Annotated in this window: 38 protein-coding genes (1 of these 38 running past the window's edge); 16 read left to right on the top strand and 22 right to left on the bottom strand. The window is 47.0% G+C overall.

The features are described 5' to 3' along the window. The 5 genes from D9Y29_RS08310 to D9Y29_RS08290 form a co-directional block, all read left to right on the top strand. Positions 1–304, top strand: partial view of a Gldg family protein gene (locus D9Y29_RS08310; protein WP_127126937.1) — the 3' portion only. The gene continues 2,216 nt to the left of window position 1, outside the view; the window shows 304 of its 2,520 coding nt (coding positions 2,217–2,520); its start codon lies beyond the left edge, outside the window; its stop codon occupies positions 302–304. Between the two features lie 9 nt (positions 305–313). Then, positions 314–1,654 (top strand): MutS-related protein, encoded by a 1,341-nt coding sequence (locus D9Y29_RS08305; protein WP_127126935.1) that lies wholly within the window; start codon positions 314–316, stop codon positions 1,652–1,654. Then, positions 1,651–2,946 carry a MutS-related protein gene (locus tag D9Y29_RS08300; RefSeq protein ID WP_127126933.1) on the top strand — a complete coding sequence of 432 codons (1,296 nt, stop codon included), beginning with the start codon at positions 1,651–1,653 and terminating at the stop codon, positions 2,944–2,946. Before D9Y29_RS08305 ends, D9Y29_RS08300 begins: the two co-directional genes overlap by 4 nt. Before the next feature lie 85 nt (positions 2,947–3,031). Next, the gene (locus D9Y29_RS08295) at positions 3,032–3,829 is read left to right on the top strand and encodes a helix-turn-helix transcriptional regulator (protein WP_127126931.1); all 798 of its coding nucleotides are present in this window, start codon (positions 3,032–3,034) and stop codon (positions 3,827–3,829) included. 60 nt (positions 3,830–3,889) lie between these two features. Continuing rightward, positions 3,890–4,276: a VOC family protein gene (locus D9Y29_RS08290; RefSeq protein ID WP_127126929.1), complete on the top strand. Its 387-nt coding sequence runs from the start codon at positions 3,890–3,892 to the stop codon at positions 4,274–4,276. A gap of 67 nt (positions 4,277–4,343) precedes the next feature. Here the strand turns inward: D9Y29_RS08290 and mobA are convergent, their stop codons facing one another. The 9 genes from mobA to D9Y29_RS08245 form a co-directional block, all read right to left on the bottom strand. Beyond that, entirely contained in the window at positions 4,344–4,898 is a 555-nt protein-coding gene (mobA, locus tag D9Y29_RS08285; RefSeq protein WP_127126927.1) for a molybdenum cofactor guanylyltransferase, read from the bottom strand. A 2-nt stretch (positions 4,899–4,900) separates the two neighbouring features. Then, positions 4,901–5,182, bottom strand: a complete 282-nt coding sequence (locus D9Y29_RS08280; RefSeq protein ID WP_127126925.1) for an Rdx family protein — start codon at positions 5,180–5,182, stop codon at positions 4,901–4,903. A gap of 1 nt (position 5,183) precedes the next feature. Further along, positions 5,184–5,399 (bottom strand): molybdenum cofactor biosynthesis protein MoaE, encoded by a 216-nt coding sequence (locus D9Y29_RS08275; RefSeq protein WP_164735314.1) that lies wholly within the window; start codon positions 5,397–5,399, stop codon positions 5,184–5,186. Positions 5,400–5,716: 317 nt separating this feature from the next. After that, positions 5,717–8,410: an alpha-L-rhamnosidase-related protein gene (locus tag D9Y29_RS08270; protein WP_206513741.1), complete on the bottom strand. Its 2,694-nt coding sequence runs from the start codon at positions 8,408–8,410 to the stop codon at positions 5,717–5,719. 20 nt (positions 8,411–8,430) lie between these two features. After that, on the bottom strand, positions 8,431–10,878 hold the full coding sequence (locus D9Y29_RS08265) for a glycoside hydrolase family 31 protein (RefSeq protein WP_127126921.1): 2,448 nt from the start codon (positions 10,876–10,878) through the stop codon (positions 8,431–8,433). Positions 10,879–10,897: 19 nt separating this feature from the next. Then, a complete protein-coding gene (locus D9Y29_RS08260) occupies positions 10,898–12,673 on the bottom strand; it encodes an endo-dextranase (RefSeq protein ID WP_127126919.1) in 1,776 nt (591 codons plus the stop codon). Continuing rightward, the gene (locus D9Y29_RS08255; RefSeq protein WP_127126917.1) at positions 12,645–14,093 is read right to left on the bottom strand and encodes a SusE domain-containing protein; all 1,449 of its coding nucleotides are present in this window, start codon (positions 14,091–14,093) and stop codon (positions 12,645–12,647) included. Before D9Y29_RS08255 ends, D9Y29_RS08260 begins: the two co-directional genes overlap by 29 nt. 33 nt (positions 14,094–14,126) lie before the next feature. Beyond that, on the bottom strand, positions 14,127–15,626 hold the full coding sequence (locus tag D9Y29_RS08250) for a RagB/SusD family nutrient uptake outer membrane protein (protein WP_127126916.1): 1,500 nt from the start codon (positions 15,624–15,626) through the stop codon (positions 14,127–14,129). A 17-nt stretch (positions 15,627–15,643) separates the two neighbouring features. Next, complete coding sequence (locus tag D9Y29_RS08245) at positions 15,644–18,661, bottom strand: SusC/RagA family TonB-linked outer membrane protein (protein WP_127126914.1); 3,018 nt, start codon at positions 18,659–18,661, stop codon at positions 15,644–15,646. 221 nt (positions 18,662–18,882) lie between these two features. Here D9Y29_RS08245 and D9Y29_RS08240 point away from each other — a divergent pair, with 221 nt between their 5' ends. Continuing rightward, positions 18,883–22,857, top strand: coding sequence for a hybrid sensor histidine kinase/response regulator transcription factor (locus D9Y29_RS08240; protein WP_127126912.1), 3,975 nt, complete (start codon positions 18,883–18,885; stop codon positions 22,855–22,857). Between the two features lie 150 nt (positions 22,858–23,007). Next, positions 23,008–24,966 (top strand): hypothetical protein, encoded by a 1,959-nt coding sequence (locus D9Y29_RS08235; RefSeq protein WP_127126910.1) that lies wholly within the window; start codon positions 23,008–23,010, stop codon positions 24,964–24,966. A gap of 17 nt (positions 24,967–24,983) precedes the next feature. Here the strand turns inward: D9Y29_RS08235 and D9Y29_RS08230 are convergent, their stop codons facing one another. The 10 genes from D9Y29_RS08230 to D9Y29_RS08185 all read right to left on the bottom strand — a co-directional run bounded on the left by D9Y29_RS08230 (position 24,984) and on the right by D9Y29_RS08185 (position 41,203). After that, positions 24,984–26,300, bottom strand: coding sequence for a MutS-related protein (locus D9Y29_RS08230; protein ID WP_127126908.1), 1,317 nt, complete (start codon positions 26,298–26,300; stop codon positions 24,984–24,986). Between the two features lie 145 nt (positions 26,301–26,445). Beyond that, positions 26,446–27,744, bottom strand: a complete 1,299-nt coding sequence (locus D9Y29_RS08225; RefSeq protein ID WP_241237877.1) for a MutS-related protein — start codon at positions 27,742–27,744, stop codon at positions 26,446–26,448. 8 nt (positions 27,745–27,752) lie between these two features. Continuing rightward, positions 27,753–30,074, bottom strand: a complete 2,322-nt coding sequence (locus D9Y29_RS08220; protein ID WP_164735313.1) for an ABC transporter permease subunit — start codon at positions 30,072–30,074, stop codon at positions 27,753–27,755. Between the two features lies 1 nt (position 30,075). Continuing rightward, positions 30,076–31,008: an ABC transporter ATP-binding protein gene (locus D9Y29_RS08215; RefSeq protein WP_206513740.1), complete on the bottom strand. Its 933-nt coding sequence runs from the start codon at positions 31,006–31,008 to the stop codon at positions 30,076–30,078. Positions 31,009–31,031: 23 nt separating this feature from the next. Next, positions 31,032–33,341: an ABC transporter permease subunit gene (locus tag D9Y29_RS08210; RefSeq protein WP_127126902.1), complete on the bottom strand. Its 2,310-nt coding sequence runs from the start codon at positions 33,339–33,341 to the stop codon at positions 31,032–31,034. Between the two features lie 32 nt (positions 33,342–33,373). After that, positions 33,374–34,147, bottom strand: a complete 774-nt coding sequence (locus D9Y29_RS08205; protein ID WP_127126900.1) for a hypothetical protein — start codon at positions 34,145–34,147, stop codon at positions 33,374–33,376. Positions 34,148–34,166: 19 nt separating this feature from the next. Beyond that, positions 34,167–35,627 carry a RagB/SusD family nutrient uptake outer membrane protein gene (locus tag D9Y29_RS08200; protein ID WP_127126898.1) on the bottom strand — a complete coding sequence of 487 codons (1,461 nt, stop codon included), beginning with the start codon at positions 35,625–35,627 and terminating at the stop codon, positions 34,167–34,169. Positions 35,628–35,643: 16 nt separating this feature from the next. Next, on the bottom strand, positions 35,644–39,033 hold the full coding sequence (locus D9Y29_RS08195; RefSeq protein ID WP_164735312.1) for a SusC/RagA family TonB-linked outer membrane protein: 3,390 nt from the start codon (positions 39,031–39,033) through the stop codon (positions 35,644–35,646). 281 nt (positions 39,034–39,314) lie between these two features. Beyond that, on the bottom strand, positions 39,315–40,505 hold the full coding sequence (locus D9Y29_RS08190; RefSeq protein ID WP_127126894.1) for a FecR family protein: 1,191 nt from the start codon (positions 40,503–40,505) through the stop codon (positions 39,315–39,317). 83 nt (positions 40,506–40,588) lie between these two features. Next, positions 40,589–41,203: an RNA polymerase sigma factor gene (locus tag D9Y29_RS08185; RefSeq protein ID WP_127126892.1), complete on the bottom strand. Its 615-nt coding sequence runs from the start codon at positions 41,201–41,203 to the stop codon at positions 40,589–40,591. Between the two features lie 103 nt (positions 41,204–41,306). On the opposite strand from D9Y29_RS08185, the gene D9Y29_RS08180 reads away from it, so the two are divergent. From D9Y29_RS08180 to yiaA, 8 genes are all read left to right on the top strand, one after another. Then, a complete protein-coding gene (locus tag D9Y29_RS08180) occupies positions 41,307–41,897 on the top strand; it encodes an RNA polymerase sigma factor (RefSeq protein ID WP_127126890.1) in 591 nt (196 codons plus the stop codon). 48 nt (positions 41,898–41,945) lie between these two features. Further along, positions 41,946–43,130: a FecR family protein gene (locus tag D9Y29_RS08175; protein ID WP_127126888.1), complete on the top strand. Its 1,185-nt coding sequence runs from the start codon at positions 41,946–41,948 to the stop codon at positions 43,128–43,130. A 308-nt stretch (positions 43,131–43,438) separates the two neighbouring features. Beyond that, entirely contained in the window at positions 43,439–47,092 is a 3,654-nt protein-coding gene (locus tag D9Y29_RS08170; protein ID WP_164735311.1) for a SusC/RagA family TonB-linked outer membrane protein, read from the top strand. A gap of 18 nt (positions 47,093–47,110) precedes the next feature. Then, positions 47,111–48,556: a RagB/SusD family nutrient uptake outer membrane protein gene (locus D9Y29_RS08165; protein WP_127126884.1), complete on the top strand. Its 1,446-nt coding sequence runs from the start codon at positions 47,111–47,113 to the stop codon at positions 48,554–48,556. A 91-nt stretch (positions 48,557–48,647) separates the two neighbouring features. Then, complete coding sequence (locus D9Y29_RS08160) at positions 48,648–49,763, top strand: TlpA disulfide reductase family protein (protein ID WP_127126882.1); 1,116 nt, start codon at positions 48,648–48,650, stop codon at positions 49,761–49,763. Positions 49,764–49,799: 36 nt separating this feature from the next. Next, positions 49,800–52,229, top strand: a complete 2,430-nt coding sequence (locus D9Y29_RS08155) for a thioredoxin domain-containing protein (RefSeq protein ID WP_127126880.1) — start codon at positions 49,800–49,802, stop codon at positions 52,227–52,229. Positions 52,230–52,333: 104 nt separating this feature from the next. Further along, the gene (locus tag D9Y29_RS08150; protein ID WP_206513739.1) at positions 52,334–52,897 is read left to right on the top strand and encodes a Crp/Fnr family transcriptional regulator; all 564 of its coding nucleotides are present in this window, start codon (positions 52,334–52,336) and stop codon (positions 52,895–52,897) included. Positions 52,898–52,979: 82 nt separating this feature from the next. Beyond that, positions 52,980–53,429, top strand: coding sequence for an inner membrane protein YiaA (yiaA, locus tag D9Y29_RS08145; RefSeq protein ID WP_206513738.1), 450 nt, complete (start codon positions 52,980–52,982; stop codon positions 53,427–53,429). Positions 53,430–53,503: 74 nt separating this feature from the next. Here yiaA and D9Y29_RS08140 read toward each other — a convergent pair whose 3' ends face one another. Together D9Y29_RS08140 and D9Y29_RS08135 are read right to left on the bottom strand one after the other, a co-directional pair. Further along, positions 53,504–53,728: a hypothetical protein gene (locus tag D9Y29_RS08140; protein WP_127126878.1), complete on the bottom strand. Its 225-nt coding sequence runs from the start codon at positions 53,726–53,728 to the stop codon at positions 53,504–53,506. Positions 53,729–53,819: 91 nt separating this feature from the next. Next, the gene (locus D9Y29_RS08135; RefSeq protein WP_127126876.1) at positions 53,820–55,646 is read right to left on the bottom strand and encodes an alkaline phosphatase; all 1,827 of its coding nucleotides are present in this window, start codon (positions 55,644–55,646) and stop codon (positions 53,820–53,822) included. A gap of 170 nt (positions 55,647–55,816) precedes the next feature. Here D9Y29_RS08135 and D9Y29_RS08130 point away from each other — a divergent pair, with 170 nt between their 5' ends. Further along, entirely contained in the window at positions 55,817–56,305 is a 489-nt protein-coding gene (locus D9Y29_RS08130; RefSeq protein ID WP_127126874.1) for a DUF4442 domain-containing protein, read from the top strand. 117 nt (positions 56,306–56,422) lie between these two features. Here D9Y29_RS08130 and D9Y29_RS08125 read toward each other — a convergent pair whose 3' ends face one another. Beyond that, entirely contained in the window at positions 56,423–57,520 is a 1,098-nt protein-coding gene (locus D9Y29_RS08125) for an AI-2E family transporter (RefSeq protein WP_127126872.1), read from the bottom strand. Positions 57,521–57,671: the final 151 nt, after the last annotated feature.

Below are 57,671 nucleotides of genomic sequence, written 5' to 3'. Positions count from 1 at the left end.
CACCGCCCTCAGCCTGAGCCGTAAAGTGAATGGAAAAGAACAACGCATTGTAATCACCGGAGATGCCGATTTCCTGAAAAACGGGAACTTCTCAACTTCCAACTTCGTGTTCGGTAATACGCTGTTCAGCTTTCTCGCTTATGGCGAATTCCCGATCGATACCTGGCGCCCGGAAAGAAATGATAAAAGAGTGAACGTGAGCACCGACCAGGTGAGCGCGCTCAAACTCACTTTCCTCTGGGGATTGCCTGCTGCGCTGATCGCCTTTGCCGCTATCCTTCTCATCCGCAGAAAAAGGAAATAAAAGACAACCATGTTATTTACCACAGATAAACAAACGCTCGACGACCTGAATGTTTTCGGGAAACACGGAAGCGATTCTCTGTTCAATATCTTCAACCGTTGCGCCACAAGAGGTGGCGCAGCGGTACTCGAAGAAATGTTCCGCTACCCGCTTTCCGATCATGCAACTATCAACCGGAGGAGCGCCATCATCAGCTATTTTGCCGGAGCAGAAAAAAATTTCCCCTTTCCATCTTCCCATTTCGATGCCATCGAGCCGTATATGGCTAACCGTGATGAACGCACCAAACTCACACAGGAAAACAATACCATCGGCAGAAAGATGAGCAATATGGTTGCGCCGGATAATACCACGCAAATGATCATGAAAGGCGTAGCCGCTGTTGCAGACCTGATGCAGGGTGCCCGCATTTTCCTGCTGGAATTGGCGATACCTGACCATCACCCCTATGCGCAGGAAAGGGATTCCATTTTTTCTATTTTGAATTCGCCTGTATTTGAAACTGTATTCAACCTGAAAGGGAAGCCCGGCTTTGCTCAGACCGCTGAACTGGATATCCTTTTCCGGTTCCGCTACCGTGAAGAGATCCGGCAATTCCTGCAACGCCTGTACCAGCTCGATCTCTATATGAGTATCGCCAGGGTGGCCGGGGAAAGGAATTTCGCTTTCGCGAAAGCCCTGCCTGGCAATACACTCAGCGTTCAACTGGATCGCGTATTCCATCCCGGGGTTCCGAAAGCTGTACCCAACAGCATCCGCATTCATCCCGATGGGAATCTGATCTTTCTAACCGGGGCCAATATGGCCGGCAAATCTACTTTCATGAAATCATTGAGCATCGCCATGTTCCTGGCCCATATGGGATTTCCCGTACCGGCCGCCAGCATGGAATTCTCCGTAATGGATGGCATCTACACCACTATCAACCTGCCGGACAACCTGGGTATGGGCGCCAGTCATTTCTATGCAGAAGTGTTGCGTGTAAAGAAGATGGCGGCGGAACTTTCCCAGGGCAAAAAACTGTTCATTGTTTTCGATGAATTGTTCCGTGGCACCAACGTGAAAGACGCTTACGAAGCCACAATCGCCATCACCAAAGGATTTGCCACCAGGCATAACAGCCTGTTCGTGATCTCCACCCATATCATCGAAGCAGGCGATGTACTCAGGGCAGACACACCGAATGTCCGTTTCATTTACCTGCCCACCCGCATGAACGGTAACACTCCCGTATATACCTATACGCTGGAGGAAGGCATCACGGACGACAGGCATGGCATGATCATCATCAACAATGAAGGCATTCTCGATATCCTCGAAGCAGGCATTCAACAAACACAACCAGCATGAGCTTCATAACCGACAAACAAACTTTGGAAGACCTGGGATTGCTGGGCAAATTCAAACAACATTCTGTTTTCAGCATTTTCAACAAAGTGAAAACAGCAGGCGGAGAAAGACTGCTCACGGAAATGTTCCACCAGCCTCTTACCGACGCCACTGCCATCAACGAAAGGAGCAGCCTTTTCCGTTATTTCCAGGATGCCGGCCTGCATTTCCCTTTCGATACTGCGGGCTTCAACCACGTTGAAAATTATATGAGCAGTGTGATCAACGGGAATGGGATCACCAACCTGGCTGCAGTAGCACGCAAAAAATTTGCCGGCGCTTTCCTGCACGACAAACAATACGAACAACTGCAACAGAACCTGCGTGCCACCATCGCCGTACTGGTTGCGCTGCGGGAGCTCGTGAATAAACTGGATATTCCCATGACTGCACAGGCACGGCAGTTATTGTCCGGTAAAAAAATGCAATGGCTGGATGCAGCCAATGGATCAACTCTCTCCATTTTGAATACTGCACGCTATGATTCGCTTCTTCGTAATTCGTTGCGTCAGGAAATGGAATGGCTGCTGGAAACCATCTATCAACTGGACGTATACATTGCCGTTAGTTCCGTTTCCCGGGAACGGGGCTTTTATTATGCTACTGCGTTGCCAGCATCAGCAAATGTCTTCGGCAGTACGGCGCTGCGGCATCCCGGTTTGCCCAACGCTGTGCCCAATGCCATCCGCCTGGACGGCTCCACCAACCTGCTCTTTCTCACCGGCGCCAATATGGCCGGGAAGTCGACACTCATGAAGAGCTTCGGTATTGCCCTGTACCTGGGACATATGGGTTTTCCTGTAGCGGCCGCCAACATGCGATTTTCTATCCGCGACGGGCTGTATACCAGCATCAATGTTCCCGACAACCTCAATATGGGATACAGTCATTTTTATGCAGAGGTATTGCGCGTAAAGAATGTGGCGCAGGAAGTGAGCAGCCGGAAGAATATGGTGGTGATCTTCGATGAACTGTTCAAGGGCACCAATGTAAAAGATGCTTACGATGCCACCCTGGCCTGCACTGTAGCTTTTTCCCGTTACCGCAACAGTGCATTCATCATCTCCACCCATATCATAGAAGTGGGCGAAGCATTGAAGCCTTACAACAATATACAGTTCGGTTATATGCCCACCGTTATGAAAGGGAATCTGCCCACTTATCCCTATACGCTTACCAATGGTATAACCAGCGACAGACAGGGTATGCTGATCATCGAAAATGAAAAAATCCTGGAGGCGCTTTATAACTGAGAAGAAAAGTGAAAAAATAGATGGTGCCGGAAGCGGGATGAGGTACTGCATTAATCCGTAACTTGTAAAGATAAAATGCAGCCAGATGAACTACCACTGCATCCAGCCGCCACAAAGCCTGCAATCATTTGTAAGGTGTTTCTGGATCTTCGAAAGCAATTTCGAAGCACAACCCTATGCCTATCGTTCCATGGCCGATGGTTGCGCAGAACTCATCTTTCATTATAAAGGAATGTTCCGGGAACCAGACCTTGCAGGCAGTAATTTCTATTCGGGCCTGCAGGCCCCTACCCAACAATACAAACGCTACATTACGCAGGAGCAATTCGGCATCTTTGGCGCTTATCTTTATCCATTTGCCATCCCATTTCTTTTTGATCTGTCTGCTTCCAGCATTGCCAATGAAATGCCTGACCTTCCAACTTTACTGGGGCCGGCAGGGAAAGCGCTGGAAGAAAGAATGATCACTGCACAGAACAATGAGGCAAGACTGAACATCCTCACAAAGTTCCTGGAGAAGAAATTGCCGGACAGGTTTGAAGAGAACCCTGCAACTTTCTGCGCTATCCGCCATGTGATAGATACAGGTCCGCAGGTTTCCATTCCTGCCTTATCGGAAAAGTTCTGCATGACCGAGCGCACACTTCAAAGAAAGTTCAGGGAATATGCAGGGCTCAGTCCCAAACTGCTCTCGCGCATTTCCCGTTTCAAAGTTTCACTGAATGATTACGGCAACCGTAATAAACTTTTGACGGAAATAGCGCATGAATGCGGCTATTACGACCAATCGCATTTCATCACAGATTTCAAGGCATTCTCGGGTTATCACCCCAAAGCATATTTTCATGGTCAACCAGAAGGCGCCGAATGGAGGGATGCCTGATTGTCGGAATTCTACAATTTTGAAAGCGCCTGCTTTTCTAATTTTGATAAAAATAGAATTATGGACAAAGTTTTCATTCCACAGGGTTATCAGCGCGTAATGCCTTATGTCATCGTGAAAGGGGCAGATGATTTCCTCCGGTTCATGAAGGATGTGTTCGGCGCCACCGAAAAGATGATGCACAGGCGGGAATCCGGTGAAGTGATGCATGCTGAAGTATTCATCGGGGACAGTGTGATCATGTTTGCCAATTCCGCCGATCAATGGCAACCCATGACGGCAGGATTGTATATCCATGTTGCAGATGTGGACGCCACTTACAAACTGGCCCTGCAGCACGGAGCCACCAGCGTGAATGAGATTGCTGACCAGGGTTATGGCCGCAGTGGTGGCGTGCTGGATCCTTTCGGCAATACCTGGTGGATCACAACCACTACTCCCCAATAATTATTTCAATGTAACGGAAGTACTCTCAAATGCTATATCAGGACAAGCAGAACAAATACAATATCGCTCAGTCTTTAAAGCGTTCATTATGATTCAGGAACTGTTCATTCTCCGGTGGGGTCAGTGATAGTGTATCACCCATTTTCAACAGGTCCTGCAAACTGAAAGGCTGCCTGGCGAGCGCCTTTTGCAGTCCCTCTGCAGTATACACCGCACAGAAGGGTTGATAGAAACCGTTCTCATGATATGCATAGAATTCATTATCGCAGGAAACATATTCACGGATGGTAGTGTATACGGTATCACATTGCAGGCTGGTCATATCACAGGCCAATAACAGGATATCCTGATCTGGCAAACGATGATGAGCGCTCATCAGTCCTTTCAGCGGACCTTCGAAAGCATTATTATCGGGAATGAACTGAGCGGAATTGATCCAGGGAGTATACAAAGGGATTTGCTCCTCTCGTACTGAATAGTATACATCGAGGTTGAGCAGGATGGCTTTGGAAGCGGCCTGAACCGCCCAAATCGAATTCCCGGTGGGGATAGAACCCTTGTCCCTGCCCATTCTGGAACTGAATCCTCCACACAATACAACAGCAGCAAGACGGTTTTCCACTTTCACTGTTTTTTATCGCTGTGTCCCAGGTCTTTTTCCGGAGCTATCACATCGCGAAGCATTTGCTTGAGTTCTTTGATCTCGGCAAATCCTCCGTTCTCTTTCCGGTCGAACACAATTTCATCGTTCAAAAAAATGGTGAATCGTCCTCCCGTTTCAGATGGCCTGAGGGTCACTGCACCGATCAGGCCGTCGAAAGTGATGAGGAATTCCTGCGCCATCCAGGCAGCACGAAGCAGCCACTGGCATTTTGGGCAATATTCAATCGTAAGTACTGGTAACATCTTAATTATTTATTGGCATCGAATTCATAAATATGCTTAGCCAGATCGCCTGTTTGTTAGGGATATGCGCTCCAAACTCCAGGCATACCACTTCTTTTCCCGCAGCATTGTTCCTGGTTTCGCCAATGAATAATACTACTGCACCAGCGTGCGGATGATGAGCTCCCGCAAACAGGACGGCAATATCCACCGGCTTATCCGTAAGATAACTAAACATATCCATGATTTTAACCTCCGCTGCCCCGGGTTTTGATATTCAACCCAACCCCGGTTACCCGCGCGCTGACAAGCATTGCAGAGAAAGTAAGATAAAAAAATAATCCTGAAAAAATGAAAACAGGGGGGGGTAACAAAATCAAACTGCCGTTGATATAACAAGGTATAGCCAGTTGACACCCTCACATTATTCAATGCAACGGGACATGGCGACAAGCGCCACTTCATGTGGGCGACTTTGGGCGAACAAGCAATAGGCAAGAAAGCCTCCTGAATTGATTTCAGAAGGCTTTCTTTTTTCACTTGATGCCATTTTTGTTACTCTGTCACCGGCACCAGCCTGATATGATCGATCATGGCCTGGTTCACAGTTTCATTCATATTTTCATTTGCTTCCAGATAACGGATGCTCAACTGGTGTTTGCCTGCATCCAGGTATACTTTGATCCCATTTGTGTACCCCCAGTTGGACCACTCTTCTTTACCGCGCTGCGGGAACACCCATACTCCGGTATTGGTATCATCCACCATCACAGTACGGATGGCGCATTTATTTTCAGTGTTTGTAGGACCATTGCCATTCGCATACCGGCTTTCGATAAAATACCATCCGGCTTTCTTCACATCAACCGGAATATTCAATATAGTATTCGCTGTTGTACTCAATTCCACAAATCCAGAACCTGTGAATCCCTTGTAAGAATAAGATGCGGGCGCAACAAGGGTTTCCGCTTCATACACAAGTTGGTCCTGTTTTCTTACCACAAACAATGGTTCACTGGCAAACGAAGGAATTCCTTTTTTATCGATCGCCAATACCTGGTATTCTGCGGGCTTTGAGATATCGATAGTAACCTGCGGCACCGTTGTATTCCTGTACAGTTTTCCATTTTTCACAACCCTGTACTGCGCAGCTCCACTGATGGGCTTCCAGCTCAGCAGGTTTTTCTGAAGAACCGTTTCAGGAGTTGGCAGACTGCTATAACTGTTGGTCTTATTGATCGCCTGTGCCGGTACTGGTATTGAGGCAAGCACAATGCTGATGCTATGTGTTCCCGAAATATCGGCTGGTAATTCCGGTTGGTTTAGCTCTTTTCCATCCAGCATGAAAGACTTAACCTGGTTGCCTTCTCCTTCCAATGTTATATTCAATACAGCATTGCGGTATTTGAAATTGGTCATTGTCCTTTTCCCTTTCCAGGCAGCAGGAACAAAGGGCTTGAATTGCAGTCCATCTTCTTTGAACCGAATTCCAAAGAACACTTTGTGCACAATACTGATATTACCGGAAAGGCTCCACAACATATTGCTGGAATTGATCTGTGTACCGGTATAATCGCCATTCTGAGCAACAAAATTCTCTTTGTTCGTAAGGAAGAGCGCAGCCTGCCTGTAAATAGAACTGATACTTTCCATCACCTGCTTTTCATTGCCGGCTTTAGCTGCGGCCCACATCCAGTATGATTGCACGAAAGGCCAAACGGCATTGTTGTGATACGGCGGAATGCCGGGGATATCAGGCCAGATACAGGGTGCGCCGAAAGCAGTCACAGGCATGCGCGAAACAATTGACTGCTGCTGCTTTTCATCAGCAATACCAAATAACACGCACAATGCTTCGCCCAAAGTTTCAGCACGGCCCGATACTGTTTTATACTTTCTGCCGTAGAGGTATTGTCCATAGTATTGTTGTTCCGGCAGCCAGAGATATTTATTGATGCCAGCTTTGATCTGTGCAGCAATGGCTGTATGCTTTTTAGCAACGGCAGGCTGTTGCAGCAGGACCGCCATTTTAGACAACACCTGGTTGGCTTCATAATGCACAGCATTGGTGCCGAGATTTTCTGATTCAAAAATATCAGCGGGCTGCATCCAGCGCGGATAAGTTTGTTCCCTCCAGTCCAGGAAGGATGATTCTCCGCGCACCATGCCTGTTGACTGATCGTACACATTCCGGAGATCGTCTTCGATGGAATTTTTGACGACCTCGTAAGCCTCGGCCAGCCAGGCTTTGTCGCCGGTAGCCTTGTAGATCTCCCAGGCAGCGATAGCCCAAACCATCCTGTCTGTACTCACCGGCCAGGCGCCGCCCGTACCTGTATCCTGGATTATCTTTTTCTTTTTGTTCACTTTTTTCATCAGGCTGTACTTCGCCACCTGTGGCTGGAGATAAGCCATACTGAGTATAATACTGTAACTGATATCGCGTGTCCATACGCCTGCCCATTCCTTGCCGGTACGGAAAGTGCTGTCGGGCTCCACAGCTTTGATCATTTCTTCCAGGCTCAGGTTGTAAATGGCATCAGCAATGGGGTAGCCCGACTGGTATTGAGGAAATGCGCTGATATCCTTACTCAGTTTCCATTGAGCATCTGTCTGGTTCGATTTTTCCGGTGCGTTCATCGATAGTATTGTTTCATAAATACCATCGCCATCTTCATCTTTCAACTGCAGTTCCGGATGGTGCACCAGGTTATCGAAATCCCAGATCAGCGGCGCAGCGCTTCCCGCCACGTACACGCCTTTAAAATCTTCTTTGTAGATCTTATCACCTTTGAAAGTTTCAAAATAACCTTTACTGTTAAAAGACTCCAGCACTTCACGCATATCAAGCCGCAACTTCAGCCGGGTATTTGGAGCGAGGTATTGTTCTTTCACACCGGCTACAGGCTTCAATTGCTTTCCAAATTGTATCAATGGCGTTTCAGCATGGCCATCCTTTGCAACAATATTGAAAGCATGGTCCCTGCCGGACAGCATTTCATTATCCTTCCCATTGATGCTGAACTTGAATGAGATCAGGGAAGATTTGAAAAGATTGGCGGGGCTTTGATAATCCGAATTCATTTCATGGGCAGATAATGCCTTCGCCGTATATTTTCCCTGCACGATCCTGTCTGGGTACACCTGGTACGCGGGACTGGACCAAACAGGTTTTGTTGCATCCTGTGCATGACTGACCGCAGCAAACCCCAGCATTGCTGTGAATAGCCACTTTCCCTTACTGTTCATGTAACTGGTTTAAAGTAGATTTAATGTTTACTCAGTTCAATCGTATGTTCTTTTCCGTTATCAGGTATAGTGATGCTGCAAATACCTTTCGCTGCATCCCAGGATACGCCTGTTGTAAGCGGTTTCTTATCCACCAGGATTTTTCCGGGTTTCTGAGACAAGTAAAACACGAATACCTGCTTACGTTTAAGCGATGGCTGAAAGCCACTACTGTTACGGGCCGACACATTCAGCGTGTATGATTTTTCATTTGTACGGCATTCGAATACTGTTTTGCAGAATTTGTTATCGAGATAATCCTGGGATTCCCCATCATCTTCATACAATTCAAATGAAACCGGATTGGTATGTTCTGCCGGGTACACATGCAGGTAGAGGGGATAATTTTTCTTTTCACCGATATATTGCATCACCGGCATCATGGGTATGATAGAGCCTTTTCTCACCAATACCGGCACCACGCTGAGCGGCGCTTTGTAGGTGATGGTCTGACCGCCATCGTACACTTTTTTCCCATCATTGAAATCAACCCATTCACCATCAGGTAACCAGATCCTCCTGCTTACTGCGCCTTTCTTAACAACCGGCGCCACCAGTATTTCCTTTCCGAACATGAACTGATCATCTGCTGAGGCCGCAGGTTCTTCCTCAGGAAATTCCAGCATCATGGCGCGCATGATGGGCATGCCTTTATCGTGCGCCTGACGCGCATAAGAATAGATATAGGGGAATAAACGATATTTCATTTCGATGGCATTGCGGCAGTTCTTCTCCGCCTCTGCTCCGAAGAGCCAGGGTTCAACAGCATTATCACCTTCATGATGCGCGCGGCTGAGCGGATTGAATACGCCAAACTGCATCCATCTTGTATAGAGTTCCGCCATTGCAGGATAGTCTTTGATATCACCACAATAACCCGAGATATCGCAGGACCAGAAAGGGATCAACCCCATACCTGCTGAAACGCCCACTGCCACTTGATTTGCGAGCCTGCTCCAACCTTCGGTCACATTCTCTCCATTGCCTGCATCACCTGACCAGCCGAATGTGTAGCGTTGCAGTCCGGCATAGGCAGCACGCGTCATTTGGAAAACGCGCTTGCCGGGATTATGTTTCTCGAATTGTTCTTTTACCACTTTATCCCAGGTCAGACCGTACACATTATGGATCTCGCCGTGCATGCCGGCATGATGTTTCATGAACAACCTGTCGGTAGCATCTTCATTGCTCCAGGCAGGTTCTCCCATGTCTGTCCAGAATCCGCGAACGCCGTCACTGATGGGCTTCTGCTGATATATTCCCCACCAGTCGGCAACTTCAGGTTTGGTGAAGTCCACCACACCGCAATTCCCGCCCCAGGGCCAGGGCATATCGTAAGACTTTCCGGTACGCAGATCTGTAGCGAAATATCCTTTTTCATCGGCTTCCTTCCATTGCTCCGCCGTTTTCTGTGAGATCACCGGGTCCTGAGACACGATCATCTTGAAACCCAGTGAATCCAGGTATTGCAGCATTCCGCGGGGATTGTAATAACGGTCGGGCGCCCATTTGAAATTCTGCAATCCTTCCGTCCAGCCAATATCCTGGTAAATGATATCGCAGGGGATTTTTCTTTTGCGGAATTCAGCCGCCACGCTGCGCGCCAGCTTCTCGTTAGTGTAGAGGCCACGGCATTGGGAAAACCCGAATGCCCAGTAGGGCGGCATGATGGGCTTGCCTGTCAACTGAGTATATTGCTCGATTATCTGCGCATAATCATTGCCGTGAATAAAATAATAGATCAGCTCTCCTCCATTGGAGCCAAAGCTGAAATACTCAGTGGAAGTTGCGCCAAAATCGAATTTAGATTTCCAGGTATTGTCGAAGAAGATCCCGTATTTGTAATTACTGAAAAAGAATGGAATGCTTTTGTAGAGCGGATCTTCCAGTGGACCGTAACAGGGCTTATCGCTGTTCCACATGGTATAGGTACGGCCGCGCCGGTTCACCGGTCCTGATTTTTCCCCCAATCCGAAGAACTGTTCATCATTACGCAATTGTTTGAAAGCGGATACATTCAAGCTGTCCTGCACATGTCCTTTCTCGTTATAATCACTCAGCAGTAATTTCTGCCACTTATCAAACACCTGTAGTCTGAAAGGGGATTTATTCACTCGGATACGCAGGCGACTGGTGAAGATCTCATAGGCCTGCGGCTCATCGTTCACATTTACAGGACCGGACTGTTCCAGTTCTTCATTGATCACGGCAAATGATTCATTGTTCCTTTTGAACTGTCCATCGGCGGCGTACCAGATCTTCAGCACAGAGGGGCTGCAGATCTTTACAGACACTTTCGCATTATGCTCTCCATTGAATACAACCGTATTGCCGTTTACGGTATAGCTATTACAATTGCCTGGCGTCTGCGCCTGCATTGTATTTAGCAACAGCATCAAAACAAAGCAACTGATTATACTTTTCTTCATTTCCATTTTCATTGAGGATTCAAAATTCCAGCACGATCATATTCCAGTATTGCAGGGAAGGAACCGTGAGCGAGACGGCATTACCCGTTTGTGTAAACTCCAGCGCTGTAGCCACACCGTTATTAATATCCGGAGAAGCGAGCCAGACTTTCTTTACGGCCTTTGCAGTATTCACTGTCAAGTCCATGTTCCCGATCAGGGAAGGCTTCGCCTGGGTTCCGTTACTGTCCCGCCATTCCAGCGAATTGGCATTGCTGAAATTCACCAGGTGCAGCACCTGCCGGTTGGCGAATTCCTTGCCAATTACAGAAACTTCTCCTTTTGCGGGAGGCCAGTTATTGATAGAGGCTTTTCCATTTGTACAGTTTACCACCGGCGCATTGAAATTACCTCCATCCCGCAGCAGGTTTTCGTAGGCTACCATGAAATCATAATAGCCAACAATTGCATTGCGAAGCTCATCCGGCATCAGCAGATTATTGTTCGGAAAATATTCCTTACCCAGCATATGCTCTCCCAGTTCCAGGTGGGAACCGCCGAAGGCGAAGATCACGGCATCGGCAAGCAACACACCTGGCGTATTGAAATATCCTGCCTGATCGGCTTTATTATAGTTCATATAAGCCGCCAGCACAGTAGGTTTGGTATTGCTGCTGTATGAATTGTTGTTCAGAATAATATTTGAAAGATGGCTGTACTCATCATTCGGTCCCCATACTTCTGTATACAAGAAATCAACCGGAGCTGTAGCGATCTGGTTTTGCTGACCATACTGGTTCACGGCATTCATCAGCAATTTCTTGTTGGGAGATGCTGCCTTCATCGCCTGGATGAAAGGTTTGAAAGTAGCGGCCTGATTGAGCGCTGTTCCATTGTAAGTGTAGAGAGCACCGCGATCTCCGAGCTGATCTATATGGAACCCATCGAAATCCAGTGCCTGGTATACGTCATTGTGTTTGGCTGCGATGTACTGCTGCCAGTTGGTATTGCCGGCATCAGTGAGGTAAATATCACTCTTGAAAAAATTCAGCGGCAGCGGATGTTTATCCTTCGTGGTATGGTTTTGATCTTTGAATACATACCAATCTTCCTGCACGCCATCGGCTGCCGCATCGCTGAGTGCCCCGAAAGCGAGATTGTAGAACATAGCCTGCATACCGCTTTTATGAGCAGCATCGATATAAGATCGCAAAGTGGAAAGATATACATCACGGTTGGAAAGATCTTTCCAAACCGCCTGCGGCGCCGAAGGAGAACCAGCCAGCGGCATATGATGTTTGTACTGCCAGTCGTAGAACTGCAACCCGTTGATATGATGACGCGTGAGATTGTCCATCACAGCTTTGATCTCTGCATCGGTCAACTGTCCGTATTTCGATAAAAAACCGTATCTGGGGAATTTCGCCCAGGAGGAACTAACGTCGATGCCTGTACTGGCGTGGATCTTTTCTTCTCCATCCACCGTTTCATAGATGTCCACCAAATAACCGGTGAAGTCTGCAGCGGGTGCGGTCCAGGACCAGCTGTTTCCCGTAAAAGGCGCTTCACTGATGGTTTCCATGAGATGACGGTAACGCAGTTTGAGGTTCCCGGTGAGTGGTCGGTTTATGGAAAACTGCACAGTTTCTCCAGGCTTATATACGGCTTTATCCTTGTTGATAGTGAGTACAAAAGAATTCCCATAGGTTACCGGATCATTCTTTGGAGCATCTTTTTTACAACTGCTCCAGAGAATGGTGCCTGAGATGAACGCGCACAAAAAATACTTACTGCTTCTGAATGCTGATGGTCTCATACAACTGGTTAATAGTAATGGTGTAGTTACCGGCTTCTGTGATCTTCCATTTGAAGTCCGGGCTGCCACCGGGTACGAATTTCATTTGAGTACTGCCGGGGCCGGATGCATTGAGTACCGGCATGAAGAAATCTCCGCCCCAGTCGCCTTTTTCAACCGGCAGTTTCATTTCGCCGGCTGTCAGTGGTCCGGTCCAGGTGAACACATATGGATTTCCGGGATCTGCCACCATCGGGGTTGGATTATCGATATTCCATCCTGCCGGCGTGGCATCGCCTACCATCCAAACCTGTGCAAAAGGCGTGAAGGGTTTAATGCTGATAGTATTGGCATTGATATCGAGTTTGATCTTGTAGGCGCCTGGTGTAGTGATCTTCCATTTGAAATCGGGATCGCCTCCTGGCACCAGTTGCGCGCCTGTTTCAGTGATTGCCGGATTATTGGTGAGCGGCATATAATAATCTGTAGCGAAATTGCCTGTAGCAACCGGGATCTTGAATTCACCGGCGGCGAGGATCTCATTGTAAGTGAATACAAAAAGATTGGAAGAGTCTACACGCATCTCTGCGGGGTTTTGAATATCCCATCCGGTTGGCACGGCATCGCCCAGCATCCAGAGCCGTTTGTAGAGTGGTTCTGCTGTTTCCAGCACTTCGATAGTGAGGTCAAGCAGATCTACCGTTACGCTATAAACGCCTGATGCTGCAATAATGATCTTATCATCCGGCTGATTATCGTTTTCCCGAAAAACAAGTTTTGTATTGTCAGCCCCCCTGTTGTAGGAAGGAGTGAATTGTCCCAGCGTGGTGATCAGTTTGAATTCGCCGGGTGATAACAAACCCTGCCAGTGAAAACGGCCCGGTTGTGCAGGATCAGCATCCATGGCAGTGGCATTGCCGGCATCCCATCCATTGGGCGTGGCGTCTCCTAGCAGGTACAATGTGGTGGATACCGGCTTATATGGGGTGATCAATACCGTTAGTACTGCTGAGGAATCGCTCGTTCCTTTACCATCGGAAACTGTAGCAATCACTTTTGCCTGCAAAGTTGCTTCTGTTCCCGGCGTGATATTCCAGTGGGTCAGCAGCAGGTTGTTCAGGTCCTTCACGGAATATTTTTTGGAAAGAACAGCTTTCCCCAGATCTTCCGTGAGTGCGTTATTGAAATTATTTCCAGAGAGATCCAGTTTCAGCACATAAGAGATCCCTGCATTGGTGCCATAGTTGGAACCAGCCGTCCAGCTGATGACTACTCCATCCGCGGATTCATTTTTCTGGTTCAATACAATCTTATTGGAATTGGCAGACACTGCCAGTGGCGTACTGCCCTTGTCTGTTTCTTTATAATCTTTCCTGCAAGCCAGCACAAGCAATACTGCCAGGAAGGGAAAACATTTTTTTATGATGGATGAAGCAATCATATCAGACTTTTTAAAGTTGAGCGGTGAGCTTGTTTAGTAGTCTTTGTTTTGTGAAAGATTGGGATTGGCATCCCTTTCTTTCTGTGGGATGGGCAATAAAAGGTGTTTTTCAGCCGCATTTGTTTTACCGATGCTATGCAGGAAATTCAACCCATACTGTCCATTATTCACGCGCACCAGGTCGAACCAGCGATGGCCTTCAAATGCGAGCTCCATCCTTCTTTCGTGAAGGATCTTTTCGCGAAGCGCCTCTTTGTTGAGACCGCTGACATCAGTCAGTCCTGCCCTGTTACGCACACGGTTCAAAGGCCCGCCGGCGTTGATACCTGAGCTTGCCGCCTGGGCTTCTGCGCCGCGATTCAGCTCATTCAGAGCTTCTGCATACATGAGCAGTACATCGGCAAAACGAAGTACTACCCAGTTGGAGGGATTGGTATCGTAATCGGCAGAAATATCTTTGGACACCAGGAATTTCCGAACGTTGTAACCGGTTGAGGAGAAACTGCTCTTGTACACTTTTCCATCGAAGTTGGGGCAACCGGCATAAAGTATCGTTTTATCTTTTCTCGTATCGTTGGCTTCATATGCATTTACAAATTCCGCAGTTGGATGGTTCCAGCCATAACCTCCGCCTACAAAATCGGAGTTGCGCGGACCAGTGAATGTACTTACCCAGCTTGCCTGGTTTTCATTATCCCAGAAACTGAAATTTGTCTTTCCATAATATTGTACTTCAAAAAGCGATTCTATGGAATTCTTTGTTGCGGGAGTGAAATTGTCGCTGTAATTGGTATTCAGCGCATATCCCATACCGTTAAGCTGTGTATAGAGATCCACCACTTTCTGATAATTACCGAGCGTGAGGTATACTTTCATCAACATACCGATAGCGGCTCCTTTTGACGCCCTGCCGATATCGCTGCCACTGTACTGAGACCTTGCAGGAAGATTGGTAATGGCTTTGTTAAGATCATCGATGATCAGTTCATATACTTTTGCTTTGGCTGTGCGGGCGGGACGCAGATCATCGGATGGAGTTTGTGGCTCGGTGATCAGGGGCACATCGCCGAACAATTGCACCAGGATGAAATAATAATGAGCGCGAAGAAACTGAGCTTCGCCCAGGATCCTGTTCCTGAGACCTTCATCCATCTTCATACCTGGCACATGCTGCAATACCAGGTTGCACCGGAGGATACCGGGAGCAGGTCCACGCCAGATATCGAGTGCAGCGGCATTATCAGTTGCCGTAACAAAGTTGGAGATATCCTGGGTTTCGATGCCATCAGTACCACCACCTGCGCCGGTAACACTGTTTCCGGCCCATATATCGGTGGTCCACATACGAAGATTATATAGTTTGGGCCATTGTAGTGGCTGGTAAGCTCCGTTGATTCCGGCAACTGCATCATCCTCCGTTTGCCAGAAATTGGATGAATTCACGGAATCCAGTGGCGTTTTCTCGAGGAACTTGCTGCAACTGGTCATCAACAGGGCGGCGCTGATAACCGGGATATAGAAAATAGATTTCATAAACAAGTTTTGAGGGATTAGAAACTAAGATTGATACCGGCACTGATGGTCCTGGTTACCGGGTACACATTGAGATCAATGCCATTGGAAGGTACTTCCGGGTCGAAGCCGGTGTACTTTGTGAAAGTGACCAGATTCTGACAGGAAACGTACACTCTCAGGCTGCTCATTTTTGCGCGCTGCACCAGGCTTCGGGGCAGCGTATAACCGAGCGTGATATTCTTGATACGCAGGTAAGAACCATCTTCCACGAAGCGGTCGCTCACGCGGGTATTTTTATTAGGATCGTTGAAAACCGCGCGGGGCATGGAGTTGCTGGTACCTTCCCCTCTCCACCTGTCCAGTACCGCAGTTGTCTGGTTCTGTGCAACGGCCATACCTTCCTGCCAGATGCGGTTGGCGTTATAGATATCGTTGCCGGCAATTCCCTGGAGAAAAATGCTCAGGTCAAATCCCTTGTAAGCAAAATTATTGTTCATGGCAAAGATGAAACTCGGGTTGGGATTGCCGATGAATGTACGGTCATCATCGTCTATTTTTCCATCATTGTTCAGGTCCCTGAATTTGACATCACCGGGAGATGTTCTGTTGTTCGCATCGGAACCGGGTACCTGAACAGCCCAGTCGTCCACTTCTTTCTGATTCTGGAAAATGCCGCTGGTCACGAAACCATAGAATTCATTCACGGGATAACCGCCCGCATGCTGGACGGCCAGGACCTGATTCAGACCGATATTGTTTGTATATAATGGAATACTATCGTTCAGGCTCATGATCCTGTTCTGGTTGTAGCTCACATTGAAGCTGGTGTTCCATTCGAATGCGCCGGTGAGATTTTTGGTGTTCACAGCCAGTTCGATGCCCCTGTTCTGAACATGACCAAGATTGATACTGGGAACAACAATATCCGAGTAACCGGTAGAAATGGGAACAGACATCGGCACCAGCATATCCCTTGTATTCTTGAGATAAGCATCGAGTGTAATATTCACGCGGTTCCTGAGAAAACTCGCATCGATACCGATATTCGCCTGTTCCACTTTTTCCCAACGCACACCCGGATTTGGAATGGCCAGTGGCACGATGGCGCTCACGGGCGTTCCGTTGAAATTATATTGAACAGTCTGCAATTTCGAAGTAAAAGAATAGTTACCGATATTCTGATTGCCGGTAACGCCATAGCCTGCACGAAGTTTCAGGTCGTTCACAAATGTTATGTCCCTGAAGAAATCCTCCTCGGAGATCCGCCAGGCAGCTGAGGCAGAAGGGAAGGTTCCGTATTTATTCTCATCACCGAAACGGGAAGAGCCGTCGCGGCGGATAGTGGCGGTTAAGAGATACTTGCTCTTGTAGGCATAATTGAGGCGTCCGATGAATGAAAGCAAAGCCCACTCATCGGCTGTGCCGCCCACTGTTGGGTCGAGTGTGCCATTATCCAGTTGCTGTGTAGCATTACTTGCAAATTTCTGGATAGACCCATCTATGTTATCATTGCGGTTGGTCTGGGCACTTGTGCCGACCATTGCGGTGAGGCGATGTCCGCCATGAAAGGATCTTTCGTAAGTGAAATAATTATCCCAGAGCCAGGTAAGGCTTTTATTGTATTGCTGGTAGAGAGCTGAATTCGGTTGCGGAATGGGTTGCCAGTTGTATTTGGGGCTCCAGCTCCTGTTGTCCCAGAACATGGCCTGCATGCCGCCGGTGGTTTTGAATTTGAGGTCTTTGAACAATGTGAGTTCAGCAAACACATTACCGAGGATATTGTAACCCGCCGTTTTATTCTCGTTGATGGTTGCCTTTCCTATCGGGTTGGCAATATCGCCTACCCATGAGGGTTGTCCTACCGGTCCTGCATAACTGCCATCGGCATTGTATACTGCCTGTGTTGGCAGGGCCGCCATGGTATTACGGATATCGTAGGAGCCGCTTTTTTTGATATCGTGGCTCATGGTGAGGTTATTACCGAAACGCAGCCAGTCGAACACTCTTGAATCATGATTGAACTGAAGTGTGTAACGTTTATATCTGGTATTGATCACGATCCCCTGCTGGTCCAGCATAGTTCCTGAAACATAGAAAGTGGATTTGGGGCCGCCTCCTGAATAGGACATCGAATAATTCTGCATGGGGGCAGAACGGAAGAGCTGGTCCAGCCAATTGGTGCCGGCTCCCAAAGACGGAGGATTGGCAAATGCAGGATTCTGCGCCTGACCGTTATTACTCATCATTTCATTGTGCAGGGAAGCGAACTGTGAAGCGTTGAGCAGGTCTATCATGGAAGTAGCATTCTGCACGCCATAAAAGGCTTTGAAGTCGAGCGCACCTTTTCCGGACAATCCGCGTTTAGTGGAAATCAGTACAACACCGTTGGCGCCGCGGGAGCCGTAGATGGCCGCGGCGGATGCATCTTTCAGGATCTCGATGCTTGCGATATCATCAGGACTGATGGTATTGAGCGGAACATCAGTAGGTACTCCATCTATCACCAGCAGCGGATCACTGTTATTGATAGTGCCGATGCCGCGGATGCGGATCGTGGCATTACTGCCCGGCGAGCCCGAGGAAACGATCTGCACACCGGCAGCGCGTCCCTGGATGGCATCACCGGCATTGGTAACCGGCAATGATTTGATGTCTTTACTATTCACAGAGCTCAGCGATCCGGTGAGATCGCCTTTCTTCTGCGTACCATAACCTACAACTACCACATCGGCCATCGCATTATCGGCTTCTTCCATCACTATATCGAGCGTAGTGAGGTCTTTCACTGCTGCTTCAAACCGGAGATAACCGATGGATGTAGCAATGATGGTATCGGAACTGGTGACGGTAATGGAATATTCGCCATTGTCCCCCGTAGAAGTACCAGCAGATTTTCCTTTAAGCTGGATTGAAACCGAAGACAGTGGCTGATTGTCTTTCCTGGCTGTTACTTTCCCTGTAAGTGTGCGGCTCTGTGAAAAAGCCAGCACGGGAAATACCAATAAGCAGAGAAGCGGGGCGTAATGTTTTACCCGGTGAGTGCTACCTGGCATAATGCAATCGTTTTGGTATTAGCGTTGATAATTGAAGAAACAGATATTCAACTACGAAAGAAAATATAATTTCTCCGGTACCGGTATCTGTCCGTTCCATTTTCTGATCAAAATGTACCAATTTAGGATAAAAAGAGACAAACAACTAACAAACAATTACTTGCACAAATACAGGCAGCTGTCTTTTTTCAATTGCAATACCTACATTTGATCACAGGACAATGCGCTCCAATTACACCATACGATTGCTTATAACATTGCTGCTCTGCTGCATCCTGCAGTCCGGCACACATGCACAGTCGTACTATTTCAGGAACTACCAGGCAGGCAATGGGATCTCCAGCAATACCATCACTACTATATTGCAGGATAAGAAAGGGTTCATGTGGTTCGGCACAAGAAATGGATTGAACCGTTTCGATGGCAACAGCTTCCGCATCTTCAAACATGATCCGCAGGACAGTACCAGCATCGGCAGCAATTCTGTATTGAGTTTATATGAAGATGAACAGGAACAATTATGGATCGGCACTTACAAAGGCATTTACCGCTACGACCCGAAAGAAGACCGCTTCTATTTTTTCGATCAGTTACCTGCCGGTGAAGTGCGCTATATCAAAGCAGATAAGGAACAGCAGGTATGGATCATCTGCGATTTCCATTTGTACAAATACGATCCTGTCAGCCGATCCCTTCAAAAATTCGACAGCGGCTCTGCACAGGAACTGGTACTCACATTGTCAGAACAGGGAGATTGCTGGACAGCCAACAGTAATGGACAAATAAAAAAATACAATACAGAAAAGAAAGAGTTCATCACATATGAGCTGCCAGTAAAGCAGCCCTATACCAATATCCAGGATATCTATCCTTTCAACGACAGCCTGGTACTCTTTGGCACCATGGATAAAGTATATCTTTTCAATATCCACACCAGAACACAACAGGATGTATTTGCCGCTTCCCGCAGAAAAGGAGTGATACAGTTGCACAAGATCATCCGGCAATCACCCACTACCTGGTGGCTGGGCACAGAAACCGGCATCTATATTTATGATTTGCAAAAGGGCATCATCAATCTTGTTCAGAAGGAATATGGCAACCCCTACTCTATTACGGACAATGTGATCTATTCTTTTTGCCTTGACAATGAAGGCGGCACCTGGGTGGGCACTTTCTTCGGTGGTATCAATTATTATTCTCAACAAACGAACCGTTTCCAGAAATACTTTCCCCATAATGGCCCCGACCGTTTGGGTGGCAATCTTGTTCATGAGATCTGCCAGGATGAAAAACAAAATATCTGGATCGGCACGGAAGATGCCGGCCTGCATAAACTCGATCCACGTACAGGCGCCATCACGCAATTCATGCCCGGTACCGGTAGCGGCAGCATCAGTTATCAAAATATACACGGACTGGTGGCATGCGGGAATGAGCTCTGGATAGGCACTTACGAACATGGTTTGGATGTGATGGATCTCCGGACAGAAAAAGTAGTGCGCCATTACAAGGCCGGTGATGCACCCAATCAACTGCACAGCAATTTCATTGTTACACTTTACAAAACAAGGAAAAACGAAATACTGGTGGGCACCTGGACCGGTCTTCTCAAATACAACAGGGCCACCGATGATTTTACCACTATCCCCGGTTTCAACACACAGGTACAGGGCATCACCGAAGATGAACAGGGTACTATTTGGTTTTGCTCCTATGGGAATGGTGTGTACTTCTATAATCCTGCCACCAATCAAAGCGGCAATCTTCGCTTCGATCCCAATAACAATAACAGCCTTTGCAATAATTATGTGAATAGTCTGTATCGCGATAGCCACGGTCATTTCTGGTTCTGTACCGAGAACGGTCTCTGCAGCTATGATCCGCGCAGCAAACAATTCAAAAGGTATGTAAACCTGCCCGACCAGGTGTTCAGGGTATTGGAAGATGATAAGGGATTGCTCTGGGTATCCACCTCACGTGGCCTTTTCAACATGGACGCTCATGGAGAAAATGGAAAACTGTACACCACCGCACAGGGTTTGCTCAGTGATCAGTTCAATTACAATTCAGGGTACAAAACGCCTGATGGCACTATGTATTTCGGATCCGTGAAGGGAATGATCAGCTTCAACCCTGCACATTTCAAAACACCCTCCTTTGTGCCTCCTGTGTTTATCACCCACCTGCAGGTGAACAATAAGGACCAGCTGGTAAATCGCGATGGTTCTTCCCTGCAACAATCCATTCTTTATACCGGCGATATAACGTTGCCGCATGACCGGAGTACGCTCAGTCTTGACGTTGCAGCGCTCAGCTATTCCATGCCCGGCACCAATGAATATAGCTACAAGATGCAGGGGCTCGACAAAGACTGGATCCCGATGCAAAGCAATCGTCGCATCTACTATACCAAGCTGCCACCCGGCAAGTATTTATTCAAAGTAAAGGGCTCTGCCGCCGGGGATGTGTGGAATCCCAAAGAAACCACCCTGCGCATTCATATCCTTCCCCCCTGGTGGGCCAGTTGGTGGGCTTATGCTTTGTATGCACTCACCGGGGCAGCTATCCTGTTCATTATCCTGCGCTATTATCATATAGCAGTCAAGGAAAAGAACAAGCGCATGATCGACACCCTGGAAATGGAAAAAGAAAGGGAGATCTACCATGCCAAGATCGAATTCTTTACCAATATCGCCCACGAGATCCGGACCCCGCTCACACTCATCAAACTGCCATTGGACAAATTGATGAGAACAAATACCCACAATGCTTCATTAACAGAAAGTTTGGACATGATGAAGAAGAATACCAACCGGCTGATCGACCTCACTGATCAGTTGCTCGACTTCCGCAAGGCAGAAGCCAATAAGTTCAGCCTGAATTTTATTAGGACAGATATCAGCGATGTACTGAAAGAACTGTTCCATGCCTTCAAGCCCATTGCCGAAGAAAAGAAACTCCAGCTTAAACTGGAAATGCCACGTATGCCGCTACAGGCCTATGTAGATGCAGAAGCCTTCCGCAAGATCATGAGCAATCTTCTCAACAATGCAATCAAGTATGCAGCAAGCTCCGTTACCGTTAGATTGAAGCCATTCAACAGCAACGACCAGGTTTTCAATATCGAGATCCGCAATGACGGCCACCTCATTCCTTACGAGTTGAAGGAAAAGATCTTTGAGCCTTTCTACCGGTTGAAAGAAAATGAAAAACAGCCAGGCACCGGCATCGGTCTGCCGCTTTCCCGCTCGCTAGCAGAACTGCATAAAGGCATCCTCGATCTGCAGCGGCCAGACGGGCCGTTCAACGTATTCCTGCTTTCCATTCCCATTCACCAGGAACACGAGATCGATCTGCAGGATTATGAAACAATCGAAACAGAACAAACAACAGCAGAAGAAGAATCTGTGAAAGATGCAGACACCGGCAAACTGCACCTGCTGCTGGTGGAAGACAATAAAGAGATCCTCAGTTTCCTGAAAAATGAATTGCAGGCAGCTTATACCATTTCAAGAGCCGGGAATGGAGAAGAAGCGCTGGAAGTATTGAACAAAGAAAATATCCACCTGGTGATCAGCGATATCATGATGCCTGTAATGGATGGAATAGAATTATGTAAAAAGATAAAAACCGACCTGCAGTTCAGCCATATCCCTATCATCCTGCTGACCGCAAAGAATACAATGACTTCCCGCATCGAGGGACTGGAAGTAGGCGCCGATGCCTATATCGAAAAACCATTTGCCTTCGAACACCTGCAGGCGCAGATCAGCAACCTGCTGAGTAACCGCAATACGCTCAAGGAATATTTCGCTCGTACGCCGCTCACACATATCAAAGGCATCGCCAGTTCCAAAGCCGACAAGGATTTCCTGGAACAGCTGCATACAGTGATCAATGCACATATTACCGATACGGAACTGGATGTAGACAAACTATCCCGGTTGATGAACATGAGCCGCACCAGTTTCTACCGAAAGATCAAAGCCCTGTCTGATCTTACACCAAATGAGCTGATCAATTTATCCCGACTGAAGCTTGCAGCAGAGCTGCTCGCGGAAGGCAATTACAAGATCAATGAAGTGGCCGGCATGGTGGGCTACAGTATCAACAGTAATTTTTCGAGGGACTTCAGTAAGCAGTTCGGGAAAACGCCATCGCAATACCTGGCGGAGTTGGGAAAGAAAGTTTGATTGCAGCAACACAGCGTGTTGCCAGTAGCTCCGGCAACCTGTCAACCTTGCGAAAATTCAGCAACATTTTTTTACAATTCAGATCAGTTATTCTTCAATTGGTATGAGTCCGGGTGCATTGAAGTACCAGATCGTCCCCATCTTTGAAGCATGAAACAATTGATGAAGCAGCAGTTGGCCTTTATATTACTGATCCTGAGCCCGGCCATCGCAGTTACACAGGACTTCACAGAAGAAATGAAAGCATGGAGCGGAAAAGCGTTCTTCCAACGCCGGTCTGTAAGCAACAGTAACAAAAGCAAGAGCGACGTTTTGTATAAGATCGAGATCATTTTTAAGAACGGGATCGGTACGGCAACGGCTACTTATTCGATAGAGAACCATGATAATTCCTACGGCTCCAGTTATTCGGAATCAGGCTCCACTACAGCATCTGCTGCTACAGAATTCAGTGTATCCATCACCGATGATAACAAATATTATTCCGTGTACCTCCCCGTTCCGGAGTGTACTGGAAAACTGAAAGTTACCCGCGACGGCGAAACCACGCTCAGGGATTTTGGAATGGATGAAACCATTTTCCAGTTGGAAAGCAAAGAAATGGGCGACAATCCGGATATCCTCACCGGCAATGAAACCAGCAGGGTGAAGATGGAAGGCGGCTACAGTGAAGAGATCTATCAATGGGCATTCATAAAGAATGCAGTACCTGTGGACCTTATCGTTACCAGTCCGGGTTACGAAAGCTGGCTACCCGAACCCGGCATGGACGAAAACACAAAAGGCAACCATATCGATATCGGCCTGAAACTGGTGAATCCTGAAGGAAAACCGCTGACCGTAAAAGCAAAATATTTCGAGGCAAAGCTGCTGAAAACCTCTGCAGAGCCTGGTATTACCATCAATTATCCACTTAATGCAAGCGCTTCCGGCAAACACGATATGCGCCTGCTCAATGAAGCATATCAACCAGCGTCCGGAGATGGACAAATCCTGAAAGTACCAACCATTGATGGCGAAACCGGTTCCCTGGCCATTGGATCATATGACGGCGGCGGACATACGATGCTGGAAGTTGTCGCCTTCCTGGAAGATGGTTCCCAGGTGACAGGTCATTACCTGAAACCCGACGGCCCCGCTTCGATACCTTATCCTCATCGGGATGCAGGACGATCCATCGCCAAATCCTGGCTGCAAAAACATAATGATCCGCAGGAGAATGACGACAAGGAAGTAACGGCGGGGAATAACCGTAACGGAGACGGACTGACCGCCTATGAAGAATACCGCGGAATGATCTCGGAAGGAAAATTCATCAGGCTCGATCCTACGAAAAAAGAACTGGCCGTTAGAGTAAAGAAGGAAGAAGTGGACAGCTTCAGGGGAGGCTACAAACTCTTTGCCGCCGCCACCAAAGTGATACCAGTTGTTTGTTTGACAACTGAAATGGGTGAAGCCAGGATCTTCAACAGGAACAACACAACCGGCAAAGCAGGCGATCAGTACGGGCTTTTTATTGAAGACAAAAGCATGGGCGACACAATGGGCCTCACCTTGCCCTCTTCCAATTTCAAAACCACCAAAATCACTACCAACGTATACATCAATCTGCAGGGGATCAAATATTTTTATGATGCCACCCTCAGTGTTAACCAGCTCACAAGCCTTCCTTATACATTACAGGATGATATAGACAATACCGTAGCGCATGAACTGGCGCATGGCATTGGCGTTCCCCATCATGGAGGTTCAGGCAAGGGCCTGATCTATAAACAGGAAGATTATCCCAATCACGATATCCGGTTTGTGCTGGAAAATGGAAAACCCAGTCCTGAAATTCCGAAGCTGAAACAAAACCTGCTTGGTGGACCACACAACGATGCCAGTGGCGACCTCACCTGCATCATGGCTTACACCGGCAAATACCAGTGGGCCTATACCAAGGAAGGCAATAGTATCATCTACCGTCAGGTGCCGCTGATGCCGGTTGGAAAAACACTTTGCACTTCACCCGCAGGTACAAGGATCAATGCCAATCAGCAATACTTTGAAGATGCGGAGGGCGGTTATGGAAATTGCACCTCGCGTATGAAAGTGAAATGTTATTGAGCAGGGCAGCAGTACACTTACCCCTGCAAAATTTCCAGGATCCTTTCATTCCGGATGATCATCATCCCCTGCCTGTCCTGCGTGATGCCATTCTCCAGTTTATATGTATAACGCGGAACATTTCCATCCATCACGGTAGGCATGAATTTGAATCGTATATTATTATGCGATTGCAAAGCCTCTCCCACTTCTATGATATGTGTGCTAAGTATGAAAAGACAATTCCCGTACTCAGCAAATCCTTCTGTAACGGCGAGTGTACCATCGTAAGCATCTTTTACATTCGTTCCCTTGAACAGCTCATCGAAGATCAGCAGCAGGTGTTTGCCGGTGGCCGTAGCATCTGCCGCGGCTTTCACGCGCACCACTTCCGCATAAAAATGGCTGTAACCCAATCCGATATTATCCGCTACATTGATGGAAGAGAAAATACCATCCCTCACAGAGAAGCTCATGGAATCCGCCGCAACAGGGAATCCTATATGCGCCATGTACATCCCTATTCCGATGGATTTCATCCAGGTGCTCTTTCCGGCCATATTGGCGCCGGTGAGAAAGATCACATTCTCCTTTTTGTTCATGCTGATCTGGTTACCTACAGCTCCTGGTACAGCTGGGTGCCGCAGGTTCTCAGCTTCCAGCAGGTTCATTTCTTTAGGCAATGCCTTCGCATAGTTAAAATGCTTCGATTTGGCTACATTACTAACGGCAATGTTCACGTCAACTTCGGCGATGAACAGTAAAAGGTCGGATAAAGCAGTATGCAGTTTTGTTCTCAACAGGTAATCGAAACCTGCGATCGAGCTGAAGGAAATATCACGGTAAATATCTGTTTCTATTACCTGCATCAGTTTTTCTTCAGTCAATATCCTCTTTACCTCTTCCACCCGCGGCTGGTACGGACTTCCGGGAGCTTGCAACATTTCAGTCAGCGCAAAACATTTCTTTAAAACAGAAATGGTGGCCTGCAGGCCCTGGATCATTTTTTTATACCGCTCATCGCGGGTGAGCGATGATAAACTTTTCAGAACAATCAGGTTGCTATACACCATTGGAAAGCTTCTCCCGGAAGCACCATCCAGGTATTCCTGCATGAGCGTCACCTGTTCCGCCTCGAAGGGGAATGTGATAGAGACGGATTGGAAGAATTGAAAAACTGCAGACCGTTGATTGATGGCGGCCGCATCGGTGAGTGGCTGCCTGAACAGTTCATCCAGCAATTTTTCACCTCCTCTTGTTTTCACCTGGTTGAACAGATGGTATACAGATCCCTGCCGGAATTTCCCCAGCAGGTTCAATTCATCCAGCGATTGCCTGTCTATGCTAAAACTCATTTCGTATGTTTTATTTTATTTCGCAGTGCCCAGTCGCTCGCCTCCGGCGAGTGACTTTTGTTTAGTCGCCTCCGGCGACGCGGTGTTCGCCGGAGGCGAACAAATAGAAGCCACTCGCCAGAGGCGAGCAACTGGCAGCTCTCCGTTATTCCTTCTTTCCATTTTTAAGCGTGTCCAAAATCCCTTCATTCCGGATAATGATCATACCATGCCTGTCTTCGGAAATACCTTGTTCAAGTTTGTATGTGTATTCCGGCACATGACCATTCATACGCGTGGGTAAGAAATGGAAAGCGATATTCTTTTTTTCCATCAGCGCTTCACCTGCTTCCACAATATGGGAAGAAATGATGAAGAGACTATTGGTCCTTCCCGCAAAGCCTAGTGTAACGGCGATTGTGCCTTCATTGGCATCTTTCACATTGGTGCCGCGGAACAGTTCATCAAAAATAATGAACAGTGATTTTCCTGTACTCAATTCCGTTGCCACTTTTTTCACACGTAGCACTTCCGCGTAAAAGTGACTGGCCCCGATACCAAGATTATCCGGCAGGTTGATGGTAGTGTAGATCCCATCCATCACAGGGAATTCCATTTTTTTTGCAGCCACGGGAAATCCCATATGCGCAATGTACATCGCGGTGCTGATAGCGCGGAGGAAAGTGCTCTTGCCAGCCATATTGGCGCCGGTGAGGAACACTACATTGCTCTGGCTGTTCATTCCGAAGTCATTGGCCACCGCCTCTTTCAATTCAGGATGATAAACGCCTTCCAGTTTCAATTGCGTATTACCTTTTGGATTTGGTTCGGGGAATACGAATTTCCTTTGATTCGCGATACCGGCCACAGAGATGAACACATCCATCTGGTAAATGAACTGAAGTGCCGCCATAATCTTATCGCGTTCCCTGACACGTATCAGCACATCAAAAGCCGTCACTGCAGCATAGGACAGTTTGTTGCCCGGCCTTTCTTTGAATACCGGTGCCAGTTCAGCACTTTCCAGCAACGTTAGTAATGCCAGCCTTTCCTCATCCAGTTGCGGTATTTTGCTCACATCGCCTTTGATGAGAAAATCCCTCATTACGTGCATCAGGTCAAGCACGGCTGAAACGCCGTTACTCACTTCTTTTTCGCTGAGGGATATTTTCTGCGAACCATCATTGCCTACCGTGCCGGCATGCGTCATATATTTCTCCACGCTGTCCAGCGTGCCACCCTTGAACGGGAATTGGGTCTTCATGCCGGCAAAAGCAGCAATAACAGTGGCCCTCCTGGTGATGGCCTCACGGTCAGCTAGGGGAGCTTTGAACAATTGTTGCAAGAGGCTTTCCCCGCCACGCGTGAATGTATTGTTGTAAATATCGTAGATACCGGTTTGATCGCGTTTGGCAAACAACCTAAGATCCTCTATCGTTTGATCATCTGTTTGTAAATACATCATATTATAATTTATTTCCTGTTCCTGCGCACCAGTATGATGATCCCCATGAAGATGAAGACAACAGGCAGCACAATAAGATAGACAATATACAAAATCCTGCCGGTATCTTCCCCGATCAGGAATTTTGTATCGATGGGCAGCGGTCTGTTGGTATATTTTGGATATTCATTATATACGAGCCAACTGTATGCCGCATTTGCGAATGGACCGCCTTTACCGCGGAAATCGCTCATAAAATCCGCATCGCCTGTAACAACGATCCGTTGCTCTTTATTGTTAATCTTACGGGATAGCTTAACCGCAGTTGCATATTGAGGAAGGCGCAGATCTCCTTCTGACGGAGCATACACGGGTGCAGCAGAATCCACTACCAGCACGCCATTCTCGATCCAGGTTGAATCATCGCCATATTGCATGAATACCGGCTCAGCTTTGAAACCGTTTTTTTCCTCCACAGTCACTGCTGTGCTTCCGGCAAACTTATGGCGCAATGTTACACTGGCGCTATTCCGGAACCTGAACAGAAATGGTTCATCTGCCATCCGGTTACCTCCGGCGGTGATCACTGGCTCAAAGATATGCGGCATTTCATCTTTCGTCGGCTTCACGATTGTTCCGTTTTCCAGTTTTACACCAATGGATTCCAGGATCGGGTTCAACAGCTGCTGCTTGCCTGGCTCACCATAAAAAATGGCATTACCACCCTTAGCGAGCCAGTTCAATATTTTCTCTTTTTCTGTTTCTGAAAAAGCTGATTTAGGATCGGCTACTACCAGCACTGCCGTGGAATCCGGGATATCCTGCTGAGAAAGGTTAATGGTATCTGTATCGATACCTTCATTGATCAGCGATTGCTCTTCGGCCTTATAAGTGGTGGAAACCCTGAACTCCTTTTCACCGGCTTTAAACGGACTTCTTTCAAAATGCCCGGAGCTGAAGAGTATTTCAGGCACTGAAGAACTTGTCAAACGCCGGATGGCGGCAGATACATGCATTTCCAGCGGCCATGGCACGGGCCTGGATGGGAATACACGTAGCCAGGCTTTCTTCCCCTTGTATTCAAGTTGCATCACAAGCACTTTCTCCTCTCCGCTCAGATCGATCAGTTGCCTGATCTCCTGCGGCATTTTGAAACGATCAACAGAAAGTCCGCTGGCAGTGGCTTTCTCATCGGCAATTTCATCGATCGATTTATTGGGATAACGGTCATGAAAAACCGCCGTATCCTTGTCCATCAGATCATAATAATAAACATAGTCCAGGTTGATATTGGGATGGAAACGGATATATTTTTCCCAGAAATCCCAGATGTATTTGTTCCTGGTCTGCGGCAGTCCATGATGCATGGCAGGATCAAAAAGATTGGTGTACAAAGTAACATTCAGCGGTTCCTTGCCCAACTCCGCCACCACTTCCTGCGTAACGGGCATGATGGTGTTCTGCTCATTCCTGCTAATATCCGCGTAAAGGATGTAGCCCGGCCTGGAACTGAAATAGCCGATCAACAGAGACAGGGTGATGATGGTAAGATACCGTGAAAGATTTGTCCGCCAGCTCACCATTTCATGAAAGCTGCGCAACCTGATCAGACTAAAACCAATGAACATGGCAATGATCACGAGGAAGTAGATGATATCCCGGCTCGTGATCAGGCCACTGGCCAGGCTCCTCACCCTGCCGTTGATAGATAAGAACCAGGTGAGATCACGTACAAAATCATATTGCTGCCAAACTGTTCCCATGATCTGCAGCAGAAAGAAAACAACAAAAGTGAACACACCCGCCACGATCTGGTAATTGGTAAGGCTTGAAATAAACAAGCCGATAGAAACATAAGTGGCTGCCAGTAGAAAGTAGCCTAAAAGCGCACCGGGTATTACATGAAAATCCAAGTTCCCGATAGAGAAGGCGCCTGCGCTCATCAGCAATACCAGAAGCAGGAATAATATACAGATGAATCCCATCAGTCCGAGATACTTGCCAAATACAATATCTCGGGGCCTTACAGGGGAGGAATAAAGGAGTTTGATGGTACCAGCATTGAACTCCTTATTGATCACTCCCATGGTGAGTAAAGGGATAAACAGGTATAGATAATTGGTAACCGTTTCGTACAATCCATCGAACATCAGATTGGTTAGTGATTGCCCCCAGCCCTCCCAAATGGAAGATACTTCCTGCATACCTTCCTGCCAGACCGAATACATATACATCATGAGCACGAACCGTAAACCGGTAAGAAGGAAAAAAGCGATTCCAACCACCCAGGCAATGGGAGAATAGAACAGGCTGCGTAGTTCAGCCCTTGCTATTTTTGCAATGATTCTCATATCAGTTGGTTGGTATGGATTGAGTGGATAATTGTTTGAACACATCGTCCAGCAATGACTTCTCATAGCTGATCTCCTTTAGCCTCCAGTTCTGCTGAATGCTGGCGGCAACAACCAGCTCAGCGATATCGGCGCCATCCTCAAAATAGACCCTCACCTGTTTATCTGCCAGAAACTGCAGTTTGGTAACGCCGGGAATGGCCATCAATGCGGCTTCCGCAGGCATATTCTCCAGGCGCACCAGCAGTGTCTGCGGTTGTACATAATTATTAAAAGCATCCATCGTATCTGAGAAAACGATACGGCCTCCTTCGATCATTATGATATCACGGCATAGGATATTGATCTCAGACAGTACATGTGAACTGAGCAGTACTGTATGTTCTGTTGCAATTTCCCGGATGAGCTTCCTGGCTTCGATGATCTGGTTGGGATCGAGACCATTGGTAGGCTCATCCAGGATGATGAGCTCTGGCTTGTGTATGATAGCCTGCGCAATGCCTGCACGCTGCCGATAACCACCGGAAAGGTTCTTGATCAGCCTCGAACTGAAATGCCCGATACCGCATTTTTCCATGGCCTCATGCACAGCAGCCTTCACTTTTTGTTTGGGGATAAAGCGAAGATCTGCTGCGTAGGTAAGATATTCTTCAACGGTGAAATCGAGGTATAGCGGCAGTATCTGTGGTAAAAAGCCCAGCTTTGCTTTGGCCCGCTCCGGTTGTTGCCTGATATCTATGCCATCGATCAAAACCCGGCCCTCAGTGGGTTTCAGCACGCCGCAAACAATATTCATGATGGTTGACTTACCTGCTCCGTTGGAACCGAGAAGTCCAACCACTCCGTGCTGGTCAAGGTCGATATTGATATCGCGCACAGCCCAGGAGCTGCTGTATTTGTGCGACAGATTTTCTATTTTCAGGATTGTGCTCATTATGCTTAGTATGAGTTTAAAAATTATTTACGCTTTCTTCTGATCAGCAGGATGGCCCCAGAGGCAATGGCAATACCCGGGAGCAGGTACACAAAGACCCACCTGATCCTTTCCGAAGTTTTCCTTCTAACGGAAAGCAGCTGATCTACCGGTGCGGGATAGTTGAAATAGAAGGGATATTCATTTCGAAGCAGCCAGCTATATGCAGCATTCTTCCAGGCTGACCCGGAGCCTCTGATGAGGCTCATGAAATCAGACTCACCGGTGACTATGATCCTTTGTTCCCGGTTATTGATCTGGCGCGTCATCTTAATACCCGTCACATATTTTTTCTCTTTCACATCACCTTCTATTGGAGAAAAAACGGGTGCAGCGGAATCGGGTACAAACAGTCCGCGCTCCCTCCAGGTTCCGGCTGTATCGGCAATTTCAAAGATGGGCTCGATCCTGAAGCCATTGGCTTCTTCATATCTCATGCTGGCTGATCCCGGAAAACAGAGTAGAATCGGCACTTTTTCGTACCGGAATTTCCAAAGGACTTCTTCATCTGCCATGTATTTAGCGGTATCCGTGATCTCAGGCCAAACTATATGCGCCATTTCATCTTTGTTGGGCTTCACAATGATGCCATCTTCCAGCTCCACTCCTATCGTTCTCAAAACAGGGTTCAGCATGGACTGCTTACCAGGCTCTGCATAGAAAACAGCATCACCTCCGGCATTGAGGTATTGGGTTATTTTTTCCTGTTCAGCCGGTGACAGAGCGGATTTCGGGTCCGCCAGTACAAATATGCCTTTGCCGGGAATATTACGATTGCTGAGATTCAGGGTATCGCTTATTGCACCCAGGTTCAACAGAGCCCCCCTGCTTAATTTCAGCATTGCCTGGCCACTGAATTCCCTTTCTCCGGACTTGAACGGACTACGTTCGTAATGACCGGTAGAAAAATATAATTGTGGAATACTGTCTCTCGTAAGCATCGAGATGGCCCCCGCTACCTGGTCCTGGTCCGGCCAGAATTTGAAATCATCGAAGGTCCTCAGGAATGTTTTCTTTCCTTTATACTCCAGTTGCATCACGGACCTTAGACCTTCATCCTGCAGGTTGATCATTTTCCTGATCTCAGCAGGTTTTTTGAAAATGGATTTCGGAAGTCCGTTCAGACTCATGAACTTTTTTGCTACTTCTTCAAGTGTTTTACCAGGATAAGTTTTCCTGAACATGGTATCATCATCCATCAGATCATAGTAGTATACAAAATCGAAATCGATATTTGGATGGAACCGCTGGTATTTGCCCCACACTCCCCAGAGGTAAGCGTTCCGGGCAGAAGGGAATCCATTTCCACCTGTGGGATGCATGAGGTTTGAGTAGAACGTAACCTTCAGTGGTTCGTCACCCAGTTCCTTCACCACTTTCTCTATGGTTGGATGAATGGTATTCACCTTGCCCCTGGTAACATCCAGGTATCCGATTAAACGTGGCTTTGAGCTGATGTAGCCGAGCGCGAGCACCACTACCAGCAGCGCTGCATATCGTGCAAAGAAAAAATACCATTTTCCTGATTCCTGCCGGTTGTGCAATCGCAGGAAAGTGAAGCCTGTAAACAGGAAAATGATCAGGAAAAAATAAGCGAGGTTATTGGTGGTGATCAATCCGCCCAGGAAACTGTCCACTCTTCCTGCAATATTCAGGAACCAGCTGAGATCGCGGAAGAAATCATGTTGCTGCCAGAACATAGACATATTGGCCAGCACAATAAATAATAGAAAAGTGCACAAAGCTGCTACCACCTGGTAGGTGGTGAGGCTGGAAACATACAAGCCGATCGCAGAATAGGTACATGAGAGCAGGAAGATCCCCAGCAATGCGCTCAGGAAGATCTTGTACTCTGCCTGTACGATTGAAAAATAGCCTGCAATCATCAGGAATGCCACGGGCAGCAGCAGGACCATATTGTAGATCACCAGTCCCAGGTATTTACCCAGCACGATATCACGGGTACGCACAGGTGAAGATCCAAGTAGTCTGATGGTGCCGCCCTGTATCTCCCGGCTGATAACCCCCATGGTGAGCAGTGGGATAAAAAGGAAAAGATTTTCAAGAAGGTAACTGTAGGCGCCATCATACAGTAGCATACTTAGCGGCTTGTCGAAGCCTTTCCAGTCTTTCGAATTGTCCTGGTAGAACTGCTGCTGTGAGGCAACATTCACCAGGAGATCACTGAACTGTATGCCTGCCAGTATCAAAAAGGCAACAAAGATCACCCAGGCAACAGGCGAATAGAAAAGGTTACGCAATTCCGCCTTTGCGATTTTAAAAATGATTCTCATTATGTATGGTAAGATTAGTGGATACTATTGCATTAGTATAGTTTAGAAAACGTAAATCCGGGTTCACTGTATCCTGTGGTACCCCTGGCCCCTTTGAGCATTACCGAGTAAACCCTGTAGAGGTATTGCTGATTTCCTACCAATGGCCATACTTCTTTGGAATAAGTGGCCAATAGTTCATCGGTAGCTGCATCCCGCATTTCGAATGTCATATAATCCAAAGATCGTGTAACCGGTATCGTTATAAACTTTGTCACTCCCTTATAGGGCAGGTTGGCTGCAACCACTTTATCTGTGGCCGTTTTCTGAATGATGTTCACAGGCGCTCCGGAAATGAAATTGATGAACCTGAGGGCATATGCGCTATCCTTTGGTTCGAAGTAAGGAAGGGGATCATCTTTGATGAACATCGTATCCATCGATGCTACCGGCCCGCCGGCAATGAAGGAATAACTGGATCTTTTCTCCAGGTTGAGCATCATGGAAAATGCTGGCTTGTGACCAGGCATGGTATCGGGCACTGCATGCAGTGTAAAAGGCAGCTTGTCTTCGTGAATACTTTGTCGCCTTTCCTCACCCTGGCTATTGATATCCACTGCCCAGTTATAACTGAAAGGTTCGTTATCCGAAAGCCTTACCACTACGGGACTATAAGCATGAAAAGCTCCATAGAGCCGCAATACGGCAAATTCCGCGTATACTTCTTTTTGCTTTTTACAGCCTCCCGCTGCAATGCCAAGCAACGAAAAGTATAATGTAAGGCAGCATCCGGTTGTCCAATATTTTGAAAAGATCGAATGTTTCATAATCTAATTTTTTTACTGATCAGGGTCTGTCATATCCGGGGTTCTGTGACAGGGAAAAATTTACTTTCAGCTCACTGATGGGAAGGGGGTACAACAACTGGTAATCTCCCTTCCATGGATTTTTGAAATCCACCTGTTTAAGTACATCCACTGCCTTTCCGGTTCTTTTCAGATCAAACCAGCGATGCGCCCATTCAGTGAACAACTCTTTTCTTCTTTCGTCCGCAACTGCCTGAATTACCTGTGCAGTGGTGAGTGAATAAGGAAGGGGATCCAATCCTGCTCTTTCCCTTACCCTATTCAGATCATCGATAGCAATTGAGGTATTGCCGGCATTGAGGAGAATGGCAGCTTCTGCTCTAATGAGGAACATCTCTGCCAGGCGCAGTACTACGGAGTTTTCATCATTCATTCCTGTTTGGGACTTATTCTTGTATTTATACGGCATATAGATCATTTGTCCTGAGCTATTCTCATGCTCAGCCACCCAACTGGTCCGCCTGTTATCGTTTGCCTCAAATGCTGACAGTAAGCCCGGGTAGATTGTGTACGAACCAGTACCTAAACCAAAGAGTGGAAGCCATAATTTGGCATCCGGCGTGCAGGTTTCTCCATATTGATTTGTCTGGCACAATTGCCAGATCACTTCCTTGCTATCCACTTTGAATACTTTGTTCAGATCCGGCTCAAGAGAAAAGAGTTCATTTTTATTGATCACATTGGTGGCGCTGTTGATAGCATTCTGATACTGACCGGCAAACAGGTATACTCTTGCAAGCAACGCTTCTGCGGCCCACCGGCTGATACGCGTCCGCATTCCGTTGCTTGCCCTGAAATCCTCATGGAGATCAGCACTTGCTTCGGTAAGATCATTGATGATCTGCTGATAGATTTGGGAAACGGGCGACCTGCCCAGGTTTTTCGTTTGATTATAATCAATAGTAAGCACCAGGGGTAATTCACCAAAAAAATTCGTCAGGTAGAAATAACTGAAGGCCCTGATGGCTTTTGCTTCTGCTGTCAGTTGTTTCCTGGCGCTGTCTGTGAGCAGGTCCGATTCGGAGCCAGCAACGCCTTCAACAATGGCATTGGCATCGTAAATAACCTGGTAGCAAGACCTCCAGAGATCATTAGAGAGGAACGAGTTCAATACATTGATGGAGTTACTGCTCATCATCCATTCAGAAGACCCTCCATGTTGTGTCCAGGGATGAGCTTCATCCGCAGACATGGAGCCGCAGAAGGAAGACAGGCCGGCGGAAAAACAAGACCGCTCAGCCGTCTGATATGGCACCTCTCCATTGATCATTAGGCTGTACACACCGCCCAGCGCCCATTCTGCCTGTTCATTGTTACTGAATACCTGCTCTGTAGTAATGGTATCTATGGGAGAATCGATATCAACTATTTTTTTGCAGGACGCCATTGAAAAAAGCAAGAGCATCCATATGATCTTTCTTGTTGTGAATTGTATTTGCATAAAGCTCGATTGAAGTTTAAAGGCCAACGGAAATTCCTGTTGAGACCAGTCTTTGGACCGGACCTGAATACAACGACATTTGTGTTTCCGGGTCAAGCCCTTTGTAGGGCGTGATATATCCCAGATTGTTCACAGCTATCCTGATCCTGCAATCCTTCATATGGACTTTATTGAGCCAGGCCACAGGCAAACTGTAGGATACAGACAATTGGTTGAACTTGATATAGGATGCATCTGAGTAATAACCATCGGACCTTGCGATCTCATTGACGGGATTGGTAGTGAATCGTGGATACAAGGCAATGTCTCCTGGTTTTCTCCACACTTTGTTCATTTCTTTTTCCGGCAGATAAAAATTCTTCATAACGCCCATTGCTCCGGTCAGGTATGGAATAGCGCCTATCTGGTTCCTGAAAGTCATGCCGGTGCTGAACTCCAGACTCTTCCAGTTTACCACCAGTTGCAGGCCGCCCTGGTATTTAGCGTCATCAGTATTGATCACAACGTATAGGTCAGACCTCGGGTCCAGCAATGGGTACCTGTCGTACTGCGCAACGTATCCGTCTTTGCTCCTGTCTTCAAACACAGGCTGCCCGGAGAAGGGGTCCACACCTGTATAATGCAGCAGGTATTGGTTACTGATAGAACTGCCCACAACATAGGATTGGGCATAGGCTGATTCTTCGAGATCAGGGAACTCCTTCAATTTATTCCTTTGAAGATCCATATTCAGCGCCAGTCCGATAGACAGGTCCTTTGATACAGAAAACCTTCCGTTAAGAGAAAACTCCCAGCCCGTATTTTGTACCAGTGCATCCAGGTTCCCCAGTGCTGAGGTGAAGCCTGTATATTCCGGAGTAGGTATTTCCAGCAATTGATTGCCTGAAAGTTTCCTGTAATGGGTTATATTCAAAACCAGCGCATCCTTCAGGAATGCAATCTCAGCAGCATAGTTCACCTGTGATGTAGACTCCCACTGGAATTGCTGGTTCACAGGCTGGTTGATCCTGATGGAAGGAGTATTACCATAGTCCGGGTGTCGTTCCCCATTTGAACCATTAATACTCCACCTGCTAAGGTACTCGTAGTCTCCGGTTGAACTTGATCCTGTGGTTCCATAAGTAGCGAGCAGTTTCAGGGAACTGATCCATTTCGGCAATAATCTTTCCAGCCATTTTTCATTGGAAAGTATCCAGGATCCGCTGACTGAACCAAAATTCCCGAATTGCCTGCCGGGAGCAAACTTGGAAGAACCGTCCCTCCTAAGGTTAACATTCAGTACGTACTTGTTTTCATAATCATATCTCACCGTTGCCAGCGTGCTGATAGTCCGGGCTTCAGCAAAGCTTTCACCGGTATTGCGTATCATGGCGTTATTGATACTCTTCATCATATTATCATTCGGGTATCCCATACCGTAAGAAACCACAGCTTTGGAAGTTTGCTTTGTATATTCTGCTGCCAATCTCACAGCCAGTGTTCCCTTTCCAAAATATTTACTGTACTGCAGCCCAGAATTGAAATTCATCGTTTTGTTAGTGGTCTTTCCGAAGTAGGCCACGGAAAACCTAAAAAATGCAGGGTCCTGAGCCGCCAGTGGCCTGAAATTCGAATTGTTGTTATCGGAGAAAACATTGCCACCGGTCATACTCACAGAAAGGCCCGGAAGCAGTTCATAACTGAAGCTGAGGTTGGTTGTGAATGTGGCAGTCTGGCTCGGGTTACTCAGGAACAAACCGGCAAACGGATATGCACTGGAATTCAATCTCCGCCATTCACTAAAATTTGCATTGCCATCTTTCGTGAATGCATCAGGAGCATTGGGGGGTAAAAAGATGGCCTCGGCATCCACGCCATAGGTTGTATTATCCGTAAATCCGAGGATAGAGTTGTAAACAAGTTGTAATTTTTGATTGGTGCTTCTGTGTGTGATGTTAACACCCAATCCACCTGCTTTTGATTTGCCCGAAAAATTCAGCAACTGATCTGTTTCATTGTAATTAGCACTGAACCTGTAATTGGTTTGACTTACACCTCCGGATACCGTAAGATTATAAGCCTGGCTGGTTCCGGTCCCCAGCAGAAAATCCTGCCAGTCCACCTGCCTGTCAGGGTCCCATTTGACGAGGTCGATCGCATTATCAAGGGTTGGCGTAATACCATCATTCTTGAATGCTTCCCTTCGCATGGCCAGGTAATCAGCCGTTCCCATCAGTTTGATCTTACGTGTTGGAGTGACCACGCCAAAGTTGGAACTGACATCCACCCTGGTGGGTCCCGGCTTTCCTCTTTTTGTAGTGATCAATATAACGCCATTTGCGGCACGCGCACCATATAAGGCAGTGGCGTCTGCATCTTTGAGAAAGTCCATACTTTCAATATCCTTAGGATTGAGAAAAGCAAGGAGATTCTCTCCGCCATTATACATCATGCCGGCCTGTACCGGCCCTGAAGTATAGCCGGGTACTGTTTGTCCCATCGTTTCCTGGTGGGCAAGCGGATTCAGGGGCACACCATCCAACACATACAAAGGATCTGTGTACGAATTAGGGTTCAGGGAATTCCTTCCCCTGATCTGCACTTTTACCGGTGAGTTGGGTTTGCCATTGTTGAATATCACATTAACACCAGGTATCCTGCCCTGCATGGCTTCCTGCAGATTAGCTACAGGTGTTCTGCTGATGTCTTCACCTTTGATAGTGCCGATACTGCCTGTTGCCATACGCCTGGTGGTGGTGCCATAGGCAATCACCACGGTTTCGTCCAACTGACTGGTGCCACGTTGAAGACGGATCAGTTGATCCGTCAATCCACCTTTGCCAATCAATTCAGCTTTCCCCTTCTCATCCACCCTGTTCAGAGAATTATTCAGAATACGTACATGGATGGTTTGATAACCAATTGCAGAAACAACGATCAATGCATCATCGGGAATATTGGACAAAATGAAACGGCCATCTGTACCCGCAGATACGCCTTTCGATGTACCTTTTATAGTAACCGATGCGCCGGATAAAGCTGCGCCATTCATATCGGTGATCCTTCCTGAAATAGTTACCGGAGGAATGATCACCGGCATTTTCTCCGTCGTTTGCTGTTTTTCCGTCTCTGCCGGAGCCGGTGTGATAGTAATGGTCTTACTTGCGATCGTATACGTCAGGGGCTGACGTTCGAAAATCTTTTTCAGGAATTCCGGCAAAGGCATTTCCTTCACGGAGAAACTCACCGGCTGTGTATTCAGCAAGGTTTGTTTTGTGTAAAGGAAAAAATAACCTGTCTGTTTTTCCACTTCCGTAAATACTGTTTCCAGCGGAACATTTTTCCCTGAGTAAGTAACATTTTGCGCCAGCCCTTTGGCGCCGGCGTGGAAAATGAAAGTGGTCAGTAGTACAATTGTGAGTTTCATCACCATCAGTGTTTTGGTCAGGCACCGGCGCCTCCTCCAGGCAGGCCCGTACCCATGAAGGGATTTTTGCATAAATTGCATCATGTTTTGGTTGTTAGACTAATACGTAAACTGTTATCTCGAATCAACCGGAACTTTTCACCGTCGCGTCTCGTACACGTGACGGTTTTTTATGCTGCTTCGGTTAACGCATATTCAACGGCATTCATTGCCGTGCAAAAATTGTATTGACTAATAAACAACTCCTCAACAGAAGAACCCAGGTATTACATGCCTTGCATTTATGATCCGGAAATAATCAGAGTCCTTTCTTCCAACCTGGTCTTGATCCCAAACATCGTCAGGAAACGGACAACATCAGATAGCTGAACGTTCCTGTCCATTTTTCCCTGAAAAACTATATCGGGTATTTTTCCTTCGTACAGAACATTTATATCGTACCAGCGCTCCAATTGACGCATCATCAATTGCAGGCCTTCGTTATTGAAATCGAAGTAACCATTCTTCCAGGCAAGCACTTTATTGATGTCTGCATCTTCGCGCAGCAATCGTTGTAATTCACGATCCGAGCGGGCCTGCTGACGTGGTTTCAGTATCACCGATTGAGTACCGGCATTCACCCGAACAGATCCTTCCAGCAAGGTGGTGGCGATATTCGCTTCATTGTAATATGCGTTCACATTGAACCTGGTGCCAAGCACTTCCACTTCATTGCCTTCATTCACTTTTACTGTAAAAGGCATTTGGGGGTCGGGAGCTATTTCAAAATAAGCTTCGCCTTCCAGTTCCACCATTCTTTGTTTACCACTGAACGCAACGGGATAGCGGATAGAACTCGCTGCATTGAGCCATACCTTAGAGCCATCCGGCAGCACCAGTTGGAATTGCCTTCCCTTTGGTGTACTCATGATATTGTAGGTAATTTTTTCTGTCGTTTGATCTGCAGGAGTGTAACTAAGTTTACCATCAGTGAGTATGATAGCTGCATTCGATTCTTTTGCCACCATTCCATTGCCAAGACTGTCCAGCACCATCTTCCTTCCATCGCTCAATGTAAGTATTGCGCCGTCTTTACCGGGCGGCAGGTCTGTCTGCATGGCCAGGGGATCTTTATTAACGTTCCGGAACTGCAGCCAGAGGTAAGCGCCTGCTGCCAGCAACACCAGCACTGCCGCAGCCGCAGCCACCGCCATACGCGGAAATCTTCTCCGCAAAGGAATGATCGTTACTTTTTCTTGTTTTTCAGTTGCATGGATCTTTTGTATGATCTTACCGGCAAAAGCTTTCCGGTAATCATCAGTCCAGAATTCCAGGTCTGCACTCTGCCGATAGCTTTCCCACAAGGCTTCTTCCAGCACCGGATCATCGGCATGCTCCTGTACCAGGGAAAGGAATACCTTTTCCTCTTCCGCAGTGATGTTACCAGTCACATACTTGTTCAACAGTGATAAAAAACCTTCCTTGTCTGACATAATAGAATAATGTTATTATGGAAAACGCTACAGTTCCTGTGCTCAGAGGATAAAGACAGGGTACCGGAGAAAAAGCGGCAATTCTAGTGTAAAATATTTTTTCTGCGAACAGAATCGGCCACAAACAGGAGCATGAAAAAGAGGTCGCCGGAAGCATGCCTGTGAAGAAAATCCCTGATACCGCTTACGGCAGACACCAGGTTCCAGCGAACCGTGCGCGTGGCAATGCCCAGTGACTGCGCCACTTCATCCTGGCTCAGTCCCTGCTGGTGGATCATCCGGAAGATCACACGCTTCTGTTCGGGTAATTGCTCAATGGCTTTTTCCAGCAATGCGCCCAGCTCCTTGTTCTCTACCTGGTCTGCCGGATTGCTGGAAACCGCCAGTGAATGCCAGGTATCTGTAGACTCGAATGACTGCGATCTCTTCTGAAGTCCGTTGATGAGAAAATTCCTGCTGACAATGAAAAGATATTTGTCCCAGTCCTCCACAGAACTCAACTTTTCCCGTTTCTGCCAGATACGAAGGAAAATATCCTGGGTGGTTTCCTCGGCAGCATGCCAGGTCTTTAAAAAATGGAAAGCATGAAAGAAGACTTTTTCTGAGTAGCGGAGTACCAACTGGTGGAAAGCCTGTTCATCTCCTGCTGCTACACGGAGCAACAATTCCTGTGGATTGTATTGCAGTTTTTGGGGCAATCAGCGCCAGAGTTTTGGTTCGTTCCTGCAAACTATGACAAAAAAAATTAAATGGGAAGATGATTTTTTCTGTATACTTGACTGACCAATCAAAGTGATCACCATGCAGGCAGACTGGGATGAGCAATACATAAAATCAAGATGCTCCGGAGGCGACAGGCACGCATTCACTTTATTGTACAGCTACTACTACAAGCCATTGTACAGGCATATCTTCCTTTTTATTCAGAACAAAGAAACTACTGAAGAGATCCTCCAGAATGTATTTGTAAAAATATGGGAAAACAGAACATCACTGAATGAGATCGGCCAGCTGAAACCTTATCTCTACAGAACAGCCAGGAACATGCTGTTGAACCATCTGCGCAAAATGAATACTGAGAAAAAAGTGCTCAGGATGCGAAGCGCTACTGAAAGCATATCCGAAAATCCTACCTCAGATCTTATCGATTCCAAAGATTACAAACGTTTGCTCCAGGAAGCGCTTGGACAGCTCACAGAAAAGAGAAAAGAAATCTTCCTGTTGCGCATGGAAGAGAATTTGTCGCTGGACGAGATCGCTTCACGGCTTTCCATTTCAAAGAATGTGGTAAAGAAACAATTGTATGCCGCTATCGCTTTTATCAGGGAATATATCCATCGCCAGGGCGGCATCTCCGCCGGACTGTTGATGGTGCTGATAAGAATGTTGTAATTTTTTTACCCCGGGGGTCCGATCTGTTCCCTGGCGTGTCATAGTATTATGGAGCAATCTGAAAGAGCCGGTTTTATCAAGAAATTCATAACAGCTTCCTTCACGCCTGAAGAGCAGGAAGAATTTGTTAGCTGGGTAAAACAGGCTGGCAAAGACGAGCTGGAAGCCGCATGGGAGCTGTATGCTGAAATGGATGCAAACAATCCTGATCATGAACCTCCACCAGCTGTATTCCGTGAAGCGCTGGAACGAAGACTGGATCTAACAGTCAGGCCCGCACAAGTTCACAGGTTCCGCAGGTATGCAGCAGCAGCCGCTGTATTAGTGGCAACAGCAGGACTGGCCACCTTCTTTCTAATGAACCGGGAAGATAAACCTGCGGACCAGACACCACCGGTAATTGCTAAAATTGATCTACCACCAGGCGGTAACAAAGCAACGCTTACGCTTTCCGGCGGCAGGACAATCCCACTGGACGATATTCCAAATGGAAAGCTCGCCATGGAAAATGGAGTGAACATTCAGAAAAATGCGGATGGACAACTTTTTTATGCTGTTACCGGCGGAAGTGAAAAAACTGATGAGCCTATTTACAATACCATCAGTACGCCGAAAGGCGGACAATACCAGGTAAGTCTTCCCGATGGTTCGATAATTTGGCTCAATGCAGCATCCAGCCTGAGTTTTCCTGTAAATTTCACCGGCAAACAAAGAAAGGTTAGCATTACAGGCGAAGCGTATTTCGATATTAAGAAAAACAGGGAACAACCTTTCATTGTGCAATCAGGCAACCAGGAAGTGGAAGTACTGGGCACTGAATTCAATATCAACAGCTACCTTCCCGGCGCCATCAGTACTTCACTGCTGGAAGGAAGTGTGAAGGTGATCAATACAAATTCCCGCCAGCAGGTGGTCCTGCAACCCGGCAGCCAGGCCATTTTGAACAGTCAGGAGATTAACACCAGGGGATTCAATGCAGACAATGTAACCAGCTGGAGAAAGGGATTGTTCAGTTATACCAATGCATCTCTCAATACGGTAATGAATGATTTTGAAAGATGGTACGATGTTGAAGTTGTGTACACTGGAAATATTCCCGAATTCGATTTTACAGGAGATATACCAAGAAAACTAAAAGCCAGCCAGTTCCTCGAGATCATGAGCAGCTACCCGGTGAAATTCAGCCTGGAAGCAATTGGCGACAAACAACGATTGACCGTTTCTGCCCGTTAATCATTTTGCCTTCCCAATAAACATCATCTGCCAGTAACCAGCAGACCTGATCCTCTTTTGTTAACCTCAAAATTCCAACTCAATCAATGAACGCAGACTTCAGCTAAAATCCATTCATCAAAAAATGAAGCCGGAAAGTGTAGCGAGCACTCCCCGGCCTCGTTTGAGCACCCATCCTTCCGCCTTTCAGCGGAAAGAACAGACTGTAATATCATTTAGTAACTCAAACTGACGCTAATTTAATGAAAATTACTGCGAATGCCGCTTCTATGACCATAAAGAAACGGCTACTAAAACTAATGCTGGTTATGAAGTTGGTAACGTTATTCTTGATTGCAGGGTTGATGCACGCCAGCGCCAATACCATGGCACAGAAGATCACCCTCACCGTTCAGGACCAACCCCTGGAAAAGATCCTGCAGGAAATCAAAAAGCAGAGTGGCCTGCTCTTCTTTTACAATGCACAGGACCTTGCCAACCGGAAAGCAAGCCTTTCCGTTAAGAACGCCTCTATTGAAGAAGCATTGAGGGAGTGTTTCAGAGATCAACCGATCACTTTCAAGAAAGTGGAAAACACGATCGTGCTGAGCAGGAAAATTGAAGGGCCTGTCAGGTTATCGATCCTCAATCCGGACAACCGTATCGTTGTTCGTGGAAGGGTCACCGATACTGATGGCAAGGCCCTGCAGGGAGCCTCCGTAGAAGCTTTCCTCGGTAAGGAAAAACTCTGCGGCACCGTTACCGATCAATTGGGATTGTTTGTACTGCCGAACGTGGAGGATAAAGCAGTGATCCGCATTTCTTATACCGGGTACAAACCCACGCAAATAAAAGCGCTCCGCGATCTCGGAGTAGTAACGCTGCAATTGGAGATCAGCGAACTGAATATCGTGAACATTGTGGTGAATACCGGTTATCAATCCATTTCAAAGGAAAGAAGTGCCGGATCGTTTGCAAAACCCGATATGCAAGTGGTAGCAAACCGCTCCACCACCATGAATATCCTGCAACGCCTGGATGGACTGGTGCCCGGACTCACTATCAACAACGCCAGCCAGAGCCGCAATCCGATCTCCATCCGGGGACTTTCCACAATCGGACTTATGACAGGACCAAACGAATACACCGGCACCAGCAGGAATCCCCTCTATGTGGTGGACGGTATTCCCATCGATGATCTCAGCAGCATTAATCCGCAGGACGTTGCAGATATTACCGTTTTAAAAGATGCCACTGCCGCTTCCATCTGGGGGTCCAGGGCCGCCAATGGCGTGATTGTGATCACCACCAAAAAAGGGACCCAGGGTGAAAAAATAAAAGTGCAATACAATGGATTCATCAACCTGATGGGAAAGCCGGACCTGGACTATACTCCCGTATTATCCAGCAAACAATTCATCGAAACCGTAAAGGAGATCATGACAGATGATTATTTCTTTTACAACAACTGGGCAGAAGCCACTGCCTTTACCTCCATGAGCGGATCCGGACTGCCGCCGCATGAAGTGATCATGTACAACAAATTCCGTGGCATCGTTACAGCAGATCAGGCCAATAAAAGCCTGGACAGCCTTGCTTCCATCAACAACCTTCAGCAGATCGAAGACCTCTGGTACCGTAATGCGTTCCTGACAAACCATACCCTTTCCCTTTCTGCAGGAGGAAAAGTATATTCCGCGTATGGCTCGCTGGCCTGGACCAACAATACTTCACCACGTCCCGGCGATAAGAACAATACCTACAAGATCAACCTCCGGCAGGATTTCAATTTCAATAAATGGCTGCAGGCTTATCTTATCAGCGATGTTACCAATACCATCAGCTCCCTCAAACGGAATATCTCCATCGATAACAGGTCTTATCCTTATCAATTGTTCAAGGATGCACAGGGTAATAACCTCAGCATGCCATATATGGGTATCCTTTCAGACTCCACCAGGCTCGACTTCCAGGCCAGGAGCCGTGTAAACCTGGATTACAACCCACTGGATGAATTCAACTACGGTTACACGAAAAGCGATAATATGCTCAATCGCATTACTGCAGGCGTAAAAGTAACCCTGCCTAAAGGTTTCAGATTTGAAGGCGTGTATGGTTATATCAAGGGAAATCAAAAGATCACTTCTTATGATGACGCCACAAGTTACCCTGTCAGGTCAGAACTGGTTTCCTTCACTGTGGCCCCTACCACAGCCTCCACGCCTGTTTACCACCTGCCGGAAACCGGCGGCCGGTTCGAAGTAAGAAATACCAACCAGCGCAACTGGACCATCAGGAATCAACTGATCTACGATAGGAGCTGGAACAATCGCCTGCATCAGCTCACCATGCTGGCCGGCCAGGAAGCGCAAAACCAGCTTGTTGTTACTAATGGCAGCCTGGTGAGAGGATACAATGAATCATTGCAGACATTCGCTCCGGTAGACTACGCCAGCCTGGGCGGAGGTGGTCTCTTCGGTACCGTAATGCCCAATAACATTTTTACCAGCGTATTGATCAGTCCTCCTTTCACGCAAACTGAATTCGAAAGCCGTTATACTTCCTATTATGGCAATGCAGCTTACACCTTCAACAACCGCTATACTATCAACGGCAGCTGGAGAGCTGACAAGAGCAATCTTTTCGGGCTCGACAAATCTGCCCAGAACAGAGCTGTATGGAGTGCAGGCGCCAAATGGATGATGACCGGGGAACAATTCATGAAGAATATCTCCTGGCTCAACAGGCTCGCACTCCGCGCAACATTGGGCATCACCGGTAACTCACCAGCCGCCGGAACTGCTGCCTCCAGGGATATCATGGCACCTCAATCTAGCGGCTTCCTGCCCAACAATGTGGGACTGATCATTGCAACAGCCGCCAACCCAAAACTTACCTGGGAAAGCACCAATACACTCAACCTCGGCGCAGACTTTTCTATCCTGGGCAGCCGGATCAATGGTTCGGTTGATGTATACCGTAAGACAACAAATGATCTGCTTGGAAATATGACTGTAAATCCTTTCACCGGCTACGAAGCCATCATCGGTAATTTTGGAGACATGGAGAACAAGGGGATCGAAATTGCACTGAACACCGTGAATATTGAAGGCCGCCACTTCAGCTGGAATTCCACCCTCGTACTGGGCTACAATAAGAATACCATCACCAAAATGAATAATCCTGAAGCCATTAATACGGGAGACCGGTTGGTAGGCGCACAATATGTTACCGGCTATCCGGCATTCGCTCTCTTTGCATACAGAAGTGCCGGCCTCGATAATATGGGTGATCCGCAGATCATGCTGAATGACAAGACCATTACCAAAGTCCCCAACGTGGCCAAACCTGAAGACATTGCTTTCATGGGCACTACCCAACCTGTTTGGAACGGAGGATTCTCCAATACATTCCGCTATGATCAATTCACGCTTACTGCCAATACAATTTTCAATCTCGGACATGTAATGAGAAGAGATGTGCCGCGGTCCTACGCAGGCAGGATCATCGGTCACGGTAATATACTCGGCAAGAGTTCTGGCAGCGGCTTCTATTCCCAGTTACATCCGGACTTCCTCAACAGGTGGAAAAAACCGGGAGACGAAGCATTCACCAATATACCGTCCTACGATGCCGATTTTTCAGGAAGCTCTTCCAGAAGGGATATAGCGTATTATCATAGCTCTGATGTCAATGTTGTAAGCGCGTCTTATATAAAACTGAGAGACATTACACTTGCATACAGGCTTCCATCACATATTGCCGGTAAACTGCGTACTGAAAGTATCAGCTTCCATGTACAGGTTTCCAATATCATGTTGTGGAAGGCAAACAAATTTGGTATCGATCCCGAATTCCACGACGCCGCCTTAGGCAGCAGGGTGCCCTCCACCCCCTACACAACCGATCCTTCTATCAATACCACATCGTACCGTGCAGGTCAGGGAACTATCACCTTTGGGATGCATGTGAACTTTCAATAATCATTCAATGCTGTGTTCATGAAAAAGATCAAACACTCAATACTATATAGCTTAGGAATTGCCATGATGCTCACATCAGCTAGTTCCTGCAAAAAAGATTTCCTGGAAATAAGCCCCAAAGGAAAACTCATTGCCCAATCTACCAACGACTATGAAACATCACTCGTTTCACTGGCTGTACTCAATATAAGTTCTGATGCACAGATTGCCCTGGGAGATGAAATAGTTTCCTTAGAGCCCTATTTCTCCGGATCAACACTGCGCTTTCAAAGATTGTTCAGGTGGGAAGATGTGATCTATCAGCGCGGAGAAGACAACGCAGAAATGAGTGTGACCATGGAGAACATCTACCTCTTCAATAAAGTGATCAACGAAGTGATGCAATCAACAGGCGGCACCGAAGCACAGAAAAAGATGGTGCTTGCCCAGGCAAAAGTAGGAAGGGCATGGACCTATTTTTTACTGATCAATTATTTCGGGAAACCTTATAACCCTGCTACGGCAGCAACAGATCCCGGATTTCCCATCATCGAAAAAGCAGATGTAACCGAGAATAATTTTACCCGCGCCTCTGTTCAGGAAGTGTATGATTTTATTCTGAACGACCTGAATACAGCAGTGGCAGATCTTCCTGCGCAGATCACCCACCGCATCAGGGTTTCCAGGTGTGCAGGCGAAGGCATTCTGGGGAAAGTACTTTTGTTCATGAGGCGTTTCAATGAGGCCCTGCCGCATTTCGATAATGCTTTTACCTATATGAACAATGCCACCATCAACGTTGGATTGTACGATTACAATGTAAATTTTGCACCTGGCGGCAGTTTTCTTCCCATCGGATTGTTCGGCCCCAATTTCCCATTATCACCCTCATTTGAAGAAAATATCCTTGCCAAACAAACCACCACCACATGGGCGTTCCTCAGTAATGAAGTTTTGACCAGTCCACAAACCTACGCCCTCTATACCCCGGAGGATCTGCGCCTGAAATGTTTTAGCGGCACAGCCTACCCTGGAGGCACATTTCCCACCGGGCTCTTGAGAAGAACAGGACCACTCTCCAAGCAATTCGGTTTCACGGTACCAGACTTATACTTGTTAAGAGCTGAAGCAAGGGCGCGGGTAAATGATCTTGACGGCGCAAAAGCTGATGTTGAATTTCTCAGGAGCAAAAGGATGCCCAACAATGTAGCTATTCCTCCTGCAACGGCCTCTGATAAAAATGCCCTGATCAAATTCATCCTCGATGAACGCATCCGCGAATTTGCCCTGCTGGGCTATCGGTGGTTCGATATGCGCCGTTTGTCTGTGGATCCCGATTTCAGCAATACTATCGGCACCACCCACACAATTTATAATTCGCAGGGGGAAGTATCCAGTACTTACACCCTGAAACCAGAAAGGCTTACCCTTCGCTTTTCGCAAAAAGTAATAGATCTGAACCCGAAAATGGAAAACAACCCATAGTATAACGTAGATATACAACCGCTTTATCATCCTTTTTTTATTCATTCATCCGGTCGCCTGATAGCCCAGGCGGCCGGACAAAATTTCGCACATGAAAAACATCATGCTCGTATGCGCTGCAACGTTCTCCCTTTCAGCCCTGAACGCTCAGCAAAAATTCAAGGTAAGCGCCAAAATCAGTAATATCGCTTATCCTGCCAAAGCCTTCCTGAGCTTCAACAACGGAAAGCAAATGCAAACAGATTCCGTAGTAGTTGAAAAAGGGAAATTTTCTTTCAGCGGAACTGTATTGAATCCGTCAGAAGCCACCATTACCCTGAAACAATCCGATGGCAACACTGATATGTTCACACGGGACCTCCTGGATGTTTACCTGGAAAAAGGAAAGTTAAGTATCAGTGGAGATAAACAAGTTAAATCAGCCGTTGTGAAAGGAGGTGGTATAGCCCAGGCTGATTTCAACAGGTTCAATGCCATCATGAAACCATTGAGGGATAAAATGGCTCCATTAAGTGAAAAGATGCGCCAGTATTTCAAAGACAATAACGTAGCGGCCAGGGAAGCCCTTTTCCCGCAACTGGCCGCCATCCGTAAAGAGATGACCGCTACGGAGACTGAGTTCATTAAGAACAATCCCGGCTCCTGGGTTACTCTCAGCATGATGAAAGACAGGGCAGTGATCATCGATGTACCAGAATTTGAGCCCTTGTACAATGCCATGACCGATGAGTTGAAAAGTTCTGCCGATGGCCGGAAGATGGCTGACAGACTGGCGATTGCTAAAAGACTGCAACCCGGGCAGCCCTTCATCAATTTTGTGATGAATGATACAGAAGGCAAACCTGTTAGCCTGGAAAGCTTCAGAGGGAAATATGTACTGGTGGATTTCTGGGCCAGTTGGTGTGGCCCCTGCAGAGCAGAAAACCCTCATGTACTCAAAGCTTACAATCAGTTCAAGAATAAGAATTTTGATGTTGTAGCTATTTCTCTCGACCAAAAGAAAGACGCCTGGCTGAAAGCTATCAAAGAAGATGGCATGCCCTGGACACATCTAAGCGACCTGAAAGGATTCGACAACCAGGCGGCTAAAGAATATGGCATTATCGCCATTCCCCAGAACTTTCTCCTCGATCCACAGGGAAAGATCATCGCTCAAAACCTGCGCGGAGAAAACCTTGCAAAGAAACTCGCCGAGATCATTCCATAATTCCATTTGTGATTTTGAACCTACAATCAGAATAAAATGTTTCAGAAAACAATCATAAGATCACTATTCACTGCCGCCTGTTTTGGACTGGCAGCAAACGCAACGATAGCCCAGGATTTCACACCCGATGCCACCCTGAAGCCCGGAATGCCGGCCCCGGAAATTGTTACAGCAAAATGGATAAAAGGGGAAGAGGTGAAATCATTTGAGAAAGGAAAAGTATACGTAGTGGAATTCTGGGCTACCTGGTGCGGCCCCTGCCGTGGCGCCATGCCCCATCTCAGTGCAGTAGCCAACAAGTACAAGGGGAAAGCCACGGTGTTCAGCATCAATACTAACGAGTTGGCCTATTCGAAAAACAAGAATGCGGATTATGTACCCAAGGTGGAACATTTTGTAGAAAGGCTGGGCGATGGTATGGACTATGCAGTTGGTATAGACACACGTGATACCACCATGTGGAGTACCTGGATCAAGCCCACAGGTTTTGAAGGTATCCCAAAAGCCTATATCATTGACCGTGACCAGAAGATTGCCTGGATCGGACATCCGGCGGCAGTGGAAGAACCATTGGAATTGGTCGTGAAAAATAAGTTCGATGCTGCCGCTCAAAAAAAGATGGCTGAGGATTCCAAAAAAGAAGGTGAAGCGTACCGCGCCGTTTTCAAGCCCTTCAGGAAATTATGGGATGATAGAGAATTCCTGAAGATGATTCCCTACATGGATACACTGGAAAGCATCAGACCCAACCTGGCAGATTTCTATGATGGTCTTCGCTTTGAGGTCTACTCCAGGAAAAACCCTGAACTGGCAGGCCATCTGGGAGAGCAATACCTGAAGAAATATCATAATGCGCCACTAACGCTGATGGGCATGGCCTCTTTTGCGCTGGACAGTGGTAGTGCAGTGAATTACCCGCTTGCCCTTAAAATGGCGGAGCAGGTTGCTGCCCGCAGCGAAGCAACGGACAGATCAGCATTATCTCTATTGGCAAAAGCCTGGTTCAAGAACGGAGATGCCAAAAAAGCCATCGAATTACAGGAAGCAGCTATCAAATCGATGGAGCAGAATCAATTCCTGGATATAAAACCCGAAATGATCGAGCCCTCAAGGAAATTGCTGGAAGAGTACAAATCACAAGCAAATACTGCTGCGGGCATCCATTTCAGCTCTGGCAGCTGGAAGGAAATCCAGGAATTGGCTAAAAAGGAAAAGAAAGCCATTTTTATAGATGTGTACACTTCCTGGTGCGGCCCCTGTAAGAAAATGGCTGCTGAAGTATTCCCCCAACAACAGGTGGGCAATGTATTCAATGCCAATTTCATCAATTACAAAATAGATGCTGAGAAAGGTGAAGGCATCGGACTCTCCAATAAATATAACGCCAAAGCCTATCCTACCTATCTCTTCATCAACAGTGACGGGGAATTGATCTATCGCACCACCGGTTATATGCCCGCAGAGGCTTTTCTTAAAGAAGCCAATATTGCCATTGCAGAAAAGAATGATCCTAAGCCGCTTGCCAAATGGATGGATGAATACAAGGCTGGCAACCACAGCAAAGATTTCCTTCTAGGTTACCTCAAAAAAAGACAGGCAACGGAACTGCCCTGCGGAGAACTGATAGAAGAATTATTCCCTATGCTGAATGCAGCAGACCTGCAGGAAAAAGAAACTTGGGCTAAACTCCTTGCTTCCTATATTGCTGTACAGTACATTCCTGATGGTCATTTGTACAAATATGTAATTCAGCACCATGCGGCTATCGATAGTATCGGGGCATCCAGAGCACCTTCACTCTATATCATGCAGTTTGGCGTGAACAATTATATTCTGAAAAACATCGTACCCAATAAAAAAGAACAGGAACTGAGCAAGGCTGAAGCCTGTATGAAACAATTGGCCACCCTGCTCAAAAGTCCAGACAAGGAAGCCGTTTACCGTAAAGTGAAACTGGATTACTATGCAAAGAATTATGATGCTAAAAAATTCAATGCAGCTGTAACAGATTACGTAGAGAATGGTTTGTTCAAAAGGGACCCTAATCAAATGATCGCTGAGAACAAACCAAAATTCGATAAATACATGGAGCCCTATCTCTCCGGAAAAGCAGACTCAACAAAAGTAGACAATTGGGCTATGATGAAAGACATTTTCCGGTTAGGTGATGCCGTTAGCTGGGCTTATTTCCTGCGCGATGCCGCAGAGTCCATCTACTTAAATTCCACTGAGAAAGCCATACTCCAACGCGGCCTGAGCTGGGCAAAGAAAGCCAGGGACATCTTCTCTCATTTCTCCACTGAAGGCGTATATGCCGGACTGTTGTTCAAAAATGGAAAACAGAACGAAGCAGTGAAGATCTACGAGCAGGAGCTGGCAAAAGTTCCATCCTTAAAAACCAAATTGTTTGCAGAGAACACAGCCTCGTTGAAAGCAGGCAAAGCGCCGGAGAGTCTTTGGAAATGAGCCTCGGTAGTATAAAATTCAGGAAGGGCTGATCTGAAAAGGTCGGCCCTTTAACATTAACTGACAAATTGTAAATTTGCCGCTCATCTTTATCCCCTGCCCCAATGCAGCAACTCATCAAAAGACTTCAGCAGCTCCATTATGTGAGTGAAGAAATGCAGCAGCATCTTGAATCGCAGTTCACCAGGGTAGTGTTGCCCAGGAATGAATTCCTGATCGAAGAAGGAAAGATCTGCCGTCACCTGTACTTCCTGGAGCAGGGCTGTCTCCGTGGTTTCTACAACCTCGATGGCAAGGAGATCACCCACTGGTTTGGTTTCGAGAATGACTTCGTTACATCTTTCCATAGTTTCATTACCCAGGAGCCCGCTGTAGAAAATATCCAACTGATGGAAGGCTCAATACTCTGGAGCATTTCCAAAGATGCACTCAATAAACTGGTGGACCAGTACCGGGAAGCCGAAAGGTTGCTGCGTATCGCTTACGAGAAATATTATATCCGTTTGGAAGGGCGGTTCGTGAACTCACAGTTCCGCACAGCCGCAGAAAGATATGAGAAGCTGTTAACAGAAACTCCGGAGATCATCGAACGGGTGCCGCTGGGGTATATCGCCTCCTTCCTGGGTATCTCGCAGGAAACCCTAAGCCGTGTAAGAAGCCGGCTTTAACATTTACGATTTTCATTTTTGACAATGGTCAAAACCTGAACGAAGGCCGCAGTATAGTTTTGTTCCACTTAAAACAACAAAAATGGAACCTAAAACGCTGATGCCTTCAGGCGCTTTCATTGCCGCTTCATGGGTGGCGCTTTTAACAGGTGTTACTGCTTTCAATATCGGATTATGGAATGCCGATATGCAGTTGAATGAAAAAGGATACTATTTCACCGTGCTGATGTTCGGCCTTTTCTCCGCCATCTCCGTACAAAAAGCTGTACGGGACCAACTGGAGGGTATTCCCGTTACCAATATTTATTACGGATTGTCATGGTTCACTACCGTGCTTTCCATTCTGTTGCTTATCATCGGCCTGTGGAATGCAGACCTTGCGCGTAGCGAGAAAGGTTTTTACGGTATGGCCTATACGCTGGGGCTGTTTGGCGCTATTGCCGTGCAGAAGAATATCCGGGATATGAAATCCGCGGAAAAAAAGAACAATCAACTCCCTTCCAATAAAAATGATCAGGGAATGATCAACTAACTATCCATGGATGGTTTCTTTCGGTCGAAGGCCGCCGTTTATACGGCGGCTTCTTGTTTTGCCGGAAATAAGAACTAATGGAGTTTGTACCAGTCTATCACCGTTCCGTTGCAGGCAGGCGCATTAGGGCAACAAATGGTCTCCTTGCCCTGTTCATCTCTATAAACCTTGTATTCCCCTACTATGATCTCGTTCTTGCATTGCATGCAATAGCGCTTATCCATTAGTGAGGGGATGGATGAAAAGGGGTATTTCTTATCGAGATATTCCTGCTTGTTGCTGATCTTGATTTCCTGCATTCCGGCAATTTAGATGATCACTGCTGTGTTTAAAGGTAAAACCATGCCGATGCGGAAAACATTAGAATCTTATTAGAAACAATAAGTCCTGCTATTTCTTTTTCAGTCCCAGCGCTTCCATGATCCTATGGAATATTTCAGTATTCTCGTAAACGCCTCTGAACAAATGGGACTGAGGTCCATAGGCGAATACAGGTACCGGCAAAGCTGTATGATCATCTGTGGAAAATTGTCCATTTACCGAACCTGTTTCATAATCCCCTTCCAACAAAGTTAGCCCGCCAGTTTCATGATCAGCCGTAACTATCACCAATGTTTCACCGTTCTTATCTGCGAACTCTAGGGCCTTGCCTACCACCTGATCAAAGTCGAGCATTTCTGTAACGAGCCAGTGCAGGTTGTTATCATGACCGCCATGATCGATCTGCGCGCCTTCTGTCATCAGGAAAAATCCTTTGCTTGAGGACGAGAGGATGCCGAGTGATTTACTGAATGCCTTGCTCAGCCAATCACCACGCCCATTGGCTGCAGGCTTGCCTGCCAGCGTATCCATCACTATCCATTTTTGTTTTGTTGCGGCAGGAACACTGTCCAGATTTCCTGTTATCAAAAACCCGCATCGCTGTACAGATTGCTTGATTTGCTGGTTGAAGTTCCTGTTTCCGGCACCCATCACCAGTTGAAGAGGTGAAGCTGCCAGGTCTCCGAAAATGGCTACAGCGCTGTCTCTCGCCATTCGATGCGCATAGAAATCCGCAGGAGTGGCATCAGTGATATCTCCAGAACTAACAATACCGCTCACCATTTTGGGATGGATCAGTTCAGGTATCGCAGCCAGTTTTGCGCCGGTATGGTCCACACCCACAAATCGGTTATTCGTTTTTTCCCCGGTGGATAACGCAGTGGAGCCAGGTGCGGAATCCGTAATGTAATGATCATGCGAACTGGTTTTCGACAAACCTGTATTCCGCATATTGAACAAACTCAGCTGTCCGTGATTGGCTGTGCAAGCTGCATAGATCTGTGGTAGCCCCATTCCATCGCCGATCAGCAGGATGATATTCTTCGCAGGCTTGTTAATGCCATCGGACTTGAAAGTGGGTTTGTACACTTCATGCGGTCTGTTGTTAAGCGCAACCCTTTGCGGCAATGTATTGAGAAAATCCGCCAAAGGCTGAATACGATCTGTATTGATGAAATCAACTTTTAAACGCATCATGGTATACCATGTATTGATATTGTCCGGCGATCCCCAGAACCTCACAGGTTTTTGCAAAGCATGAGCTTCGGCTATTGCCTGCACCAATGGCTGCATTTCTTTTTCAGGGATACGTCCTTTTCCGTTCCAGGAAGTGAATTGCTGTAAGGGCGCACTCAGCATTGCTATCCTGCTCAATGCAGTTGTGCTGTATTGCGTACCAATATTTCCATCGAACCAGATAAATGAAGGAAAGGAATGATAGAGAGAAGGATCGGGCCTGTTTCCGGAAATCACGATCCGCAAAACAGGACAGTTGATGATCTCCGGATATTTTTCCAGTTTTTTGATCAGCAGACTGAGCGTTGGCGCGGCGGGAGTTTTCAGATCGATCATCAGTTGCAGTTTGCGTGTGCGGTCTGTCCAGACATATCCATTATGCTGAAGGATCTGTTTGGCCAGCGGGATAAGGTAAAGACTGTCGAGAGAGCGTTTCTGCATTTTCAGTGCTGCTTCCGTATGCGCCACCCATAGCTCTTCCCGATCTGCCTGGTAGAAAACATCTGCTTCGATGCTTCCGAATTGCTGGCTTATGGCATCGAAAAATGGAATGGGTTGTTCATAGTCATTGTGGGCATGTGCATTGGATGTGTTGTAACCTATTGGCTGGCAACGGGCTGAAAGGCCTGCCAGTAAGAGCAGTAAAAGAATTCCTCGCATACAGGAGATCGTTGGTTGATTAATCAATAGATGAAGGTATTCATGCAATATTGTCAAATTATCAAAATAATCTTAATTCTCCGTGAATTCAATGGTTGCTGGAATTAGGGACTCTGTGATTGATTCCCGGGATAGTTATATATTTAGTATGAAATCAAACCAATATTGCTATGCCTGTAACTTCATCTCCTGAATTCATCAGACTGGCCAATCACCCGATCAAGCTGCGTCTTTTTCTCCTGATGAAATTACCTGCAGCTTTCTTTTCAGGTGTTCGTATCCGTGAGATGAGTAACCGGCATTGCAGGGTATCTGTTCCTTATCGATGGGGTACACAGAATCCGTTCCGCAGTACTTATTTCGCCTGTCTGGCCATGGCGGCGGAACTGAGTACCGGCGCACTGGCCATGAGCCTGATCTATAAACGGAAACAGTCCGTGAGTATGCTGATTGTGAAAATGGAGTCGGATTATTTCAAGAAAGCAACCGGCAGAACTTATTTCACCTGTGCTGATGGGGAAACCATGCAGGAAGCAGTTGCCAATGCCATCGATACAGGAGCGCCTCAGACCTTTACTGCTTTGTCAGAAGGATTGAATGAAGCTGGAGAGAAAGTAGCGGAGTTCAGGTTCACCTGGTCTTTCAGGGTTAAGAGCTGATCTCATTTCTTTTCCACTTGTTGAGATCTTCTACAGCTCTGCTATCTGTACTGGCAGGCAACAGGTCAACAATTGTCGTTTATACGGAACCGGTATAATACCGGTAGTTTTACAATCTTATGCTGGTTTCTTGTTTTGCAGCAGGCGTTTATTCTTTGGGTGTTCGTTTTCTTCATCACCCAATAATCGGCCCCAGGGTTGCAGGCCGTCTACTCTATCGAAAATGATCTTCAGTATAGCGATAGCCGGAATGGAAATGAACATGCCGGCAATACCGCATAGCAGTCCTCCAATTACTACGCCGATAATGGTCATCAGTGCATTCAGCTTCACTTTGGAGCCAACGATACGCGGCAGGATGATATTATTATCAATGAACTGCACCAGCAATACTACTACCATCAACCAGATAATATCACTGAACTGTTGGGAAGTAGTGAGCGTGATGAGTACGCAAAAAATGGAGGCGATCAACATTCCAACATACGGAAGGAGATTCAGAACAGCACAAAACACCGCCAGGAAAACAGCGTACTTAATTCCGATGATTAAGAAACCAACAGCACCCAACACTGCAACGATCATCATCTCGATGATAAGCCCGAACATATATGCCTGCACCACTACCCTGGATTCTCCGATGATCTCAGCCACGCGTTTTTTGGGAGCATTGCTGAATACATCGATGAGGAATTGCCTGATGAGGCTGCGATAATATAATAATAGAAAAGTGTAAATCGGTAATAGGGTAATCAGCACCAGCATATTCTTCAGGGATGCCACTGTTCCTCCAAATGCGGACTTTCCGGAATCTTTCAGGGAACTGCCTGCCTGTTGCAGAAGATCCTGCTGTTCAGCCGGTGATAATTTGAATTGCTGACGGACCCAGTTCTGCAGATTAATCAAATGCGCATCGATCCCTTTTCTTATCTGGTCGGAATCCTGCAGAAAGGAAGCCACTTGTGAAGAGAGGAACCAGATGATCCCGCCGATAAAGATCACGGTGATCAATAAGGCAATGAGGATGGCGGGTACTTTAGGGATCCCCTTTTTCTGGAGCCATTGGCAAACCGGAATAAGGAGAATAGCGATCAGGGTAGCGAGTGATAATGGTACTACCAGGTCTTGTCCCAGGTAGATGATGGCTGAGATCAGCACCAGCATCAGGAGCACCATGGTCAGGCGAAAATAAAATGGCTGTGGATTGGAAGGCATAACAGGCTGATTGGTTGATGAGAACAGCTGTATTAATATTATGCCAGGGGAGAGATCAGGTTACTGAGGTCTAAAAACGTCAAAAGCCTTGCAAAACAGATTGCAAGGCTTTTGGCTAATAAATATGGCAGCTACCTACTCTCCCGCATTG

Source organism: Pseudoflavitalea rhizosphaerae (genome assembly GCF_003991355.1).
GTDB classification, from domain to species: domain Bacteria; phylum Bacteroidota; class Bacteroidia; order Chitinophagales; family Chitinophagaceae; genus Pseudobacter; species Pseudobacter rhizosphaerae.
This window is presented reverse-complemented; position numbering and strand designations above follow the sequence as displayed.

Coding starts and splice junctions, on each gene's coding strand:
- D9Y29_RS08305 (WP_127126935.1), top strand. CDS start 314: ATGTTATTTACCACAGATAAACAAACGCTCGACGACCTGAATGTTTTC.
- D9Y29_RS08300 (WP_127126933.1), top strand. CDS start 1,651: ATGAGCTTCATAACCGACAAACAAACTTTGGAAGACCTGGGATTGCTG.
- D9Y29_RS08295 (WP_127126931.1), top strand. CDS start 3,032: ATGAACTACCACTGCATCCAGCCGCCACAAAGCCTGCAATCATTTGTA.
- D9Y29_RS08290 (WP_127126929.1), top strand. CDS start 3,890: ATGGACAAAGTTTTCATTCCACAGGGTTATCAGCGCGTAATGCCTTAT.
- D9Y29_RS08280 (WP_127126925.1), bottom strand. CDS start 5,182: ATGTTACCAGTACTTACGATTGAATATTGCCCAAAATGCCAGTGGCTG.
- D9Y29_RS08275 (WP_164735314.1), bottom strand. CDS start 5,399: ATGTTTAGTTATCTTACGGATAAGCCGGTGGATATTGCCGTCCTGTTT.
- D9Y29_RS08270 (WP_206513741.1), bottom strand. CDS start 8,410: ATGAACAGTAAGGGAAAGTGGCTATTCACAGCAATGCTGGGGTTTGCT.
- D9Y29_RS08265 (WP_127126921.1), bottom strand. CDS start 10,878: ATGAAGAAAAGTATAATCAGTTGCTTTGTTTTGATGCTGTTGCTAAAT.
- D9Y29_RS08260 (WP_127126919.1), bottom strand. CDS start 12,673: ATGAGACCATCAGCATTCAGAAGCAGTAAGTATTTTTTGTGCGCGTTC.
- D9Y29_RS08255 (WP_127126917.1), bottom strand. CDS start 14,093: ATGATTGCTTCATCCATCATAAAAAAATGTTTTCCCTTCCTGGCAGTA.
- D9Y29_RS08250 (WP_127126916.1), bottom strand. CDS start 15,626: ATGAAATCTATTTTCTATATCCCGGTTATCAGCGCCGCCCTGTTGATG.
- D9Y29_RS08245 (WP_127126914.1), bottom strand. CDS start 18,661: ATGCCAGGTAGCACTCACCGGGTAAAACATTACGCCCCGCTTCTCTGC.
- D9Y29_RS08240 (WP_127126912.1), top strand. CDS start 18,883: ATGCGCTCCAATTACACCATACGATTGCTTATAACATTGCTGCTCTGC.
- D9Y29_RS08235 (WP_127126910.1), top strand. CDS start 23,008: ATGAAACAATTGATGAAGCAGCAGTTGGCCTTTATATTACTGATCCTG.
- D9Y29_RS08230 (WP_127126908.1), bottom strand. CDS start 26,300: ATGAGTTTTAGCATAGACAGGCAATCGCTGGATGAATTGAACCTGCTG.
- D9Y29_RS08225 (WP_241237877.1), bottom strand. CDS start 27,744: ATGATGTATTTACAAACAGATGATCAAACGATAGAGGATCTTAGGTTG.
- D9Y29_RS08220 (WP_164735313.1), bottom strand. CDS start 30,074: ATGAGAATCATTGCAAAAATAGCAAGGGCTGAACTACGCAGCCTGTTC.
- D9Y29_RS08215 (WP_206513740.1), bottom strand. CDS start 31,008: ATGAGCACAATCCTGAAAATAGAAAATCTGTCGCACAAATACAGCAGC.
- D9Y29_RS08210 (WP_127126902.1), bottom strand. CDS start 33,341: ATGAGAATCATTTTTAAAATCGCAAAGGCGGAATTGCGTAACCTTTTC.
- D9Y29_RS08205 (WP_127126900.1), bottom strand. CDS start 34,147: ATGAAACATTCGATCTTTTCAAAATATTGGACAACCGGATGCTGCCTT.
- D9Y29_RS08200 (WP_127126898.1), bottom strand. CDS start 35,627: ATGCAAATACAATTCACAACAAGAAAGATCATATGGATGCTCTTGCTT.
- D9Y29_RS08195 (WP_164735312.1), bottom strand. CDS start 39,033: ATGAAACTCACAATTGTACTACTGACCACTTTCATTTTCCACGCCGGC.
- D9Y29_RS08190 (WP_127126894.1), bottom strand. CDS start 40,505: ATGTCAGACAAGGAAGGTTTTTTATCACTGTTGAACAAGTATGTGACT.
- D9Y29_RS08180 (WP_127126890.1), top strand. CDS start 41,307: ATGCAGGCAGACTGGGATGAGCAATACATAAAATCAAGATGCTCCGGA.
- D9Y29_RS08175 (WP_127126888.1), top strand. CDS start 41,946: ATGGAGCAATCTGAAAGAGCCGGTTTTATCAAGAAATTCATAACAGCT.
- D9Y29_RS08170 (WP_164735311.1), top strand. CDS start 43,439: ATGAAGTTGGTAACGTTATTCTTGATTGCAGGGTTGATGCACGCCAGC.
- D9Y29_RS08165 (WP_127126884.1), top strand. CDS start 47,111: ATGAAAAAGATCAAACACTCAATACTATATAGCTTAGGAATTGCCATG.
- D9Y29_RS08160 (WP_127126882.1), top strand. CDS start 48,648: ATGAAAAACATCATGCTCGTATGCGCTGCAACGTTCTCCCTTTCAGCC.
- D9Y29_RS08155 (WP_127126880.1), top strand. CDS start 49,800: ATGTTTCAGAAAACAATCATAAGATCACTATTCACTGCCGCCTGTTTT.
- D9Y29_RS08150 (WP_206513739.1), top strand. CDS start 52,334: ATGCAGCAACTCATCAAAAGACTTCAGCAGCTCCATTATGTGAGTGAA.
- yiaA (WP_206513738.1), top strand. CDS start 52,980: ATGGAACCTAAAACGCTGATGCCTTCAGGCGCTTTCATTGCCGCTTCA.
- D9Y29_RS08140 (WP_127126878.1), bottom strand. CDS start 53,728: ATGCAGGAAATCAAGATCAGCAACAAGCAGGAATATCTCGATAAGAAA.
- D9Y29_RS08135 (WP_127126876.1), bottom strand. CDS start 55,646: ATGCGAGGAATTCTTTTACTGCTCTTACTGGCAGGCCTTTCAGCCCGT.
- D9Y29_RS08130 (WP_127126874.1), top strand. CDS start 55,817: ATGCCTGTAACTTCATCTCCTGAATTCATCAGACTGGCCAATCACCCG.
- D9Y29_RS08125 (WP_127126872.1), bottom strand. CDS start 57,520: ATGCCTTCCAATCCACAGCCATTTTATTTTCGCCTGACCATGGTGCTC.